Origin of the sequence: Marinoscillum luteum, assembly GCF_044005705.1 — a bacterium.
Classification (GTDB): Bacteria; Bacteroidota; Bacteroidia; order Cytophagales; family Cyclobacteriaceae; genus Marinoscillum; species Marinoscillum luteum.
On the sequence record NZ_JBIPKE010000010.1, the window covers coordinates 1 to 41,782 of the forward strand.

Annotated in this window: 35 protein-coding genes; 17 read left to right on the top strand and 18 right to left on the bottom strand. The window is 45.4% G+C overall.

Annotation, left to right across the window (positions count from 1 at the left end; genetic code table 11):
• Positions 1-144 precede the first annotated feature (144 nt).
• The 4 genes from ACHKAR_RS02015 to ACHKAR_RS02030 all read right to left on the bottom strand — a co-directional run bounded on the left by ACHKAR_RS02015 (position 145) and on the right by ACHKAR_RS02030 (position 2,836).
• Positions 145-540: a hypothetical protein gene (locus ACHKAR_RS02015; protein WP_395415955.1), complete on the bottom strand. Its 396-nt coding sequence runs from the start codon at positions 538-540 to the stop codon at positions 145-147.
• A complete protein-coding gene (locus ACHKAR_RS02020) occupies positions 537-1,031 on the bottom strand; it encodes a hypothetical protein (protein ID WP_395415956.1) in 495 nt (164 codons plus the stop codon). Before ACHKAR_RS02020 ends, ACHKAR_RS02015 begins: the two co-directional genes overlap by 4 nt.
• The gene (locus ACHKAR_RS02025; RefSeq protein WP_395415957.1) at positions 1,009-1,572 is read right to left on the bottom strand and encodes a hypothetical protein; all 564 of its coding nucleotides are present in this window, start codon (positions 1,570-1,572) and stop codon (positions 1,009-1,011) included. Before ACHKAR_RS02025 ends, ACHKAR_RS02020 begins: the two co-directional genes overlap by 23 nt.
• Positions 1,573-1,783: 211 nt before the next feature.
• Positions 1,784-2,836 carry an N-acetylmuramoyl-L-alanine amidase family protein gene (locus tag ACHKAR_RS02030; protein WP_255465113.1) on the bottom strand — a complete coding sequence of 351 codons (1,053 nt, stop codon included), beginning with the start codon at positions 2,834-2,836 and terminating at the stop codon, positions 1,784-1,786.
• A 191-nt stretch (positions 2,837-3,027) separates the two neighbouring features.
• Between ACHKAR_RS02030 and ACHKAR_RS02035 the strand changes: the two genes are divergently transcribed.
• Positions 3,028-3,660, top strand: coding sequence for a deoxynucleoside kinase (locus ACHKAR_RS02035; protein ID WP_395415958.1), 633 nt, complete (start codon positions 3,028-3,030; stop codon positions 3,658-3,660).
• Between the two features lie 24 nt (positions 3,661-3,684).
• On the opposite strand, the gene ACHKAR_RS02040 is transcribed toward ACHKAR_RS02035, so the two are convergent.
• Positions 3,685-4,035 carry a DUF983 domain-containing protein gene (locus ACHKAR_RS02040; RefSeq protein ID WP_159580306.1) on the bottom strand — a complete coding sequence of 117 codons (351 nt, stop codon included), beginning with the start codon at positions 4,033-4,035 and terminating at the stop codon, positions 3,685-3,687.
• A 98-nt stretch (positions 4,036-4,133) separates the two neighbouring features.
• Between ACHKAR_RS02040 and ACHKAR_RS02045 the strand changes: the two genes are divergently transcribed.
• The 3 genes from ACHKAR_RS02045 (at position 4,134) to ACHKAR_RS02055 (ending at position 8,862) form a co-directional block, all read left to right on the top strand.
• Positions 4,134-5,033 carry an AraC family transcriptional regulator gene (locus tag ACHKAR_RS02045; RefSeq protein WP_395415959.1) on the top strand — a complete coding sequence of 300 codons (900 nt, stop codon included), beginning with the start codon at positions 4,134-4,136 and terminating at the stop codon, positions 5,031-5,033.
• Positions 5,034-5,197: 164 nt separating this feature from the next.
• Complete coding sequence (locus ACHKAR_RS02050) at positions 5,198-8,470, top strand: DEAD/DEAH box helicase (protein ID WP_395415960.1); 3,273 nt, start codon at positions 5,198-5,200, stop codon at positions 8,468-8,470.
• An 86-nt stretch (positions 8,471-8,556) separates the two neighbouring features.
• On the top strand, positions 8,557-8,862 hold the full coding sequence (locus tag ACHKAR_RS02055; RefSeq protein ID WP_395415961.1) for a DUF3817 domain-containing protein: 306 nt from the start codon (positions 8,557-8,559) through the stop codon (positions 8,860-8,862).
• Positions 8,863-8,865: 3 nt separating this feature from the next.
• Here the strand turns inward: ACHKAR_RS02055 and ACHKAR_RS02060 are convergent, their stop codons facing one another.
• Positions 8,866-9,309 (bottom strand): DMT family transporter, encoded by a 444-nt coding sequence (locus ACHKAR_RS02060; protein WP_159580314.1) that lies wholly within the window; start codon positions 9,307-9,309, stop codon positions 8,866-8,868.
• A 188-nt stretch (positions 9,310-9,497) separates the two neighbouring features.
• Between ACHKAR_RS02060 and ACHKAR_RS02065 the strand changes: the two genes are divergently transcribed.
• Positions 9,498-9,782, top strand: a complete 285-nt coding sequence (locus tag ACHKAR_RS02065) for a hypothetical protein (RefSeq protein WP_395415962.1) — start codon at positions 9,498-9,500, stop codon at positions 9,780-9,782.
• Positions 9,783-9,930: 148 nt separating this feature from the next.
• Positions 9,931-10,338: an alternative ribosome rescue aminoacyl-tRNA hydrolase ArfB gene (gene arfB / locus ACHKAR_RS02070; RefSeq protein WP_395415963.1), complete on the top strand. Its 408-nt coding sequence runs from the start codon at positions 9,931-9,933 to the stop codon at positions 10,336-10,338.
• Positions 10,339-10,341: 3 nt separating this feature from the next.
• On the opposite strand, the gene ACHKAR_RS02075 is transcribed toward arfB, so the two are convergent.
• Complete coding sequence (locus ACHKAR_RS02075) at positions 10,342-10,932, bottom strand: HD domain-containing protein (protein ID WP_395415964.1); 591 nt, start codon at positions 10,930-10,932, stop codon at positions 10,342-10,344.
• A 95-nt stretch (positions 10,933-11,027) separates the two neighbouring features.
• Here ACHKAR_RS02075 and ACHKAR_RS02080 point away from each other — a divergent pair, with 95 nt between their 5' ends.
• The 3 genes from ACHKAR_RS02080 (at position 11,028) to ACHKAR_RS02090 (ending at position 14,820) form a co-directional block, all read left to right on the top strand.
• The gene (locus ACHKAR_RS02080; RefSeq protein WP_395415965.1) at positions 11,028-11,585 is read left to right on the top strand and encodes a Crp/Fnr family transcriptional regulator; all 558 of its coding nucleotides are present in this window, start codon (positions 11,028-11,030) and stop codon (positions 11,583-11,585) included.
• 60 nt (positions 11,586-11,645) lie between these two features.
• Positions 11,646-14,129, top strand: a complete 2,484-nt coding sequence (gene hrpB / locus ACHKAR_RS02085; protein WP_395415966.1) for an ATP-dependent helicase HrpB — start codon at positions 11,646-11,648, stop codon at positions 14,127-14,129.
• A gap of 85 nt (positions 14,130-14,214) precedes the next feature.
• Positions 14,215-14,820: an EF-hand domain-containing protein gene (locus ACHKAR_RS02090; protein WP_159580326.1), complete on the top strand. Its 606-nt coding sequence runs from the start codon at positions 14,215-14,217 to the stop codon at positions 14,818-14,820.
• Between the two features lie 58 nt (positions 14,821-14,878).
• On the opposite strand, the gene ACHKAR_RS02095 is transcribed toward ACHKAR_RS02090, so the two are convergent.
• The 7 genes from ACHKAR_RS02095 to fabG all read right to left on the bottom strand — a co-directional run bounded on the left by ACHKAR_RS02095 (position 14,879) and on the right by fabG (position 24,867).
• Positions 14,879-17,329, bottom strand: a complete 2,451-nt coding sequence (locus ACHKAR_RS02095; protein WP_395415967.1) for a TonB-dependent receptor — start codon at positions 17,327-17,329, stop codon at positions 14,879-14,881.
• A gap of 392 nt (positions 17,330-17,721) precedes the next feature.
• Positions 17,722-19,146, bottom strand: a complete 1,425-nt coding sequence (locus ACHKAR_RS02100; protein ID WP_395415968.1) for a hypothetical protein — start codon at positions 19,144-19,146, stop codon at positions 17,722-17,724.
• 11 nt (positions 19,147-19,157) lie between these two features.
• Positions 19,158-20,018, bottom strand: coding sequence for an alpha/beta fold hydrolase (locus tag ACHKAR_RS02105; RefSeq protein ID WP_395415981.1), 861 nt, complete (start codon positions 20,016-20,018; stop codon positions 19,158-19,160).
• A gap of 95 nt (positions 20,019-20,113) precedes the next feature.
• On the bottom strand, positions 20,114-21,589 hold the full coding sequence (locus tag ACHKAR_RS02110; RefSeq protein ID WP_395415969.1) for a class I adenylate-forming enzyme family protein: 1,476 nt from the start codon (positions 21,587-21,589) through the stop codon (positions 20,114-20,116).
• On the bottom strand, positions 21,582-23,096 hold the full coding sequence (locus ACHKAR_RS02115; protein ID WP_395415970.1) for a sodium/pantothenate symporter: 1,515 nt from the start codon (positions 23,094-23,096) through the stop codon (positions 21,582-21,584). Before ACHKAR_RS02115 ends, ACHKAR_RS02110 begins: the two co-directional genes overlap by 8 nt.
• Positions 23,097-23,123: 27 nt before the next feature.
• Positions 23,124-24,113 carry a 3-oxoacyl-ACP synthase III family protein gene (locus tag ACHKAR_RS02120; protein ID WP_159580336.1) on the bottom strand — a complete coding sequence of 330 codons (990 nt, stop codon included), beginning with the start codon at positions 24,111-24,113 and terminating at the stop codon, positions 23,124-23,126.
• Between the two features lie 10 nt (positions 24,114-24,123).
• On the bottom strand, positions 24,124-24,867 hold the full coding sequence (fabG, locus tag ACHKAR_RS02125) for a 3-oxoacyl-ACP reductase FabG (protein WP_159580338.1): 744 nt from the start codon (positions 24,865-24,867) through the stop codon (positions 24,124-24,126).
• Between the two features lie 458 nt (positions 24,868-25,325).
• Here fabG and rraA point away from each other — a divergent pair, with 458 nt between their 5' ends.
• On the top strand, positions 25,326-25,805 hold the full coding sequence (rraA, locus tag ACHKAR_RS02130) for a ribonuclease E activity regulator RraA (protein ID WP_395415971.1): 480 nt from the start codon (positions 25,326-25,328) through the stop codon (positions 25,803-25,805).
• A 251-nt stretch (positions 25,806-26,056) separates the two neighbouring features.
• The gene (locus tag ACHKAR_RS02135; protein WP_395415972.1) at positions 26,057-28,282 is read left to right on the top strand and encodes an extracellular catalytic domain type 1 short-chain-length polyhydroxyalkanoate depolymerase; all 2,226 of its coding nucleotides are present in this window, start codon (positions 26,057-26,059) and stop codon (positions 28,280-28,282) included.
• Positions 28,283-28,331: 49 nt separating this feature from the next.
• Here ACHKAR_RS02135 and ACHKAR_RS02140 read toward each other — a convergent pair whose 3' ends face one another.
• Together ACHKAR_RS02140 and ACHKAR_RS02145 are read right to left on the bottom strand one after the other, a co-directional pair.
• Positions 28,332-29,516: an acetyl-CoA C-acyltransferase gene (locus ACHKAR_RS02140; RefSeq protein ID WP_395415973.1), complete on the bottom strand. Its 1,185-nt coding sequence runs from the start codon at positions 29,514-29,516 to the stop codon at positions 28,332-28,334.
• A gap of 105 nt (positions 29,517-29,621) precedes the next feature.
• Complete coding sequence (locus tag ACHKAR_RS02145; RefSeq protein WP_159580346.1) at positions 29,622-30,179, bottom strand: EF-hand domain-containing protein; 558 nt, start codon at positions 30,177-30,179, stop codon at positions 29,622-29,624.
• A gap of 100 nt (positions 30,180-30,279) precedes the next feature.
• On the opposite strand from ACHKAR_RS02145, the gene ACHKAR_RS02150 reads away from it, so the two are divergent.
• The 4 genes from ACHKAR_RS02150 (at position 30,280) to ACHKAR_RS02165 (ending at position 33,050) form a co-directional block, all read left to right on the top strand.
• Positions 30,280-30,471 (top strand): hypothetical protein, encoded by a 192-nt coding sequence (locus ACHKAR_RS02150; protein ID WP_395415974.1) that lies wholly within the window; start codon positions 30,280-30,282, stop codon positions 30,469-30,471.
• A gap of 329 nt (positions 30,472-30,800) precedes the next feature.
• Positions 30,801-31,730: an NAD(P)-dependent oxidoreductase gene (locus tag ACHKAR_RS02155; protein ID WP_395415975.1), complete on the top strand. Its 930-nt coding sequence runs from the start codon at positions 30,801-30,803 to the stop codon at positions 31,728-31,730.
• 2 nt (positions 31,731-31,732) lie between these two features.
• The gene (locus tag ACHKAR_RS02160) at positions 31,733-32,260 is read left to right on the top strand and encodes a YdeI/OmpD-associated family protein (RefSeq protein WP_395415976.1); all 528 of its coding nucleotides are present in this window, start codon (positions 31,733-31,735) and stop codon (positions 32,258-32,260) included.
• Between the two features lies 1 nt (position 32,261).
• Positions 32,262-33,050: a PhzF family phenazine biosynthesis protein gene (locus ACHKAR_RS02165; protein WP_395415977.1), complete on the top strand. Its 789-nt coding sequence runs from the start codon at positions 32,262-32,264 to the stop codon at positions 33,048-33,050.
• Here the strand turns inward: ACHKAR_RS02165 and ACHKAR_RS02170 are convergent.
• Positions 33,047-33,844: a DUF3108 domain-containing protein gene (locus ACHKAR_RS02170; RefSeq protein WP_395415978.1), complete on the bottom strand. Its 798-nt coding sequence runs from the start codon at positions 33,842-33,844 to the stop codon at positions 33,047-33,049. The two genes, ACHKAR_RS02165 and ACHKAR_RS02170, sit on opposite strands and share 4 nt — an antisense overlap.
• 95 nt (positions 33,845-33,939) lie before the next feature.
• Between ACHKAR_RS02170 and ACHKAR_RS02175 the strand changes: the two genes are divergently transcribed.
• The gene (locus tag ACHKAR_RS02175; RefSeq protein ID WP_159580357.1) at positions 33,940-34,164 is read left to right on the top strand and encodes a DUF3820 family protein; all 225 of its coding nucleotides are present in this window, start codon (positions 33,940-33,942) and stop codon (positions 34,162-34,164) included.
• 134 nt (positions 34,165-34,298) lie between these two features.
• Positions 34,299-34,835, top strand: coding sequence for a hypothetical protein (locus ACHKAR_RS02180; RefSeq protein ID WP_395415979.1), 537 nt, complete (start codon positions 34,299-34,301; stop codon positions 34,833-34,835).
• Positions 34,836-35,161: 326 nt separating this feature from the next.
• Here the strand turns inward: ACHKAR_RS02180 and ACHKAR_RS02185 are convergent, their stop codons facing one another.
• The gene (locus ACHKAR_RS02185) at positions 35,162-41,731 is read right to left on the bottom strand and encodes a T9SS type A sorting domain-containing protein (protein WP_395415980.1); all 6,570 of its coding nucleotides are present in this window, start codon (positions 41,729-41,731) and stop codon (positions 35,162-35,164) included.
• Positions 41,732-41,782 lie beyond the last annotated feature (51 nt).

A 41,782-nucleotide genomic window follows, 5' to 3' on the forward strand; every position in this document is an offset into this window, starting at 1 on the left:
AATCGCTAATTAGGTTTCAAAACCTGGCCTGTTAGTTAATGTTCCCCTATCAGTATCCTTTCTGGTTAAACATAATTTTAGAACATTAAGCTATGTCCTAATCTTGAAATAATTCAATGGGGTGAATCTAAAGGCCTGTTAGGCTCATTTATTATAAATAATGGTTATAAAATATTTCATTGTCGCCAAACAGGAATTTCCTTTATAAAGGTATTGCGTGTAGTTGTTGTATCCTTCACAGAGTTTTTCGCCGGTTCGTGTTTCCTGTTTCTCATATAGCATATTTCTGATTTCTGGCTCCAAATCTAATGTTGAGTGCAAGCATTCATCATTGATACAATCAATTTTGAAATAAAAAGGATCGGTGGGTCTAAATATTTCCATTACGTGCTTTTCTATTTTTGTGGCACTGATGTATTCAAAATATAATTCGATTTTTATCTCAACAATAGAACTATTTGTCTCAGAAATTTTGGGTCGGTTTTGCCGAGTATACCAGTTATTTTCAAATACTTTCTGCCGTAGTTTATCTTCTTTCATTTCTCATTAATTGATAAGCAATAGGTGAGCATTTTTTGATGGATTTCTGAGTTCGCGAACTCAGGATTGAGAAAGTCCTGAAAACCAATTTTATATTTTACATATTGTTCATGAACGCATTTGCAATACCTTCCGGTGTAAACTGCTTCTTCATAACCTTCAACTTGTTTGAGACAACTGACCACAAATGCATCTTCAAATTCAGCCAACATTTTTACTCCTCGATCTGAGAGTTTGATATCATCAATATAGTTGAATAAACATTTTTTGCCAGTTAGATACGCCTCATTCATGTCACCTAGATTGTCATCTAGATATTCCTTATAGCTACAGTCATAGAATTCATTAGGAAGATAAGTGATGTTGTATTTTTCACTGAAGAATTTCGAAAGTTTTCCCTTAAAATCCGCTTTTGAAAGAGTTTGGGCGTTGGCACAAATAGCCAAAGTAGCAAATAAGATTGTCAGTTTAATTCTTCCAAATTTTGTCATATGCAATTCTATCTGGTTCGAGGATTTCTGTATCAATTTCAGCTACTATCCTTTCACAAATGCTTCTAAGTTCATTATCAACAAATAGAAACGAGTTAACTGTTTGGTATACACCTTTTTCATAAATCTTATCAGCAATTCCATAAAAGATGTAAGAGGTGTCGATTTTCATTTTATTGTTGAAGAGTTCAAGGAAATCATCTTCATCTTTCCTGTTTTCTTCAGTGTATCTCTGTGCAATTGGGAATGTAAAATCTGTTGGAGTTAATGGTTTCAGAATGTTAATTGAAGCTGTATATCCTGTTTGATAGCCAGATTTGTTATGGTTTTCAAGAATAATAATTCTCAGTTCATAATTACAGTCATAGCTGTCAGTTATGGTAACGTCACTGAATTCCCTTAAAAGCCTAGATATGTTACTCTTAGCTTGTGCTTCAATAATATCATCAGCTGACACAGAGAGATATAGCGTGAATTCCTTTTTGTTCTGCGAATAACACAGAACTGGAAATAGACAGAAAAATAGAAAGAGTCTTTTCATGTTGGAAGAGTTGAGCCTAACAACCACCAATGGTTGTTATGCACTTGTAACACTACCAAATCTAGCAGATTTTCTATCCTGATCAAACCATTATTGGCTATAGGAATCTCACTGCTTTGTCTCACCCTTCGACAGAGCTCAGGCGGACAAAGCAAAAACGTGCAGTTTCATTTCCGGACAGGTCATGAGCGGGTACTTCCTCTCATCCCCCCTACCTTTCCTTAAAGTCCGCAATCACTCCGTCGGTAATCCACATGGCTATGGCATCACGGTTTTCCCAGTCGAGGATGCGCCGCTGGTCACGAGTGTTTTTCAGATTGCCGATCTCCACATACACCGTGGGTGCTTTGGAGTACTTGATGATGTACAGGCTGTTTCGTGGCTCTATGGTGCCGGAGTATTTGCGGTTGGGCTGATAGCGGGCATACTTCTGTTTGAAAGTCTGCTGGAGGTTTTGTGCCAGTCGCTGCCCATCCTTGCTCAGCTCATGGTAGTAGAAAAACACGTCGATGTTTTCACTTTTGCTGCGGCTATCCACATGGGTCTCAATGATCCGCTGATAAGGTTTCGCGGCATGGCGCTCATAAAGCTCGTTGACCACCTCCACCCGCTGTTTCAGGCGCAGTGAGTGGTTGCGGGGGATGCGTTTGGAGGGGTAAGTCTCTTCATCATGGTCTACCTCCAGCAGGCGTGCATCCCGTATGCCGTCATTGGGGTCGCGCGTGATCAGGTAGACGAGCGCACCATTGGCGATCAGCTTACGGGCCAGGCGCAGGGTCACATCATAGGCATATTCATCTTCTGCCAGGAGCTGGCCGCCGTAGTGCTCCACCGCCCCCGGGTCTGGCCCACCATGGCCGGAGATGAGGTAAAACACCGCGCCCTCCAGCTGTCGGCTCTCTATCGAGACCATGGCATAGTCTGCGCCGAATATGCCATAGTACCGCTTCTCCAGCACTTTGGTGGCCTTCACGGTCTGCATGTCCACACTATCGGGCATTACCACCTCCTCATCGGCCTTTTCCACTTTTTCTTCCGGCTTGGGCAGCAGGTAGATCCTGCCGATGAACAGGCCATTTTCTGAACTCAGGTTTTCCTTATTCAGCTCAATAAACGGCGCGAGGTATTTCTTGGGCTCCAGGCCGCTGTTTCTCAGGAGTGAGTAGATCCCATCGCCCTGCACGGCCATTACTTTTTTGTGCTCCTGGGCATGGGTAAGATAGCTGCCTGCCAGCAGCAAAAATGTAACAAGTCGCTTCAGCAATGGATTTCTATGGATTAGGGTTGCTGCGAAATTATAAAAGGAAAGATTGGATACCAGCCGGAGGCAAAAAGAATTGAATAAATAGTGGAGTTCATGGAAACTCACCACCGGATCACCCTAAATACTCACCCATTCAAAATACTTTTTCCGCTTCTGCTGCCCAGGTCATTCGTGTCCCCTATTTTTGCGGCATGTACATGGCGATTTGTGGAAATATCGGTTCGGGAAAGACGAGCCTGGCAGAAAAATTAGGACATCACTACGGCTGGGACGTGCTCTACGAGAGCGTAGATAACAACCCCTACCTGGCTGATTTCTACGAAAACATGGAGAAATGGGCCTTCCATCTGCAAATCCACTTCCTGAACAGTCGCTTCTCCCAGATCAAAACCATACAGGACAGCAAGCAGTCGGCCATCCAGGACCGTACCATCTATGAAGATGCCTACATCTTTGCCATGAACCTAAAAAAATCGCAGCTGCTCAATGAAAGGGACTACGAAACCTACCTGGCACTTTTCAACTCGATGATTGAGCACATTCATGCGCCTGACCTCTTGATTTACCTCAAGGCTGACATCCCGAGGCTGGTGAGCCAGATTCAGAAAAGAGGACGCGAATATGAAAGTGCCATTCGCCTGGACTACCTCAAAAACCTCAACGAACACTACGCAGAGTGGATCGGCAACTATGACCAGGGCAATCTCCTGATCATAGACGTCAACAATTTGGATTTCGTGAATAGACCGGAAGACTTTTCATTCATCGTGGAGCGAATAGATGCCGAAATCAACGGACTGTTCAGTAATAAGAAACTCGGGTAACCCGATATACGACTATAGAGGTAATCACCCTTTATTGAACAAATACATCCAGATAACGCGACTCATGCGGAAATTGAAGCCCCACAGGAGCAATACGGTGAAAATGGCCAGGTACAGAATGTAATCCAGCGACACACCGATCACCAGACAAACCAGCAGCACAGCGACCATCTCGGCAATGTTCAGCCCATAGCTCACATACATGGCCCCCATGAAATACCCCGGCTCTATCTCATACCGGTGGTGGCAGTGCGCACAGGTCTCATGCATCTGCGGCATTTTCATCAGCAGCACATTTCCTTTGGTCTCAAAGACCTCCCCTTTTCCACAAATCGGACATTTCTCCTGAAAAACTCCCTTAAGCCTGTTTTGCATTTCTCAAATGATTATCAGCAAAATTGATGGATAATTACCAATGATTGATTAAACTAAAGTTTCCAATATTTGCACAAAAGAGACATCCCCCCCCAATCATGAAAAGCATCAATGTACTGGACCTGACCGAATTTGAAAGCCACGGAGACCCGATAGCCTTTCACTGCAACACCTTCACCCGGCACCTGCAGGCGCACCATGGCGCCATCACGGTTCCGCACAAACACAACTTCTTCCTCATTGTGCTTTTCACCAGCGGTAGTGGCCTCCATGAAATTGACTTTGAAAAATATCGGGTAACACCCGGGAGTGTCTTCTTCCTCTCGCCCGGGCAAACGCACTACTGGGAGCTGTCTGACGACATTGAAGGGCTCATCTTCTTTCATTCTCAGGAATTCTTCGACCTGTCCTTTACCGATCGCTCTGTCTATGATTTTCCTTTCTTCTACTCTCAGCTGAACTCCGCAGTGCTGCAGCTGGATACCCCGGACACCCATAAAATGGCGGCCCGGTTCAATGAATTACTCACGGAGTACAGCGGCAAAAACACCTTCATGACCGCCCAGAAGCTCTCATCCCTGCTGAGCCTTACCTACATAGAGCTCAGTCGGCTATACCTGGCTCAGGGCCAAATGGAGGTTTCTAAAACAGGTGTGCACTCCGAGCATTTGCGCAAGCTGGAAAAATTGATAGAAGAAAACTTCCGTACCGAAAAGTCACCTGGGGCATATGCCAACATGCTGCACATGACAGTGCGTCATCTCAACAGACTGACCCAGGGATCGCTGAATAAATCACCGACACAACTCATCACCGAGCGCATACTCCTGGAGGCCAAGCGCATGCTGGTACACGGCACCTCCTCACTCTCGCAGATCTCCTATGATTTGGGATACGAGGATTACGCCTACTTTTCACGGCTTTTCAAAAAATGGACAAAGCTCACTCCTTCGGCTTTTGCTCAGCAGTACCAATCGGGCAGATCCAGAATACAGTAACTCAAAGTGAATAAACCACCTACACATCAGGCGCTCATAGTATCTTTGATCCATTGACCACATAAACTGCGGTATCCATCAGCGCTTCCATCCAAAACCACCGATTCATCCTTGACACCCCGGTAGATCAAATCACCGATCGCATCCTCTATCAGCATGTGAGCATGGACACCTCAGAGACCATCTCCGGTGGTAGTCTGTTTCCTTACGGCATCACGTTGAACGAGGCCTTTTTTGCTATTGAGGCCAACAACACTACCTTTTCCGTATCGGTGATCCAGCAGCAAAGCCAAACCATCCTCTTTTGCGAATGCGCTGAAAACACCGGCCAAATGTGCCTCCATCAAGCGAGAGCCCTCTCCGCCCTGACCAGGCAGGAGGATCTGCAGCTCTTCTTCAATAACCAGCTGCGGCATGCACGCCTCAAGCGAGTGGCTTATGACTATGGGTTGGAAAACGAGCCCGACCTGGATGAGTACTTCCGGCTGGAGCTCTATCAAAACCGTCTGGTGATCAACCCGGTGAATCCGGCACTCACTGCCGTCACCCATGAGCACCTGGCCGAGCTCAGAAACAGCATCCTCTCCCCGGAGCCTCCGCCAGCACCGGCCGCCAATTCTGAGGCTGAAACCGAATTCATTGTCCTCAGGCAACACAAATATTACAAAGGTCTGCAGGCAGAGCTTTGCGCGGCGCCCCATAACCAGCAAGGAAAAATAAAGGCTCCTATCCGCACCATCGACACGCAGGCAGCCATCTGGCATACCTCCAGTCCTGGGGACATTAAGTTTCTGATGGGCATCGGGCAGCTCAAGAACCGCACAGAGGAGCGTCTGGGCACACGGGACATCACTGCCCTGCGAGCGGTGATCCAAAACCCTGCGAACTACCCCATCTACTACCACCAGGCCAGCGCCTCAGAAAGCCTTTCGCCCAAATCATTGCTACCGATCAAAGTACGTCGGCTTCAGAAGGACATCACCCTGACGGTGAGCGAAAGCAAAGGAGTTTATGAAATCTCCGCCTCGGTATCGATCAATGGTGTGACGCATCAGGTAGCTGACCTGTCCCTCAGACTGCAATGCTTTCTGGTGATTGCTGAGGTCTGGTATTTCGTGGACAAGCTTCCCGTGCTCTCCATCGTGCAGCTACTCAAACAGAAGTCGGGCCGGATGCTCATCTACGCCTCGGCTTTCCGTGAGTTCAAGGCACAGTTTCTGGACAAGGTGGCCGATAAGATCCACATTGAGTACACCTTCATCGCAAAAGCTTCCCCTCGCCAGTTGGCAGCCAGCGAGTATGTCTCCGACACAGAAAAGATCATCTACCTTTCCGATTTTGGCAGCCATGTGATGATCATGCCGGTGATGCGCTACAACGACGTGGAGATACCCGTGAGAACCAAGCGTCAGGTGTTTGGCAAGGACGAAAACGGTGGCGAGTTTCTGGTAGACCGGGACACCCAGTCGGAAATAGAACTCACTGCCCTCCTCATCAAGCAGCACCCCGACTTCCGGGAGCAGCTGGAAAACGAACTGGATCACTTTTACCTCCACAAGCGACAATTTTTGAATGAAGACTGGTTTCTCCCTGCCTTTGAAGACTGGGGGCATGCCGGGATCAGAGTACTCGGATTCAATGAGCTGGAAGGCAACAAGGTCAACCCACACAAAGCCCGAATTGACATCAAAGTACTGAGCGGCCTCAACTGGTTCAACGCCACCATCAGTGCCCGCTTTGGCCGAAAGAAAGCTTCTGTCAAAAAGATCCAGGTGGCGGTGAAAAACAAAAGCAAGTACGTACAGCTGGACGATGGTACGATGGGCATACTGCCTCAGGAGTGGATAGAGAAGTTTGCGGCCTATTTCACCGCCGGAGACCTGAACGAGGAAGACATGATCAGCATCCCAAAAATCAACTTCTCCGACATAGAAGAGCTCTTTGATGAAGAAATGCTGGACGAAACCACCAAAAGGGACATCCGGCTGCTGAAGCAGAAAGTGGAAGACTTTACCAGTATTCAACCCGTACCAGTTCCCAAAACACTGCAAGGCACCCTGCGGACCTATCAGCAGGAAGGGTTAAACTGGCTGAACTTTCTGGACGAGTACAACTTTGGCGGGTGCCTCGCTGATGACATGGGACTGGGCAAATCCATTCAGATCATCGCTTTTGCACTCCTGCAAAAGGAGAAAACTCCCAACAGTACCAACCTGCTAGTGGTGCCCACTACGCTGATTTTCAACTGGCAGGCGGAGATCTCCCGGTTTGCACCCAGCCTATCGGTGTATACCCTTCAGGGTGCAGACCGAATAAAAGGGACCGATGGATTGGAAAAATTTGACATCATCCTGATCTCGTATAACACGCTGCTCACAGACATCAGCTACCTCCGTAATTTTGAGTTCAACTACATCTTTCTGGATGAATCGCAGCAAATCAAAAACCCTGAATCTCAGCGCTACAAGGCGGCACGGCTACTCCAGTCCCGTAACAAAGTGGTCATCACCGGCACACCCATCGAAAACAATACCTTCGATCTGTATAGTCAGTTCTCCTTTGCGTGTCCTGGCCTGTTTGGTAACAAACGGCACTTCAAAGAACTATACTCCGTGCCAATAGACCGCTTCAAAGACAGCCGACGAGCTAAGGAACTACAGCAAAAAATCAAACCCTTCCTGCTCAGAAGAACCAAACAGCAGGTGGCCAAAGAGCTTCCGAAAAAGACCGAAATGATTCTCTACTGCCCCATGGACACTGAGCAGCGGGAAACCTATAACGCCTATGAGAAGGAGTTTCGCGACTACATTTCGGTCACAGAGGCAGAAGAGTTGGAAAGGAATCCAATGCATGCCCTCAAAGGCCTCACCAAACTGCGCCAGATCTGCAACTCTACCAAGCTGCTGAAAAGTGACGAGATCCTGGGCAAAAAGACCTCCTCTAAGATCGATACGCTCATGGAGCAAATAGAAAACAACGCTCCTCATCATAAGATGCTGGTCTTCTCTCAGTTTGTTTCTATGCTAGAGCTGATCCGGGAGGAACTGGACGCCAGGGGGATTGGCTATGCCCTTCTCACTGGCAACACCAGGAATCGTGAGGCGGTTGTGGAGTCCTTTCAGCAAAATGAAGACATCCGGGTGTTTCTCATCAGCCTCAAGGCTGGCGGTACCGGCCTCAACCTGGTAGAAGCCAGCTATGTTTACCTGGTAGACCCCTGGTGGAATCCTGCTGTGGAAAACCAGGCCATCGATCGGGTACACAGGATCGGCCAGGAAAACAATGTGACCGCTATACGCCTCATCTGCCCTGATACCATTGAGCAAAAAATCTTACAGCTACAAACCACCAAGAAGCAACTCTCCGGGGAGCTCATTACAGAAGACAGTGCCTCAGCCAAGCTCTTGTCGAAAGCGGAGCTACTCAAGATGCTCTGAACAGAGAAAAATGATCACAATTTCTGGTCATTGCTAGGAGAACCGGGTTGGCTTGCCCAATTTCGCAGCACCAAAACGATGACTCAATGAACCTCAAAACACCCATCGGAAGATTAAGAGTACTGGCCATTCTGGAAGGTGTCAGCTTTCTGCTTTTTGCTATCACCATGCCATTGAAATATTGGTTTCAAATCCCCGAACCCAATTTATATGTAGGCATGACCCATGGCTGGCTGTTTATTCTTTACGTGCTGTTTTGTATTCAAAACATCTTCATTCATGGCTGGGGTTTCAAAGCTTCTGTACTTTCGCTGGGTGCGTCGTTGATTCCCTTTGGTACCTTCTATGCAGACGCCAAGATTTTCAAGCCTCAGCAAAAGATCACCGCCTGATTACTAAAACTTCCGCACAATCACCACTCCAACCACCACCAGCACAATGCCCAATACACGCATAGGGCTGATGGACTGCTGCTGAGCAACCAGCACGTTGAAGTGCTCCAAAAGCGCTGAAATGATGAGCTGACCAGCCACAACGAGTCCAAAGGTGAGGCCAGGGCCAAGCTGTGGGAAAGCCAGAATGATAACAGTCACATAAAAAGCACCAAGCACCCCACCTATCCAAACATAGCCGGGAGCGGATTTGATGCCCTCCCAGGACACCGACTGCTGAGTGAATAGAATATAGAGCAATAGCGCCACTGTGCCCACCACAAATGAGATAGTGGAAGCATGTACAGGGCTTTCTCCTGCCTTGCCTAGTTTAGTGTTGAGGCCTGCCTGTATTGGCAGGAAGGCTCCTGAGATAAAGGCCATAATGACCCACATGAGTTTATTCATTCAATGTCTGTATTTAACGTTTCTTTGAAAAGCCTAGGATCTTTGAGCTCCAGTGTGTGATTCAACTATCCCTGCGAACTGCAAGGTAAATACTATCCGCAGATAGATCATGAGGCCAAAAAGAAATCCGACAACATTACCAACCAAAACACGTCGTTTGATGTCTTTTATGCTCCACTAAAATATCTATGAAAACCATTCTACAGTTCGCACTCGCCGCCCTTCTTTTTGGATGCAACCCTTCAAGCGGCTCCAGAGAGATCTACTACGTCTCGAAAATCAGTCCGGAAAAGGACGGAAAGACCCTGCATCTGAAGGATCAGAATAACAATGAGTTCACTACGGTCATTAGCATCCCCAATGGGAACTACATTGAAGTAAACGAAGGAGACACGATAAGCATAGAAATAGAAAGTGTCATAGAAACATACCCCCCAATCCTCATCTCAAAGGACATTAAGGTATTGGAGTAGGTATTAATTAAATCGCTGAGATGATTAAATTGGTATTAGAAAACTGAAATAACACCTAATACTCGGAACCACCCTTTCATTTGGATCGTCACAAATCGGCACCCACCAACCTGCCAGTACTTCTCCCGGCTATCCCTACCTTTGCCCCATGAGCCACTACATTCCCATATCCAGGATCAAGCCTGATATCCAGATCACCACTGCACGAAGTGGTGGTCCGGGCGGCCAGCACGTGAATAAGGTGGAAACCAAAGTGATCCTGCGATTCAATGTTCTGGAGTCTGGACACCTGACGGAGGAAGAGAAATCGCGTTTAAAAGAAAAAATCGGAAGCCAGCTCACCAGCGATGGATCCCTCATCATCACAGCGGATAGTCATAAGTCGCAGCTGAAAAACAAAGAACTGGCCTTTAAAAAACTGGACAGGATACTGACCAAAGCCTTCTTTGTGCCCAAGCCCAGAAAGAAAACCAAACCGTCCAAATCGGCTATCAACAAGCGTATAAAAGCCAAAAAAGAACACAGTGAAAAGAAAAAATGGCGTGGGAAAATTTAGCCCCTACTCCTTCAAATTACCATTCTCTACATTCTCACGCAGCAAGTCTTCTGTGTACGCCCAAAGGCTATCTGATCCTTTGCGAATCCCTTGCACCTTTTCCAACACCCGACTAAGAGGAACGTCATACTCTGCCCAGGTGCCCCCCTGATTGGAAGCATTTTGCATGATCGGCTCCAACCTGTCCAAAGCCTTAGCGAAGCGCGCCTCGGGGGTTTCTCCAGCTTCAAATTCCTCCCAAAGCGCAATGAAATCCCGCATCTGATCCTCTGGGAGCAACCCGAAAATCCGTTTGGCTGCCTCCAACTCCACCTCCGTGTTCACATGACTCTGTGTGGTGTCATAAAGGAAAGTGTCCCCGGCATCTATCTCCACTATATCATGAATGAGCAACATCTTCATCACCTTGAACAGATCCACTTCCGTGGTGGCATGCTCTGCCAACACCATCGCCATCATGGCCAGGTGCCAGCTGTGCTCTGCATCATTTTCATGGCGCTGACTGTTGAAGAGCCTCGTTTTTCGCTGTATGTACTTGAGCTTGTCTATCTCCCTGATAAAGGCCAGCTGCTGTGTGAGTCTATCTGTATTCATTTGATTCGTAGATAATTTTCACCTGTTTACTTTTAGGCTTCACAAAAGAACCTCAACTTTCCCTAATAGTAAAGGACATTTGTCCCATAGATGATATGATCCGGGAAAATCCAGCCCTTCTCCAGTACCTTGCACAATTGCACCAGTCGAATGGACCTGTGACGGTTACCGATTTCCATCCCAAAACGGAAATCATCAGTCAGGAGAAAAATGTAAAGGCCGCCTTTGTGATCACTGCGGGTATCGCCAAGTGTTTTCATCGGGAGAATAACGGCAAGATCTTCGTTCAGGAGTTTTTCGGCCCTGGCGAACTCTTCGGAGAGATAGAACTGATCCATCAATCTCTCAGCTTTAGCAGCGTAGAGGCGATCACTCACCTATCAGCATTCAGGATGAATCAGGAACATTTTCATAAGCTGCTCCGTAGCGATCCCCGATTCAATACGCTCATCATGGAGACACTCGCCAACAAAGTCCGTTACAAAGCCCTCCGGCATGCCCACAACCAGTCACACCCTGCCGCCGATAACCTGCTTCGTCTGCAGCAGTCATTCCCCGACCTGTTTCACACCATCCCAAAACAGGACCTTTCTGACTATCTGGGCATCACACTCCGAAGCCTCAATCGCATTCTGAAGGGGATCGATCACTAAAGTCATCACCTTTTATTCAAATCGATTAATTTCGCCATTCACTAAATCCCGATACCCAAATTGTCTTTCGATCCTTATAAGATAGACCTGCCCATTACTGAAGTGATCGATGAAGTGAAGGCTCATCTCACTACTGATAACACCCTGATTGTGAATGCCCCGCCCGGAGCTGGTAAGAGTACTCTGCTGCCACTGACGCTGATGCAGGAGGAATGGCTCAAAGGTCAAAAAATACTGATGTTAGAACCCAGAAGGCTCGCTGCAAGAACGATCGCCAGCCGCATGTCTGAACTCATTGAGGATCAGGTGGGTAAAAGGGTTGGCTACCGGGTGAGGTTTGACAATAAAGTATCAGAAACCACCAAGATAGAAGTTCTTACAGAAGGGATCCTTACACGCATGATTCATGCAGACAATAGTCTGGAGGGGGTCGGACTGGTGATCTTTGATGAATTTCACGAACGCAGCATTCATGCAGACGTGGCACTGGCACTTTGCCGTGAGGCTCAACAGGTTATCCGCCCTGATTTGAGGATTATGATCATGTCTGCCACATTGGACATGCCTCAGCTCACCATGCTGCTCAAAGCTCCCTCTGTGGTCAGCAAGGGACGTCAATACCCCGTTGAGGTACAGTACGTTGGGGAGCAGGACCTGATGCTCCTGCCCGAGATGACCGCCCGCACCATCAGCAAAGCCACCAAAGAGCATTCGGGAGACGTGCTGGCATTTTTTCCCGGTGAAGGTGAAATCAGAAAATGTGAAGAACTCCTCAGAAAGGAGTTAAAAGGGTTAGCATTACATCCGCTCTATGGTCAGCTACCTCAGAGAAAACAGTTTGCAGCCATCATGCCCGATAAATCGGGCAAGCGCAAAGTGGTGATGGCCACTTCCATCGCGGAGACCAGCCTCACCATAGAGGGCATCAAAATAGTGGTGGACACTGGGTTTGGTCGTACCTCCAAATTTGACCCCAAGTCTGGACTCTCCAGACTGGAAACGGTACAGATCTCCAAAGACTCAGCCGACCAGCGCGCAGGACGGGCCGGAAGGCTTTCATCGGGTGTATGCTACCGCATGTGGTCTAAAGCCACACAAGCCAGACTGTCGGAGCACAGAAACCCCGAAATCATGGAAGCCGACCTGGCAGCACTGGTATTGGACATGGCTCAGTGGGGCATTATGGACATCAACCAACTTACCTGGCTCACACCTCCACCAAAAGGCGCTCTGGCACAGGCAAGTGAAACCCTTCATCAGCTCAATGCCCTGGAACACGGCCGCATCACGGCCCACGGAAAAAAGATCCACCAACTTCCCTGTCATCCACGAATCGCACACATGCTGCTGGAAGCCAAGGAGGCCGATATGCTCGAGCTGGCCACAGATGTGGCTGCTCTGCTGGAGGAGCGTGACCCGCTTGGGCGTGAAGCTGGCATCGACATTAATCTAAGGATAGAAACACTGCGACGGTTCCGTGATGAGAACCGCCTTGGTCGGAAGTTCGCGAGAATAGAAAAGGTAGCAGAATCCTATCGCCGCATGTTTGATATTGAAGTGGACAATGGCCCGGTAGACCCCTTCGAAACGGGACTCATCCTGTCACATGCCTACCCGGAAAGAATTGCTTTTGCTCGCCCGGGTAACAATGCACAGTTTCAGCTTTCCAATGGAAAATATGCCATGGCCGGGCACAAGGATGATCTGGCGCATGAGCCATGGCTCTCTATTGCGCACATGGATGCCCGGGATGGCATGGGCAAAATCTTCATGGCCTCACCGCTCAATCCCCGCGATCTGGCTCCATTGGTGAAGGAGCGCGAAGTAATTACCTGGGATACCAAAAGAGGCGGGTTGATTGCCACGAAAGACCTGAGAATTGGCAGTATCATTCTCCAATCTAAACCACTCCCCGATCCTGACGAATCTCATCTGGTGCAGGCCATCTCTGAAGCGCTCAAAAAAGAAGGGGGCCATCTGCTGGATTTCAACGAAAGCGTGCAGCAATGGCAAAATCGGGTGCTGTCATTAAGAAAATGGAATCCACAGGGCAACTGGCCCGATGTAAGCACACCTACCCTCCTCATGAACAATGGTGAATGGTTAACTCCTTATCTGGATCAGGTGAAGAAACCCGAAGACCTGAAAAAGATAGATCTGACAAAAGTACTCCACCACAGCCTGAGCTGGGAGCTGCAAGAGCTCCTGACCCGGCTGGCTCCTGAAAAAATAGAGGTTCCCAGTGGTTCTTACGTCTCCCTTCAGTACAGGGCCGATGGTGAGCCTCCCATATTGGCCGTGCGTCTTCAGGAAGTGTTCGGTCTGGCAGACACACCCAAGGTAAACGGTGGTAAAAATGGGGTACTTATGCACCTGCTTTCTCCCGGCTATAAGCCCGTACAGATTACCGCTGACCTGCGCAGCTTTTGGGACAACGCCTATTTTGAAGTGAAAAAAGACCTGAAAAGAAGATACCCCAAACACTCCTGGCCGGATGACCCGTGGAGTGCGGAGGCAGTGAGTGGAGTCAAGCGGAAAAGCTAATTGGGCTTCAAGACCCCTCCGGCTCCCCCTTTTATGGTATTTTGAAAGGATAGTATTGATTCATTGCCCAAAAAGTGGTTACTTCATGCCTGTAAACAACGCTATGCTCCAAGAATTACAAATCAGGAAACTGGAACACCTCTTTCGCATCATTGACTTTGATCACAATGGTCTCCTACAAAAATCCGATTTTCAAAGCATTGCAGACAATGTAGCCATTTTCACAGGGATCATTGAAGATGATGACCATGACAACCTGCTACGGGAAGAAGGCAATATGATTTGGGGCTTTATTCAGGCCTACTTTCAGCAGCCAAACCTCCAAAACATTGACTCCAAACAGTGGATTGAATTTATGGAAAACTTCTTCTTTGGGGCAGATGACGAGGTATTGGATCAAAACATCACATTGATTGTCAACCGCCTGCAGAGTGTATTTGATAAAAACAAAGATCAGCTCATCTCCCGTCTTGAGTTTATGAGCATTTTTGTGTCCTTCCGGGTGGAAGTTCGCTTTGCCAATCAGTGCTTCAAAGCCATGGACTTAAATGGTGATGGATTTATCAGTACTGATGAGCTGGTGCATGCGGCTATGGATTTTTTCAAGAGTAACGATCCTGATGCGCTCGGCAATAAACTATTTGGTGAGCTTGGCTCCTCCCATTTCCAAAGCGTGAAAGTTCAGTATTAACCAAAAAAAAGACCACCAATCTGGCGGTCTTTTTCCTCAATCAATTGATAAGAAATATTTACTTTTTGACAGCCGGAAGTTTAGCTTTTACTTCTATGGAATACAGCCTGCCGGTAAATGGTGCTGCTGTGAATTCCCTGAATTCTGAATCGAACAGGTTGGTCACCTGACCAGCTACCTGGAAGATATCATTGATTTTATATCCCAATCCCAGGTCTACATTGACAAAACCTCCCAGCGGACCATAGTTCCATGTATCTGTGCTTCTGGCATTCTCCCTGATCGGAGTACCCCTCCAATTCAAATCCTGGGTTTTGGCAGCAATCTGGTAGCTGGAGAAGTAGTCATACTCCTGTACCCATCTCATATATACATTTCCAAAAAGTTTATCACCTCTGAAGTAAAGTCCGGTTCCAAACTTATGCTTCGGTGCGTTGACGAGGATGTCCAGTTTATTCACTACACCGTCCTTGTTGAAGTCATTGTTTTCAAGGTCATCTTCATCCACACTATAGTCGAAATAGGAATAGTTGAATGTCCAGTTGATCTTGTCATTAAGGTATACGTTGGTTCCGATATCAAACCCGTAGGTATCTACCCGACCAAAATTGACATAAGACGCTACCAGGCCACCGTAGGCTCCATAACCACTCTGTACCTCACTCATAGGCGTATCTCCACGATGAGTAGCTACACCCACCACTGTGGCTGGTGACAGGAAGTCCTCAGAGATGTTGTAGTAAGCATTGGCATCCAAAAAGAATCGCTGCGGTACCAGCTCACCTTTGTAACCAATCTCGAAAGTCTGGATCTTCTCCACAGTTTGCTTATCCACTTTTGAGCCATCAGTCAGGGTGAATCCTTCCGCATTTCCAAGAATAAGCCCTGCAAACAGATCACCATACATGTTCAAAATAGTTGGAGTAGCTATCCCTTTACCATAAGTAAGTCTAAAGGCTCCATTTCCGGCGCTGTATACCAGACCTGCCTTGGGAATAAAGTTGAAACCGTATACTTCATGATTATCTCCACGGAAAGCAGCCACGGCTTTGAAAGCTTCTGTAAACTGATAATCCAGCTGCCCGTATACTCCTATCTGATTGATGATGATTGGATCTTTTCCACCATTATCGAGCAAGTAGGTGCCGTTACTATTCGCATTATCCCTTTGCCACTGTGAGCCCACTACCACTTTGGCTTTGCCAAAAGTATCATGATACTGCACTTCAGCATTCCATCTTTTGGAGTCATCGGCAAAGGTGGCCCCATTACCCAGTGAGCTTTTCTCCGCTTCGGCTTCAGTGGCTCCTCCATCTATAGCTGCGTAGTAATTTTTGGTACGCTGATCAATAGCGTAGGTATCTTCAGTAGAGCTGGTGGTGTTGTAAACCTGCGCAAAGAACTTGTCCGAGACATATCTCAGGTGAAAGTAATTCATCTTCCAATCCTTGATCTGATTTCGTCCTACGTTGGTTGGAGACAGGTAGGTACTGTTACTCCCGCCCCAGCTAAAAATAAGGTCCGAATTATCAGTGACGCTATAGTAAAGAGCTGCCTCTGCTCTCAGAAATTCAATGTCATTATCAAGCTTGTACTCTTCATATCCTTCTTTCACACCATCGGCGTTTCTGTCTATGTATACTGAGTCCATAAATTCAAACTCTTCCGCTTTGGTATACTCACCACTTACCTTGAATGACAGCTTATCATTGAGCACCTGAGCATGTCGCACCCTGGCAGAGAGCATGCTCTGGTTCCCAACACCCAACGCCACGGTGGTACCCGCAGAGGACCTGGGATCCTTAGTGATGGTATGTACTAATCCATTGTGAGCATTGGGTCCATAAAGTGCTGCATTTGGACCCAAGATCACCTCTACCTGCTCAATATCCTCCTTGATCTGAGTGGTGAGAGGTCCCATAGGTAATCCTGTGGCGATAAGCGTGGAGAATCGACCATCGTTTACCTGCAGGTTCTTGGAATTGAAGTTACTATTGAAACCACGGATATTAATCCCCGTTCCCACTACTCCGGCTCTCAAATAGTCGACCCCTTTCATCCTAGAGAGTAGTTCTCCTGGATTAAAAGAAGGTAGCTCATCAAGGCTTTTACTGGAAATAATCTCTATGGTAGCTGGTGTCTGTGTGATCTTCTCTGGTTGGCGGGATCCGGAGATCACCACCTGATCGAATGAGAAAATAGACTCAGCCAGACCAATGCTCCCCAGGTCAACATCAGCACCTGACACGTTCACTGACCGTGAAAGCTCCTCATATCCTACAAAGGATACCTTAATGATATATGAGCCATCGGCCACCCCTGATATTTCAAATGATCCGTCGACATTGGTAGTCGCTCCCTTAGACGTGCCGCTCAATATAGCCGACGCCCCTATTAAGGCCTCTCCTGATTTTGCGTCGATCACCTTTCCGCTCACGACATTTTGGGCGAATGACTCAAAACACAAGAAGAAAAGACTTGCGATTAAGATGGTATAAGTTTTTTTCATTTTTTAAGTTTTTAGGTTGTTTGATTAAATCCTGTTCAATAAACATAGAAAAGTGCCCAACAAGAATGTGAATATCGTAATTATAAAAGGTAATGACTTTTGGTGCGCAAAAACCAGTAAATTCACATAAATCACTATATATCAACAATATACGATCATAAAAACATACCCTGACTTTCCAAATACCAAAAAAGCCCCGAATCGGGTTATTTATAGAACTTGCCAGTTTGAATGAATCTTTTATGACCTGCGGTCATAGAATCCTTCTCCAATGGAAAAAATAACCAGCACCGTAATGATACAATTTGATTAAACACTTCCCGAAGATGTTTGGTGAGTATCTCCACTAAAAGCGATTAAAATAAGTCGGGAATCAAGAAGTTGAATTTTAATTACTTCTGATATAGCCGGGTTCTGGCCATGATAACCGTCCTCGGGATGTAGGATTCGAGTTCGGACAATACCTGATTGAGAATAAAGGATTTGTGTGGATTGGCCACATGCTCTTGGGAGAAATCTACGATAGATTCAACCAATTCCTTGGCTTCCAGGCGACCTACCTTGAGCAGGGCGATCTCATAATACCATCGGATGGTGGGTAGATAAATAGATTTGTTACTGTCCTCTTCGTCTTTGGCAATAAGATTATAGCGCTTGAACACCTGCAGGATCTTATCATATTTTTCCTGCTTGATCAGGCCCTGGATATAAGCCGTAAAAAAAGAGTACCAACGCTCCTTGAGAATCTCATCTTTGTAGATCCTCAGGAAACTATCCGCCAACATCTCTCCGCGCTGCGGTTGATTGTTAAGATTGAGGCATTTGATATAGAAAGAGATGAAGCCAATCTTATGGTAAAAATTGGAGGACTTCTGAACTTCCGAGAAGGACTCTTTCAATAGATTCAGCGCCTCTTCTATTTTACCCCTACGAATGAGAATGGAGCTGAAATTACTCAGGTACTGCACATGATCAGCGTTCTTCTGACGGATAGACAGGTAACCGTATTCTTCAGCCTGCTGCAGTACATCAAACTTGGAGTGAAGCATCAGCCGGTTGGCATAGTAGTTATACAAGATCCTGCGAGTATAAAAAATGCCTCTAGCCAGCAGCTCGTCCAACCTGTCGTAGACCTCTTTCAGTTTTTCAAACTCCCGACTATTGAAATAAAGGAAAGTAAGCCGAACTACCGCCATGTAACGATTGAACCCATCCAGATTTTCATTTCTGAATAACGAAAGCAGCCAGTCTTCCCACTGTTTGGAGTCCCCCTTTTTGAGGTTAAACTGCTCGATAATATCCACTGTCGCCTGATGTAGCTTTTGATTTACCTCCTTGGAGTAATCATAGTCAGCCTTATATTTCTCTATGAAATCATTGACCTCCTGATAGTCCTTGTGTCTGAGGCGAATGAGCAGATAATGCCGGTAATTCTGCACCAATTCGTAAAATTTCATGAAGTTATGAACCGGGTGCTCGTAATTTTTGATTCGCTTCAAAAGGACCTTTTCCTCCTCATGACTAATGGCATCGGTAATAACCTTGCGGTCCATGTCATTGACCCATTCGAAGTAGCTATCAACATCAATGTTATCCAGGCGCTTCTGGATCCAATCCATCAGGCTGGAGTATTTGCGCTTGTCAATTTTGGTATTAAAGGGCATCTTATTCTGCTGGCCGTGAGCATTGGCACTCACGCGCTTCAGAATTTCCTCTTTCTCGGCATCTTCAAACTGCTGAATACTGGTGAGGTAGTCTGCCTCGTGAGGCAGAATCTCCGCAGCAAAGGCCGTGAATTTCTTGAGTTTGGTCTTCAATGGGTTGTTGGCTAGTTGGTCAGAAAACTATCCACAATTTCGTTAATCTCGGCAGGTTTATCAAAAGATATAAAATGACCGCATGCCGGAACATACTTGAGTACCACCTTGGGAATTTTTGAAGCACCGGATTCCGCCACCTTTTTAGTGGTCAGGTCGGGGTTCAGGTAGCGATTGGGAATGAGGGCATCTTCCTCCCCATATACCACCAATGTTTTCTGCCTGATCTCTCCTAATCGATCAGCAATGGGTTGATTCAGCATCCCATGCACACCTCTCGCTACAGATTGGCAATAGCGCTCAAAGTCACTGGCCTCCATCATATTGATCCTGTCCTGGATCATGAACTCCACCGATTCGGGCATTTGATAGAAGTTCAGCGCCCAGCTGGCGCGAATCTGCGCCTCAGTGGCGTTCAGAAAAGTTTCCGTGACAGCTGTCGCTTTCAGAAGACTGGCATGCTCAGGGCTGAATGTCTCGAAACCAGCCGGTGCCAAAAGAATGAGCTTTTCAAACTGATTCGGAAAATCCAACACGGTGGTCACGGCTACCTGTGCGCCCATACTGTGCCCTACCAGTACCACATCTTCCAACCCAAGTGAGTCGATCAACTGACCAACCACTCCGGCATAATAGCTCATGGTGGCCGGATAATCACCTTTGGAGGATCGGCCATACCCCGGCAGATCAATGGCGACACATCGGTATTGGCTCCGAAAATGATCTACCATAGGATACCATGACGGGATATAGGTAGCCAAACCATGTATAAACACTAAGGTTTGATCTCCTTGTCCCTCATCAATATAAGCAACTTCTGTCTCCCAATTGATCGACAGATACTGCACGGGGTACTTGTAGGTAGCTATCATTTCGCTCACATTAGTGGAGTTTTGCCCATGTGTCAAAAAGGGCAGTATCACGGTAAAACAAATGGCTAGTATTTTTCTAAACTGACACATAATTGCTAGGCTAAATTTTTTCGATCTATTTTTCCGCTTCCATTTTTGGGCAACTCGTCCAACACCTCAAAATGTCTGGGTACCTTAAATTTGGCCAGGTGATTGGCACAATGTTCCCTCAGCAACGACTCAGAAAATGAGCAGCCTGGTTTCATCGTCACAAAAGCTTTTCCCACTTCACCCCATTTGGCATCCTTCACTCCTATCACTGCCGCTTCATCCACACCATACACCGCTCTCAACACCCGCTCAATCTCTGCTGGATAGACATTCTCACCACCGGAAATGAACATACACTTCTTGCGATCCACCACGTACAAGTAACCATCATTATCCTCCTTCACCAGATCACCGGTATGGAACCACCCTTCCACAATCGCCTTTTGACTGGCTTCCTCATTTCTCCAGTAGCCTGGGGTGACCATTGGTCCTTTCAGACAAAACTCTCCTACTTCATTAGGTTCAACTCTGCGTCCCTGCTCATCCACTATCTTATATTCCACATAGAAATTGGGCTTCCCTATCGAACCGATCTTCTGCTCTGCATCATCCTGATGGAGGGAGGTTAGATTCGGCCCCACCTCTGTCAGTCCATAACCCTGTCGGATTTTCACACCTTTTCGATGCCAGGTATCAATCACCTCAAGCGGCAAGGCTTCTCCACCCACTATGAAGTATCGCATGGCATCCAAACTCACCGATTTGAACCTTTCACTGTCAGCCATCATCTTGAGCATGGTAGGTACGCCCATGAAGAGGTTGGATTTTTCCTGCTCCATCAACTCCAGTAAAAAATCAGGATCAAACTTATTCATGAGCCCTATGGTCGCTCCACGATGTAGCATTGGTGTCACCAGGACATTCCATCCCCCCGTATGAAAAGGAGGCATACAATTGATTGTGAGGTCGGAAGGAGTGATTTCCAGACTTTGGCTCGTGTTGAGGCTATTCCAGAGGAGCATTTTGTGAGAGTAGATAGCTCCTTTCGGGAAACCCGTAGAACCCGAGGTATACAGAATAAACGCCGGGTGATCCTCCTCCAGCTCCACTGCCTCAAATCTTTGGTACTCAGAATTGTTCAGTTGAGAAAACAGATCATCCAGCCATAGCACTTCTATGTTGGACTTTAAGGAGGATACCAGGTCTTCAAACTTTCGCTCCGCAATCAAAAACCTCGGCTCACTATCCGAAATGAGATAGTCAATTTCACTCACTGAGAGTCTAAAGTTGACCGGAACCAGTGTTATACCGGTTTTTTGAGTCATGGAAAACAACGCCACGTACTCAATGCTATGCTCAGCCAGCACCATTAAGCGCTCTCCCTTTCCTACCTTCAGGTCATGCACTAAATAATGAGCGAGCGAATTAGCCTGATTATTCAGCTCCTGATAGGTTAGGCTCCTGGCAGGTCGGTATTCTTTCACTGCCACCTTGTTGGGTGTGTATTCTGCCCATTTCGATGCCCAATCCTTTCTATACATGATTTTGAGAAGGTTTTAGATAAAGATGCATAGATAACCCAACAATCAGTGAAACGATCAAAGCGGCTGTACTGGCAATTGCAGGGTTGTTGACGGTCTCCTTCATATAAGGTAAAAAGCGACCATAATACACTGTGAAATGAACCAGAAAGGCCACAATAGAGGATGTAAAAACGGTTTTCAATCTTACGTCTTTGAGAAACATCCCAAACAGAACAGGAACAAATGCCGATGAAAAGTAGGCGTATACGCCATTCTGTGCAAAAATCCCCACACTGAGATTGGGCGATTTCAACTGCTGATAAGAGAGCACAAAGCTGATAATGGCCAAAAACACAATCATGAGCTTATTGACCAGAATCTCCTGCTTGTCCCTTTTGACGGGATCATATATTTTACCAAACAGAGGGTTGAACAAATCCGCTGTAAGTGTGGCACTCAGCGACTGAATGAGCCCCTCCAATGTGGACAGCCCGGCTGAGATCAGCCCCAGCACTACCAAAATGGTCACGTAGACAGAAAACTCACTAACCACATAAGCGGAAACAATACCATCCATGGGGATGGGCATGCCATTGACCGTGAGATCCGGAAAATGAAGTCTGGCGAAAAGGCCAACAAACACCACCTGAAAAAAGACCAACAACACCAATATACCGACAATCAGGTACCTATTGACATCCTTTTCATCCTTAAGTAACAGCGACTTGGTGATAATATGAGGCTGACATACAATAGCAATACCGATCACGGCCTGGCAAAATATGATTTCGAAAAAGTCTCTGAAAAGAAAGCTGTCAGGATTCGTCAGGCTGGCATAGTGAGGCCCTATGGACTCCAGCTTTTTCACAAAACCCCCCATCCCATTTTGAAAATATTCCATCCCTGAAAAGAGCAATATCACGGCCACTACCAACATCAGAGTGGCCTGTATGGCATTGGTATACACCATGGAGTTGGCTCCCCCAAACATCATATAACCAAACACGAACACTATCACCGATAGCAGTACTATCACCGGTTCGACATTGAGGGTGCTGGCGAGTACCTGAGTTAACCCTACACAGATGAGCACAATGAAAGTGACCAGAAGCAGCGAGATGAAGGCAAAGAAAATGGCGTAGTTCTGACTTTGATACATTTTGCCTATCCACTGTGCCATGGTAAGTGCTTTCACGTGGCTCCCGGATTTTCTGAATTTCTTGGTCAGTAAAATCAGTGAACAAAAGATAGCCAGTGGCATCACAATCCCGAAGGACAAGACGCCACTTAATCCATACAGTGCTATAAATCCGGGATTGATAATGAAAGTGGCAGCGCTGGTCATAGAGGCAGCCAGGGCCAATCCCACTGCCAGGGGTGAAAAACTAATGCTGCCGATCGCATAATCACTCATGCTCTTGACCTTCAAAGCTCCCCTGATCACAAAAAAGAGGATGACGAGCATGTAAAGAATCACTACGATCCAGGTTGCAAAGATCTGTTCTGAAGAAGCCAGGTTATTCATTGATCAATTTTTGGGTTGAGGTACAAGTTAGTAACGAATGGCTGCCGCTGCGAACGCCAATCCACCTCCTGAGCCTATAAAAAGCAAAAGATCGCCTTTTTTTAGTTTTCCTTGCAAGTGAGCATCATGCAAGGCCATGGGTATACATGCGGATCCGGTGTAGCCAAATTTGTCCATAACCATGTGGGCCTTATCCCTACTTACGCCCAGATTGTCCATGGTCTCATTGATTGAGTTGAAATTGAGCTGTGTGATGAAGTAGTGATCCACCTCATTGGGAACCACCCCTATTCGCTCACAGATATCCCGGGCCATTTCTGTCCACATCTTAGGATTCAACTCCTTCGGAAATTTATGAACAAACTTGAGCTGATGGTCATGATTCTTCAGGACCGTTTCGGTGACGGGCTGGTGAGTAGCTCCGGCATATATTCCCATCCAGCCATTGTATTGACCCTCCGTTTTAAGATCACTCGCCAGAAAGCCCTTGCCCGCCTCAGTGGTGGCTGACATGACCACCGCTCCTGCTCCATCCGCGAAAAGCGTTACCGTTTTTTTATCATGCTTATTGAGGTACTTGCTCATGGCATATCCGCCTATGACCAGGATGTGCTGGTAGCGCTCATCCGCTGCAATGTATTTCGCAGCTACGTCCATGGCAGTCACAAACCCCGCACATGCGGTATTCAGATCGAAAGTCCCGGCATTCTTCAATCCCAGCCTATCCTGAATAACAGAAGCCGTAGATGGAGAAACATACTCGGGAGTGTCTGTAGATAATATCACCAGATCGATGTCCTCCGGCACCAATCCTGCCTCGCTGATGGCCTGGCGAGCCGCCTCTTCACAGAGGTCAGCCACTGACTCATCATCTTTGCACCACCTTCTGGTGGTAATGTTGACATTTTGTCTCAGCCATGTGTCCACGTCCTCGCCAAGTAGGGTGTTAAAATAGCTGTTGGGGATCTCCTGTTCTGGGGCATAGGAGCCTATTCCGGTTATTGTTGCTTTTCTCATGAATCTGGTCTTAAATCGTTACTGCTCCATCTACACTGATTACCGCTCCGCTTATGAATGAAGCATCTTCTGAGGCTAGAAAGGCATATGCATTAGCTATGTCTTCTGGGGTACCTAACCTTCCGAGGGGTGTTTTACTTGTCATCATTTCTATCACTTTTTCTGGCATTGCTTTCACCATATCTGTGGCAATAAAACCTGGGGCAACCGCATTGACGGTAATGGAGTATTTACCTAGCTCTTTGGCGAGTGTCTTGGTCATACCTATTACTCCGGACTTGGTGGCAGCGTAATTAGTCTGGCCAAAATTCCCGTACAAACCAACCACCGAGGAGGTATTAATGATTCGCCCATAAGCCTTTTCAATCATAAAAGGGCTCACCGCCTTCACGCAATTAAATACACCGGAGAGGTTAATGTTCAGTACCTGGCTCCATTGCTCAAAGGTCATTTTACGAATGGTCGCGTCCCGTGTGATCCCAGCATTGTTGATGAGGATATCAATCCGCCCGAACTGCGCAATGGCCTCTTGTGCTGCAGCTTCTGTTTCCTCCGGATCAGCTGTATTGACCTTTCGGAAACTCACCTGATGACCATCCTTGCTCAACGTCACTGCCAACTCCTTTCCGGCAGCCTCGTTCACATCCCAAATCACCACTATGGCTCCTTCCTGCACGTATTTCTCCACTGCTGCCCGGCCAATACCCGCGGCGCCTCCTGTTATAATGGCTACTCTATTCTTTAATTTGCTCATGTATATCTCTTGGTTATTTAATGAATGGCTTATGATCAACTCATCACTTAGCCATTCCATTTAGAAATTTTTAAAATTGATTGGCTAAAAATACCATTTTGAAAATCTGCACCAGAATGGAGTTTCATTAAACATCTCTGGACTTTTGAAGATATTCACTTACATGAAACACCTATCTAACTGTTAATAAGATACTTAATAGCCAATAAAGTAGCCACGACTTTTAAAACAGTGATTCGAGGCGACTGAATGCTCATTAGCACATTTTCAAAGGACCTGGATAAAAGTCCAGAATTCAATAATATCAGTAAAATCGTCCATAGAGTATCAATGAGGACAAAAATGAGCTATCCAACAGCCAGATTTGTCCAGTTCCATACGAATAGTCATACCATCCAAATTCCAACCAGAGATACTTTTATCCATACTTCTCCGTCAATTTTACCTAAAAAACGATCATGACTTTTACCACCTCAGACCTTTGGGATGTTCATGGCGATGCGCTGGCATGTGCCGAGCCGGTTTTTAATAGCTACGGGATGGTCCAGTCCTTCCATGGGCAAATAGTGACTCTGAAGCTGTTTGAAGACAATAGCCTCGTCAGAGAATTATTGAAAACCAATGGCCAGGGAAAGGTTCTCTGTGTTGATGGTGGTGGCTCCACAAGGTGCGCTTTGGTTGGAGATTTGCTTGCTCAGCTCGCTTTAGACAACCAATGGTCGGGGTTAATCATTTACGGGAGCATCAGGGATAGTGCTCAAATTGGGCGAATGCCGATTGGAATCAAAGCACTTAATACCTGCCCCGTGAAAAGCATCAAAAGAAACGAAGGACAGATTAACATCCCCTTAAACTTTGCTGGAGTGAATTTCACTCCCGGACAGTATGTGCACAGCGATGCAGATGGAATTATCGTAAGCGAGCAGCCATTATTGTGACGCAAATTATGATTTACACAAAAAACACTCAATTCAGTCGATAAAATTTCAAAAACACATTTACACACTCCACATAGTCGACATGTCATTTTTTGAGTAACAATTTGCAATCACTCAAAATACATCGGCATTTGATTGGAAAATGAGGCGCGGCTTTCCGAAAAGTCAACCTTGTCTTTTTTCATCAAATCATAATTTTCATGGGTATAAATTGAAAACTTGGTAAAATCATTAACCAAAAAACCAACCCAATGAAAAAATTATTCCTTTCCATCATGATGGGCGTATTCTTCCTGTCTGCCCAGTCACAGCTCTCACTTGTCTCCAACTTTGGATCGAATCCGGGAAATCTGAGCATGTACAGGTACACACCAGCGAATATGCCGGCAAATGCTCCATTGGTGCTGGTGCTACATGGCTGTACACAATCAGCGAGTACATACGCTTCCGAAAGCGACTGGAACAGTCTGGCCGATACCTATAAGTTTCACCTGATCTATGCCGAACAAAAAAGTGGCAATAACTCCTCCAAATGTTTCAACTGGTTTGAAACTGGTGATATCAACCGGGGATCTGGTGAGGCGGCCTCCCTCAAAAACATGACTGATTACATGAAAAACAACTACTCTATTGATAACAGTCGGGTATTTGTTACGGGGTTTTCAGCGGGTGGTGCCATGACCACCGTGATGCTGGCGGCATATCCTGATGTATTTAGCGCTGGAGCGGTAATGTCAGGCCTGCCTTACAAAGTAGCCACCAGCAGTAATTCAGCTTTTCAGGCGATGTACGGAAATGTCAACCAAACGCCCACTCAGCTTGGAAACAGCGTACGAAATGCCTCCAGCCATACCGGACCCTGGCCTACGGTTGGCGTTTTTCATGGTACTTCTGATTACACCGTGTATTACATGAATCAAAATGAAATCATGGAGCAATGGACCAACGTACACGGCACAGATCAAACAGCCGATGCGGAAAATGGTGCCTTTCAGGGCAATAGTGTAGTGAGCAGAAAAGAATACAGAGATGGCTCAGGCAACCCTGTAGTAGTCACCTATAGTCTCAGCGGTATGGGACATGCCATTGCCATCGATCCGGGCAGCGGAGAAACTCAGGGTGGCAATACAGGCTCGTATGCTTCTGACGTCAACTTCTTCTCTTCTTACTGGTCTGCTGAGTTCTTTGGCATTACAGGGGCTCCACCGGTCTCACTATCTCCTCCCACCAACGTATCAGCCACTGCCGTTTCATCTTCTCAGATTAATCTCTCCTGGACGGACAATGAATCGACGGAAAGTGCCTACCTGGTTAAACGCTCCAGTTCTTCTGGTGGCACTTACAGCACCATTGCCACACTGGCTCCCAATACCACCTCATACTCCAATACTGCCCTGGCTGCCTCCACTACCTATTATTACAAGATTGTGGTGCAGGATGCCAACAGCAATACAGCCAGCAGTGGAATCGTAAGTGCTACTACTTCATCAGGGGGCTCCTCTAACCCTCCGGCAGCTCCATCAGGGCTTGCAACTACGAGCATTACCACTTCGAGCATTGGTCTTTCGTGGCAGGATAACTCGTCAGACGAAAATAACTTTGTAGTAGAACGCTCCACTAACGGATCATCCTATTCGGTAATCGCCACACTCAGCGCTAATAGCACCAGCTACTCAAATACAGGGTTAACCCCATCAAGCACCTATTACTACAGAGTAAAGGCACAAAACTCCTATGGCTCCTCAGGCTATACCTCAGCTGTGAGTGCTACCACAAGCGGAACAGCTACCGTGGTGACTATAGAACAACTTACAGGAACGGGTATATTCACCTATGGAAATGCGCACCATATGGGGCAGTCCTTCACGGCCATAGCCGACGGTCAGATCATCGAAATTGAAGCAAACCTCGTCTACGCCATTAGTGGATCCACCCTGAAGATTTTTAGTGGTAACACCACCACCGGCACCCCAATCTATCAACAATCCGGCGTGAGCAAAGGAAGTGGATGGCAAACCATCACATTGAGTCAACCAGTGTCGGTATCTAACAACTCGGTTTATACCTTTCAATTGACCAATGCTTCTATCAAATATGCATATTCCAATGTATACAGTGGCGGAAATCTCTGGTATGACGATATCTCCTATTCACCTTTTGACGTTGGATTTATTGTCTCCATCAGCACGGGGTCTTCCTCCCGACTGGCTGCTGAAGGCATTACACCCGAATCAAATCAAGTTGGCTTCAGGGTGTTTCCCAACCCTGCTTCCGAACTCCTCCATGTAACCTCTGATCTAGATGATCTACCTGGGGTCATTGAAATCTACTCCCTTTCCGGAAAGGTCATTTATCAAAAAGCCATGGCAGGCAAAATAGATGAACGAATCCACCTAAGTGAATGGACACCCGGAATCTATACTGTGGTATTACAAACTGGTCATCAGCGCCTCACACATAAATTAATCATACACTAGTGACCATTTTACCGGGGACAGCAGCTCTGCTGCTGTCCCCGGTATTTTATCAGGATATGACCTTCTCAATCACCATGGCTGAAGCTCCTCCACCGCCATTGCAGATGCCAGCCACGCCTATGTGGCCATTCTTATCACTCAGTACAGAGCTAAGAGTGGTGAGGATTCTACTTCCCGAACACCCCAGCGGATGCCCTAAGGCCACCGCACCACCAAAGACATTCACTTTGTCTTCATCCAGGCCGAGCAGTTCCATATTGGCCAGTGCCACAGCTGCAAAAGCCTCATTGATTTCATAATAATCAACATAGCTCTTCTCAATCCCGGCCATTTTCAAAGCTTTGGGAATAGCCAATGAAGGTGAGGTGGTAAACCAAAGAGGGTCCTGAGCAGCATCAGCATATCCAAGAATTTTAGCTTCAGGTTTCAATCCATACTCCTTCATTTTTCGCTTGCTGATCAAAATGACAGCAGATGCGCCATCATTAATGTTAGAGGCGTTGGCCGCTGTGACGGTACCTTCTTTTGAAAAGACAGGATTCAGCGCAGGAATCTTGTCAAAATTCACATTACTGAATTCTTCGTCCTCTGTAATCACCAGAGGATTACCCTTCCTTTGTGGAATCTCCACCGGAACAATTTCATTCTTGAATTTTCCCTCAAGGGTGGCAGACTCTACCCTCTTATAAGACCGTACGGTGTATTCATCCTGAGCTTCCCTACTGATCTTCATCTCTCTGGCGGTATAATCTGCACAGTTGCCCATTGCGAAATTGTTGTACGCTTCCCAAAGGCCATCATGCTGTAATCCATCTACCAGAGTACCATGACCATATTTGTAACCAAACCTGGCCCTGGGGACATAATATGGGACATTAGACATACTCTCCATACCGCCGGCCACTACCACATCGGCCTGCCCCAAAGCAATGGACTGAGCTCCAAGCATTATGGCTTTCAGACCGGAGGAACAAACCTTATTGACAGTGGTACATGGTACATTCACATCTAATCCGGCTTTCAGCGCTGCCTGCCTCGCAGGGGCCTGACCAAGGTTCGACGAAATCACGTTTCCCATGAACACTTCCTGAATCTCGGAGGACTCCAGGCCAGACTTTTTCAGTGCATCTTTAATGGCTAAGGCCCCCAACTCCACGGCTGAAAGACTCGATAAAACACCTCCAAAACTGCCAATAGGAGTTCTGGAAAGGGATAAAATATATACTTCTTGCATTTTGGATTATGGTTATTTCTGACGAAAGGTAAATAACCATCGAAGCGAATTCTTCGGGAAACGAATTTTTAGGGGGTGGACTATTTAACAGATCACAACACTATTTTACTCCCAATTTCCAAAAATCCAATTCCCGGGTTGGTTGGGCTCATTGGACAGGAGAAAGGTTTCAAAAGCATGGAGGAGCTCATTTCTGGAAAGTCTGTCGTCCCTATTAATGTCCAGTTTAATGAAGGATTTAGCCGAGTATTTGATGTCTATTCCATATACCACAAACATGTCCACATACTCATCTGTGGAGATATAACCATCGTGGTTATCATCAAACAAATCGAATAAAAAGCCAATGATGAATTCCTGAAATTCTTCCAACACATCCTCATTTCCCTGAGCTATCACCTGCTCTGACACAAAGGTAACCCACTCATCCTGTGAGATTTTTTGGTTATCCTTATGAGGAATCTCAAGAAGCAGGGCGTGAAAGAACTTAGCAGATTTCTCTGCCAACCAAATATGCTTGGGCCCATTTGCCTCATAACCCAGACCTATTCTTATGCGCTCGGCAATCTCCGAAAAATCATCCGCATGAAGGAATCCATTTTTGTGAGAATCTAGTAATCCAAAAAAATGAATTAACTTTTTCCGCTGAAACTCTGAAACCATCTACCCTAGTTATTTGTATAGACAATAATCTCAATTAAGAATGAGAATTTCTAACAATTTACCCAAAATTAACAGGCACACCATCCTCTAAACCCGAATCATGAACTACAAAGACAAATATCTTCCTGTTGATCCCGATTTCATAGAGTACTGTGACTCACAAGTAACCCTTAAGTCATCCGGTAAAATCCACTTTTTCAATGATCAACACAAGGTTGATGACGTAAAAGGTCAACTCTCGGCTCTGAACAATACTTCGGAAGGTTATTTTCTGGAAATGGAAATTCGGTAAGATTAGATAAAATCATCACACTCATGGGGAAGCCTGGGCCAGGGTATGCTGAATATGACAGTTATGCCAATGCCTGCCTGACTTGTGAAGATTTAGGGCAGTTTTAGCACAGAACTGCCCATTTATTTAGCTCGGCTTTACCAATCCGAGATGTTTACGAAATAGCTTAATAAGAAAGGTACCCAGCCCTTCATACCTTCTGGCAGCCCTCTGGCTGACGTTGTTTGATCTGTTTGTTTGCATAACCTATTCTGTTGTTTGTAGTAAAACCAACGGAGAGATCTATTCCCTTATTGTATCTTCACATGAAAAGCTAAAATCAATCACTAATGGTCTATGACATGATTTCTTGCGGGCAATTTGGGCAGCAGCTGGCAGAACTGGTAAATAGTTCTTATCGTCATATCGCCAGGTGTGTGTATAAAGAATCGCTTGTTCAGGAAGATCTGCAGGGCAAGAATGCCATTGCGGGTTTCTACCAGTTTGACAAACTGGACTTATCAGAGATCAAATGGATTCATGCCTTTGGTGCCGGGGTAGATGACTACCTAAAACAACCCACTATCCAACGGGATCTTATTCTCACCCGCACGCTTGGATACATGGACAAGCGCATAGGCGAGTATTGTCTGGCTTACGTTTTAGAGGACCTTAAATCGGTAGTCTCCACCCATGATAATCAGCGATCACACCTGTGGGATCGTACCAACCTCAATGTGCTTTATAACAAGAAAGTGTTGGTTCTGGGCACAGGTTTTGTCGGGCAAGGCATCGCTTCCGCACTTCGTCATTTGGTTGAAAAAATCGATGGCATTAATGGATCGGGTACTTCCAATCCACTATTTCATCAAACCATGACCATAGAGAATCTTTCTCAAGCTCACCTTGAACATTATGACATTGTCATCAGTGCACTACCTCTTACTCCCTCCACCAGAAACTTTCTGAACCAGGCTTTCTTTCGTCTACTAAACGGTGCCTTCTTCATGAATGTAGGCAGAGGAAAATCTTTGGTGGAAGACGACCTCTTGTGGGCGCTCGAAAATGGTCATGTGCGAAAAGCAGTTTTAGATGTGTATCAAACTGAGCCTCTCCCCTCCGATTCACCGCTCTGGGATCATCCTGGAGTGATGATGACCCCACATCACTCTGGACTGACCACATTTGAAGACATTAGAAAGAGTTTCGAAGAGAGTGTGAAGGCCATGAAAGGTGGTATTAGGAATCAACTTTTCGTTAACATTAACCAGGGGTATTAACAATGGAATTCAAAACGACACTCAGTAAATTTTCCGGAAAAGACGCAAGTGTGTACGAACTTCATCTACCAGTACCCAAACCAATTGCTGAGCAGTTTATCAGGGGTGAAAACAGACGCATCATTTGTGAAATCAACCAAACGACTAGTATTCGGAGCGGCTTGATGCCTCACAAAGATTATTGGTACATACTCCTCAATCAGGTTGTCATCAAGAAGCTTGGCTTGGCTATTGGAAATACAGTGACAGTCAAATTATCCCCAGATGACTCAACCTACGGAATGGATATGCCAGAAGAACTGATGATTTTACTGGATCAGGACCCCGAAGGAAATGAGTATTTTCACCAACTCACCCCCGGAAAGCAACGAAACCTTATCTACATTGTAAGCAAAGTGAAAAGTCCGGAAAGCAGATTGAACAAGGCCCTGGCCATAGTACATCACCTCAAGGAACGAAATGGAAAACTCGACTTTAAGCTATTGAATGTGGTCATAAAGGACTACAATCAGCGAGGAAAACTCAATTGATATGGATAAATTAAAATTCTCTACCTATGCGGTTTTTAGTAACAAAGACAATGGACTTATTGGGAATACAAGTACAGTAGTGGAGACAGAGCATGCCTTATCCAATGTCCAAATGCAATCCATAGCCTCCGATCTTTGGCAGCCAGCAACCACTTTCTTATGGAAGAAAAACGACCAATGGCATGTAAGATGGTTTGCGCCTGATCAGGAGATTGGACTTTGTGGACACGGATCACTGGCTGCAGTGGCCCATCTCTATGAAAAAGGAATATTAGACACGGAGATCCATTTCCAAAATGGAATAATTTCAGGAGGAGTAGAAAACGAAAAGTGCTACATCACCTTGGCCTCCATACCAGTTATTGATGAACTAACCATTGAGAACTATCTTCTGGATGGGCTAAAAATACCCATACTTGGACATTTTAAAACCTCAAATAAAAACATCATTCTTACAGACAGTCAGGAATCTGTTAGATTCATGAGTCCTAACTTCGAAATATTGAGAAGATCACCCATATTCGGATATGCTGTAACTGCAGTAGGTGATGATTGTGACTTTGTGAGCAGGACGCTGGTACCTCATGTACATCAACTGGAAGATCCGGCCACCGGCTCATCACATGCCGCTCTTGCTCCCTTCTGGGCTGCCAAGCTCAATAAAACAAAAATGAAAGCCATCCAGCTTAGCAAAAGAGGTGGTCAGTTTCACTTGACCTTAGAGGGTAAAAAAGTAAAGCTTTATGGAGAGCATTATAAATTAAACGAGGGCAAGCTTTTTTTGCACTAAAAGAGCGATTGAGTGTTCCCTCGGATAGAATACTCCTTGAGTTCGCATCTCACCTTTCCAATTTTCATATCCGCTTCTATTACCAGAGGGATTCCCATTCCGTCTTTGTCGAGCACCCAAACCACCACCGCTTTCTCTTTGGGAAAAGTGCGCGAAATGGGAAAGAGTCCATAAAACTTATGAACCTCTACCCTTTGGCCGTCAAACTTAATTTTCTCCTTCCCTCCATACTCCATCCCAAAATCATAGAGTTTATCCTCCCAGTAAGTATTAAGAAGTATTGACTCACCAGGTTTAAATCCAGACCAAAGTTTGCTCCGCAAGTACATATAGGTGCCGTGCAGATCATAAGATTTATCATTGAGATCTACAGTTACCTCTTTTTTGGGATATTCCTTAGTGTAATCCATCATTTTGACGTAGGTCTGCATTTTGTCATAGTCAAATGTATTCCACTGATCAAACTTCCCTTTTCTTTCATCGAGATGCTTCTCAGAAACAATGGTCTTATAATTACTCGTATTCACATAACCCCAGTATTCATTCTGTACACCACCCAACCAACTGAAGAGACCAATGGTGTGGGCATCAATATAACTGTGGTAAAAAGTCTGATCACCTCGAACAATCAACGAATCGGCCAACGACATGGTGGCTTCACCCAGAGCAAACCACCCATAAGAAATCTTAAATGTGATCTGCTCTCCAAGGGGGAAATCAAGGCCCTTTTTGGGCTGTGAAACTGCTAAGAGTGACAACAGAATAGTACTAATAAACGAGCTAAATTTTATCATATGTTTTTGGGCTTACCGCAGATCAGTCAAAAACCAAGCCCAATTTATATAGGCTGATTACCAATTCATCAATTACATAGTTTTATCTTCGATCAATGGATAGAACAATTCTTTTGGATTTAACCAGCTATCGGATGCCATACGGCAAGTACAAAGGTGTGGCCATTTGCAATCTTCCCGAGCGTTATTTAATTTGGTTGAGATCAAAAGGCTTTCCCGAAGGGAAATTAGGAATGTTACTCAATACGATGTATGAAATAAAACTCAACGGACTGGAATATCTCCTCAAAGGTCTGAAAGATCCTTCACACCGCTCGTAACCTTTTAAATACGTTCTATCGAAAAGCTTTTTTAATACCGCCTTAGAAATTCAATATTTGCTGAAATTTTCACTAATTGAGTGTCGAATCTCAAAATGGTGCGAATTTTGTTAAGAAAAGGTCAAAAACGGTATATGAAGCGAATCAGCATTGGTATTTTATTCCTAATAGTCTCCTACCTGGCAGTAGCCCAGGAAAATGAGCAAACATCCCTCGGTGCTACAATAGATAAACTTAGCTACGACTGGGACCTGGAAGCTGACAACTTGAATAGCTATGACGGTCTCTCCAAATTCTGCTTAGACAAGGACTATCGAATAGGCGTGATCCAACTCCTCAACGACATTCACCATTATGACTCAGTCCTTTACGATCGCCTAACAAAGGCTTCAAGATTTAATAAGGATAAGGAAATAGACAAGACGCTAAAGGAAATATCCAAATTTGAAACAGGGTATAGCTTGAAAGACTTTATTCATTTTCTACATGAAGAATGTACAACCAGAAGTGATATTGAGAAACACTCAACCGAATCGAGAAACGATATAGGATCGAATTCTTATGATGGGCAGGTTTACATTGTAGAAACTGAGCTTAACAAATTCATCAAACACATCACGAAAAGAGTGGATCACATCAGGGAACATGTACATCATTTACACATCAAATAGATTTTGATCCATATCTCAATCAACCGAAGAAAGTCATATTGAAATAGCCAAGGACATCTCATATTGGCCCTTCATAAAATAGTTAATGGGCTTTTGAAAATTTCAGTTTGCAGGTAAGTCATTTTCGCTCTCTTCTACCTGATAGGTAATAAACAATTTAACGCCCAGGTTGTAATCAGGCTGAGCGTTACTTGATCCACTAGATGTTATCACAATCAGTCGCTTTTGTGTCCTGATCATCCCTTATTTCAGGGTAGAACAATATTTTAAACAGAAAAGCCCGGTGGTTTTACCACCGGGCCTTTTTGTTTCCAATCGATCTATTCTTATCTCCTGATCATTACTCTTTGTGGGGCCCATTTCTCCTGATCGTTGAAGAAGTGAATCAGGTAAATACCACTTGGCAACTCCTTGGAGGCAATTTCGATTTCAAGCTCTCCTGATTTCACTGCTCCGGTTATCACCTCTCGACCCACCTGATCGTAGAGAATCCAGTCCATATCATTGAGTGGTGCGGTCTCAAACTGCACCTTAAAGACCTTATCCGCCGGGTTAGGATACACCGCGAAATTGTGAATGTCCTCCAGTCTGTTATCAAGTCCTGTTAATAATGGCACCACTTTTCCTGCTCCCGCATTCGTTCTCTCAGACGCCTGCAGAATCAACTTGTTAAGTTCATTCGCTGTAGAACCACCTACGTTATCAACCTGAACAAAAACCACAACACTCAATTCATTCACATCGTACACGTTGGAAATATCCCAGCTTACACTCACGGATTCCTGACCGTTGAAGAATACACTCTGGCCGTCAGTAACTGCTCCCGAATATGTCAATCCTGCTGAACTCGGAAGCATTTTTCTAAGCACATTATAAAGTGGCTGGCCTCCATTCGCGGCAATGACTTCCGGATCTGTAATCTGTTTTTCAATCACAGCAAATCTGAAGGACACTTCACTCTTCGCAGGCAGGTCAATTTTTGAAATAAACGATGTGGTAATAACCAACTCGTCAGATTCTCCACCGATGATGATGTCTCCTATTTCAAACAGCGCTCCCTCCAAGGCTCTGGCTTTGTAACTATTTAGACTCCAACCAACAACATCTGTGTCACTTGTTTTCTTACCCGACAGCAAACTTTTTGGTCGACTATCTATTCCATAAAAGTTAGATCTTGCCCCTGGGTCTGATTGATTTCGCTGGCTCACTTCATCCTCTTCTCCCTGGAAGTAGTTAATCCAGATAGCGTCACTGCTAATCTCTGAATCAATACGGGTCTTGATCTCAGCACTCACATCCTGACTGGACTCTCCCAAATCTGAGAATTGTTCAATCAAGATAAATTTATCCTTGTTGTAGATTCTAAAATTATCGAAAGCAAAACCATGTAGCACATTATTATTATTATCCACTTTATCACCCGCAGTGGAGCCCATGGCAATTCGGAATCTCACTTCGGCAAAACTTGACGGTAATTTGTGAGCAGAAAACTTCCAAGCTGAAGTGGTTGTCCATCCGTCAGACCTGGAATTGAAGGTTACCAACCCAGGAGCACCACTTAATTCCTCACTGTTATACCACTCCAAACCAGATGCAGAATTGGTATTTCGAGTATAATCACCGAGCAAAATCCATGTAAGTCCATCATCGGTAGAATACTGAACCACCACACCATCTGTGAAGGTAAGTTCTCGAGCATGATCAAAACCAATGGTAGGCTGAATCATATTAGATAGGTCATACGCAGGAGAGTAAACCCAGGCATCTTCATCAGAAGCATATGCTGAGTTCAATCCAGTTGCCCAATAATTAGTAGAATTAATTCCACTCTGATCCGCAGGACTCGCATAATTCACACTTTCCTCAGTACCTAATTCCCAGACAGGGCTTGAGCGGGTTCCAAAACCATCCACTGTGGTACTATCTGCATACCACCCCGAAGTTCCATTTTCAAAGTCATAGGTAATGTCCTCAGTCACCACGACCCTATCCAAAATAGTGATAGACCGGGTAATAGAAGCCACGCAACCAGAGGTAGATTGATAAAACAAATCCAACTCATAAGTACCTGATTCCTGGAAAGTGAACTCCCCAACCGCGATGGAGTTTCTGTTTTGAATTTCAATGTCAGTTACAGTTACTACTTCACCCAAGGCCGGAATGGACAGCTCAATCAAAGCAATATCATAGTTATTACTTTGAGTAGGGTTATTATCTCCAAACACGAAAGTGGTCGTATTCCCTTCTGTAATTCCATCCCATCTCATTTTCGGCTGTGGAGTTGTACCTATTTCTGTTGTAATTGAAGCTGATTCAACGCACCCTGTCAGGCCAGCCGGCGCATTGTTGTCAGTAACTTTCACCTCAAAGTAATTATCCCCGGCTGCCAGTCCGTCTGCGCCTACAGATTTAGGGTCAAACTCAATTCGTCTTGTCCTGACCCCTACATCAGTCTGGGTTGATGTTTCAATCTCAATAGCCTGAGCAGCCGTTCTTCCAGCAGACCAAACAAAAGTAGCCTGGCTAACATCAAGGTTGTCCAGAGTTACTTCCAAAATAATATTTTGTTCGTCGCAAGCCTGAATCACATCGATTCTTTGATTATTCGCCAGAGTAGATACTACCGGTACAGGAGCCACCGTGAGGGTAATTGGCGTAGGTTCACTTATGCACCCTGCAAAAGATTCTCCCACTACGATATTGGTTATTTGTCTGACATAAATAGTTGTATCACCAACAAACCCCTCCAGATTCACAGAAAATTGTCCCCCAAGTACGGGATTGGTCAAAGTAGTTTGCTGTACTTCAACATCATCCTCATTGTACCATTTAAATACGGTCTCACCTGCTGTGGTCTCTACACCAGAGTAATTGATTATGGTAGACGTACTAGTTACATTCCTGTTACACTGAGGAGCCGGAGTATTGGCAATAGGTGCGGTCGGAACAGAATACAGCGTAACGCTAAACTTGGTATATGCACTCTCGCACCCTTCAAAATCGTCAACACCAGCAGCAATATCCTGAGTCTGACTTACCACAAATCTATAAATACCATCATTGGCTCCAACCAAACCTAAATTTGAAGCTGTCGCCACCGATGATGTACCTGATGGAGTTTCTGTATAGAGTGGATTAAACGCATCATCAGGGAAACCATCATTATTGCTGTCTAAGTACCATTTAAAAGTAGAACCTGCCTCACCTGACACCTCAACATCATTGATTCCATCACCTTCACAATATACCATAGTAGCATCCACAATCGATGGCGCCAACGGTATATCATAGACATGAACAGTGAGGTATGCCATATCCGAAACTTCAGATTCACAACCAGGGAAAGTAGACCCATTAGGGGCTATATCATTCGTTTGAGCAATCAGGAAGTAATAAGTACCTTGAATCGCATTCGTAAGCAAAAGTGATTGAGCCGTAACCTGAACCTGTCCATCAGGATCAATATTCCCTCCAAATAGTGAAGTCCTTGAAGAAGCAATAGTACCTGCTCCATTCGAACTATAATAACCAAACGAAGCGTTCGCATTAGCTGTTATATCAAAACCTACACCTCCAAGATCACCTTCGCAGTAGCTTACCTCCAATTCTCTTACCCCGCTCTCATCAAAAGCAATGGTGCTCGGATCTGGGAATACGGTAACCATGATTTTCATAGGATCACTCTCGCAACCATAGAAGTCTGTTGATGAATTTTCGTTTTTGGTTTGAGTAACCCAATAGGTATAAGTTGCACTCACAGAATCATCAAAAACGCCCTGATCTTCCAGCTCATCCAAGGTAATCAACCGACCGTTAAACGCCTCAGCCACGAGCGGATCACCAGGTGCAGTACCGGTACCGTCATCCTTATACCAGGTATATTTTGAACCTGTAAGTCCCGGAGATTCCAACTGAATAAACTCTTCTTCCTCGCCGAAGCATAAGTAATAATTCAGTTCGTTATCCACAGCCGAAGCTTGTCTACTGGTGCTACCAGCCCCTCCTTTAAAATTACTATCAACCGGAGCTGCAGGAATCTGGTAAACACTGATGATGAATTTGCGCAGATCACTTTCACAACCCGTAAAAGGATAAGAATCGGAACCTACTGCATTGTCAAAATCAGTTCTTGATATGTAGAATGTATCAGAAGTCGCAGCTATAGGATCATAGCCTGTTGCTCCCAGCAGGTCAAGCTCTGCAAGGTTCAAATTATTACTTCCATCCAAATCAGAAGGGTCAAAAGTCGCCAGGGCTGTAGAAGCATCGCCATCATAGATCGTAAAATAGGTCTCTGTCAGATCCTCATTGTTAAGTCCACTATTAATTACTATGGTTTCAAGACTAGCAGAACTACCGCCTATCTCACAATATTCATAGAGATAACCAGAACTATTTACATTGCTCGCCTCTCCAAGTAAATTAACACTACCAAGATTTGTTTGATTGGTAGCTGTTGCCAAGATATTATCAACAATTGTTACTGGGCTTGGGACAGCATAAATCTCAACCACGACCTTTCTTAATGATGACTCACAACCTGAGAACGAAGTAGTATTGGCACCGGTAATCCCCACATGTGAGAGTTCAGAAATCCAAAAATTAACCGTGGTTCTCGAGTTAGGTATATTTCCTCCGAAGAATTCGTTTAAAACATTCAAAGTGGTATCATTGGCCCCAGTAAGATTTGCTGTTCCTACTTCATTGTTCCCATTCTCATCAAGATACCACTTAAAAAACTCGGTGGAGGCTCCTGTAGAGCTCACAACAACATCCTCAATACTCTGACCTCCACAATACTCAATGATATATTCTCCTGTTCCACTATCAAACGCCGAAATAGCATCCAGATCAGGATTAGAAGCCAAATCCAGGGTCGGAGCTTCAGCTACCGACAACACCCTAAACTCAAAGCGTCCCGTATCGGTAGTTGCTGCGACAGTCTGTGGCTTTGATATATACACAATCTGATAATAACCAGGATCAACGCTTGTCGGGTCGAAAGTATTAACAACACCCAAAGAGCCAGTTGATGTTGAATCCGCCAATAACTCATATGGCGCAACTCCGTCTGAGCTCGAGTAAAGCAGGTATCCATTGGTTATATACCCTGTTGAATCGACTCCTCCACTTCCAGTATAAGTATAAATGCTTGCCTGAATTCTGAAATCACCATCATCGGCACAATAGAAATCATTGATTAGTTTTTGCCCCGTTACGGCATGGTCAAAAGTTACTGTCGGATTAGGATAGAGATAGACAAACGCCTCATCCTTTACAATCAACGCTCCATCAGATTCCTGACTCAAAACAGACACAAACTTCAATGTATCAACTTCACGGCTTGGAATCCCTGCAATTGAATCCAACGCTGATGGATCAAATATCCAATCTCCATCAACTACAGAAGTTGGAATGTTGGCAGTCGGGGAACCTGGCACATAGTTGATTAGCCTATTCACAATATTTCCATCTGCTTCACTTATCCCAACTTCTCCATAACCAGTCAAAGAACTTCCATTTTCCATGTAATAAACCTCAAGAAAATAGAAATCATCATCAGGTCCATCAACCCCATTGATATCATAAGTCGGATCGGAAACACCGTCAGAGCCGTATAGGTAGATTTCCCCAGAGCCCATGACTTTTTGAAATGACAACTCTTGTCGATTCAGATCAAACACATTCTCAGTTTGATTAACCGTCATATAGATGGCATTAAAAGAAGCCGTAACTCCAGACACATTGTTTTCCCAACGATATTTTAGGGTATGTACTCCAGCACCAGCAGCAATAGGTGAGAATTTCACCGAACTCGTACCGCCTGAATTATAACTAAAGTTAGTAAGACCATTTCCTGAGATCAATAAATCGTTCGTCGCAGGGTGACTTAAAGTAAGCGTGGTTCCTGTCACATTGCTCTCAGCAAAAGTGGTCACATTGGCACTATTGGTGATATCATCCAAAAAGGCTATTGAATATTTTACTGAAGGCCCCTCGCTTGAAACACCATTAACAGCCGTTTCGGTGATATAGAATGTAAACACTCCGTTATCATCCGTGCCCGCAAAATCTATCACTTCCTCTGCCATGAAATCAGCCACAGTAGGTTGGATATTGGTAGTTACATTGGTGTATGGAGCTCCAACCGGGTCAAGCATGGTTTCATCCCTGTAGATGGTGATGGTACTCCCTGAAATAGCCGGCGTAATCACTACCGGAATCTCAGCAGAAGGGTCAGAAGCTCCTGACGTTCTGTACAGCGCCTTTTTATCTCCATTTACATCTCCGTCAGCAGTATTGGCCGCATTTTCCACCAAGGTCACCACCTCGGTCATGGTTAAATCAATGGTGATGGCACCAGAGGTTGGCGCCTGATTTTGTGACGGATCATATATTTCACCATTTGAATTAGTATAGGTCACAAGCAAGTCACCTTCGGCATTGGTAAGGTCAGCCACTGTGAGTACGATATACAAGTCACCAGCACTACCATCAGCCTGTCCACTAACTAAAAATGGCGTTCCATCTTCATCCACTACAGTGAAATCAGTCGGATTGGTACCATTGGTAAGGACTACTTCACTAAACTCCACCCTGATCTGCGTATTGCTGTTCTTGACAGCTGCCTGTAACGTTGGCGCTGTATTGTCAATAGTGAAAGTATTTGAAATAGCATTGGCCGACAGCTGATTACCAGCATTGTCAGTAAACGCACTGGCCGTTAGGGTAATACCCAAAGTGCCATCACCTGCTACATTGGAAACTGTGAGAGTGAAGTCACTGTAAGCTACATCGGTGGTCATACTCACATTAGCTCCAAACCCACTTGCTAAACCTGACGTTCCCGAACCACCAACGGTAGCTCCTCCCAAATTCAACGTAATATCGCTCAAATCAAGGTCTGTTATTCCCTCGCTAAACGCAAGATCAAAACTTACACTCGA

Bases quoted from the DNA above. Each gene is read 5' to 3' on its own strand.
- ACHKAR_RS02035 (WP_395415958.1), top strand. From the start codon at position 3,028: ATGTACATGGCGATTTGTGGAAATATCGGTTCGGGAAAGACGAGCCTG.
- ACHKAR_RS02020 (WP_395415956.1), bottom strand. From the start codon at position 1,031: ATGACAAAATTTGGAAGAATTAAACTGACAATCTTATTTGCTACTTTG.
- ACHKAR_RS02155 (WP_395415975.1), top strand. From the start codon at position 30,801: ATGGTCTATGACATGATTTCTTGCGGGCAATTTGGGCAGCAGCTGGCA.
- ACHKAR_RS02150 (WP_395415974.1), top strand. From the start codon at position 30,280: ATGAACTACAAAGACAAATATCTTCCTGTTGATCCCGATTTCATAGAG.
- ACHKAR_RS02015 (WP_395415955.1), bottom strand. From the start codon at position 540: ATGAAAGAAGATAAACTACGGCAGAAAGTATTTGAAAATAACTGGTAT.
- ACHKAR_RS02110 (WP_395415969.1), bottom strand. From the start codon at position 21,589: ATGTATAGAAAGGATTGGGCATCGAAATGGGCAGAATACACACCCAAC.
- arfB (WP_395415963.1), top strand. From the start codon at position 9,931: ATGAGCCACTACATTCCCATATCCAGGATCAAGCCTGATATCCAGATC.
- ACHKAR_RS02045 (WP_395415959.1), top strand. From the start codon at position 4,134: ATGAAAAGCATCAATGTACTGGACCTGACCGAATTTGAAAGCCACGGA.
- ACHKAR_RS02120 (WP_159580336.1), bottom strand. From the start codon at position 24,113: ATGAGAAAAGCAACAATAACCGGAATAGGCTCCTATGCCCCAGAACAG.
- ACHKAR_RS02170 (WP_395415978.1), bottom strand. From the start codon at position 33,844: ATGATAAAATTTAGCTCGTTTATTAGTACTATTCTGTTGTCACTCTTA.
- ACHKAR_RS02060 (WP_159580314.1), bottom strand. From the start codon at position 9,309: ATGAATAAACTCATGTGGGTCATTATGGCCTTTATCTCAGGAGCCTTC.
- fabG (WP_159580338.1), bottom strand. From the start codon at position 24,867: ATGAGCAAATTAAAGAATAGAGTAGCCATTATAACAGGAGGCGCCGCG.
- ACHKAR_RS02050 (WP_395415960.1), top strand. From the start codon at position 5,198: ATGGACACCTCAGAGACCATCTCCGGTGGTAGTCTGTTTCCTTACGGC.
- ACHKAR_RS02090 (WP_159580326.1), top strand. From the start codon at position 14,215: ATGCCTGTAAACAACGCTATGCTCCAAGAATTACAAATCAGGAAACTG.
- ACHKAR_RS02025 (WP_395415957.1), bottom strand. From the start codon at position 1,572: ATGAAAAGACTCTTTCTATTTTTCTGTCTATTTCCAGTTCTGTGTTAT.
- ACHKAR_RS02160 (WP_395415976.1), top strand. From the start codon at position 31,733: ATGGAATTCAAAACGACACTCAGTAAATTTTCCGGAAAAGACGCAAGT.
- ACHKAR_RS02095 (WP_395415967.1), bottom strand. From the start codon at position 17,329: ATGAAAAAAACTTATACCATCTTAATCGCAAGTCTTTTCTTCTTGTGT.
- ACHKAR_RS02115 (WP_395415970.1), bottom strand. From the start codon at position 23,096: ATGAATAACCTGGCTTCTTCAGAACAGATCTTTGCAACCTGGATCGTA.
- ACHKAR_RS02165 (WP_395415977.1), top strand. From the start codon at position 32,262: ATGGATAAATTAAAATTCTCTACCTATGCGGTTTTTAGTAACAAAGAC.
- ACHKAR_RS02040 (WP_159580306.1), bottom strand. From the start codon at position 4,035: ATGCAAAACAGGCTTAAGGGAGTTTTTCAGGAGAAATGTCCGATTTGT.
- ACHKAR_RS02140 (WP_395415973.1), bottom strand. From the start codon at position 29,516: ATGCAAGAAGTATATATTTTATCCCTTTCCAGAACTCCTATTGGCAGT.
- ACHKAR_RS02055 (WP_395415961.1), top strand. From the start codon at position 8,557: ATGAACCTCAAAACACCCATCGGAAGATTAAGAGTACTGGCCATTCTG.
- ACHKAR_RS02080 (WP_395415965.1), top strand. From the start codon at position 11,028: ATGATCCGGGAAAATCCAGCCCTTCTCCAGTACCTTGCACAATTGCAC.
- ACHKAR_RS02075 (WP_395415964.1), bottom strand. From the start codon at position 10,932: ATGAATACAGATAGACTCACACAGCAGCTGGCCTTTATCAGGGAGATA.
- ACHKAR_RS02175 (WP_159580357.1), top strand. From the start codon at position 33,940: ATGGATAGAACAATTCTTTTGGATTTAACCAGCTATCGGATGCCATAC.
- ACHKAR_RS02135 (WP_395415972.1), top strand. From the start codon at position 26,057: ATGAAAAAATTATTCCTTTCCATCATGATGGGCGTATTCTTCCTGTCT.
- rraA (WP_395415971.1), top strand. From the start codon at position 25,326: ATGACTTTTACCACCTCAGACCTTTGGGATGTTCATGGCGATGCGCTG.
- ACHKAR_RS02145 (WP_159580346.1), bottom strand. From the start codon at position 30,179: ATGGTTTCAGAGTTTCAGCGGAAAAAGTTAATTCATTTTTTTGGATTA.
- ACHKAR_RS02065 (WP_395415962.1), top strand. From the start codon at position 9,498: ATGAAAACCATTCTACAGTTCGCACTCGCCGCCCTTCTTTTTGGATGC.
- ACHKAR_RS02180 (WP_395415979.1), top strand. From the start codon at position 34,299: ATGAAGCGAATCAGCATTGGTATTTTATTCCTAATAGTCTCCTACCTG.
- ACHKAR_RS02105 (WP_395415981.1), bottom strand. From the start codon at position 20,018: ATGATAGCTACCTACAAGTACCCCGTGCAGTATCTGTCGATCAATTGG.